Source organism: Streptomyces sp. CA189 (assembly GCF_056428985.1).
The window spans coordinates 115,344-161,583 of the sequence record NZ_JBWJVM010000016.1; the positions used below are offsets into that span (position 1 = coordinate 115,344).

36 protein-coding genes and 2 pseudogenes (1 of these 38 running past the window's edge) are annotated in these 46,240 nt (G+C 72.1%); 23 read left to right on the top strand and 15 right to left on the bottom strand.

Annotated elements, in window-relative coordinates:
• Nucleotides 1-681: the 3' portion of an urease accessory protein UreD gene (locus tag AC061S_RS16020; RefSeq protein ID WP_478686611.1), read on the top strand. Its footprint begins 114 nt before the window's first position; 681 of the gene's 795 nt are visible here — the last part of the coding sequence; its start codon lies off the left edge, out of view; the stop codon is at nt 679-681.
• Nucleotides 682-904: 223 nt separating this feature from the next.
• Nucleotides 905-2,602 (top strand): alpha/beta hydrolase, encoded by a 1,698-nt coding sequence (locus AC061S_RS16025; protein WP_478686612.1) that lies wholly within the window; start codon nt 905-907, stop codon nt 2,600-2,602.
• Nucleotides 2,603-2,678: 76 nt separating this feature from the next.
• Here AC061S_RS16025 and AC061S_RS16030 read toward each other — a convergent pair whose 3' ends face one another.
• The 6 genes from AC061S_RS16030 to AC061S_RS16055 form a co-directional block, all read right to left on the bottom strand.
• Nucleotides 2,679-3,389, bottom strand: coding sequence for a lysophospholipid acyltransferase family protein (locus tag AC061S_RS16030; protein WP_478686613.1), 711 nt, complete (start codon nt 3,387-3,389; stop codon nt 2,679-2,681).
• Nucleotides 3,390-3,465: 76 nt separating this feature from the next.
• Nucleotides 3,466-3,624 (bottom strand): hypothetical protein, encoded by a 159-nt coding sequence (locus tag AC061S_RS16035; protein ID WP_478686614.1) that lies wholly within the window; start codon nt 3,622-3,624, stop codon nt 3,466-3,468.
• A gap of 32 nt (nt 3,625-3,656) precedes the next feature.
• Nucleotides 3,657-4,586 (bottom strand): cytochrome c oxidase assembly protein, encoded by a 930-nt coding sequence (locus AC061S_RS16040; RefSeq protein WP_478686642.1) that lies wholly within the window; start codon nt 4,584-4,586, stop codon nt 3,657-3,659.
• Between the two features lie 139 nt (nt 4,587-4,725).
• Nucleotides 4,726-5,754, bottom strand: a complete 1,029-nt coding sequence (locus AC061S_RS16045; RefSeq protein WP_243339607.1) for a 6-phosphofructokinase — start codon at nt 5,752-5,754, stop codon at nt 4,726-4,728.
• 206 nt (nt 5,755-5,960) lie between these two features.
• On the bottom strand, nt 5,961-6,689 hold the full coding sequence (locus tag AC061S_RS16050) for a type 1 glutamine amidotransferase (protein ID WP_478686615.1): 729 nt from the start codon (nt 6,687-6,689) through the stop codon (nt 5,961-5,963).
• A 19-nt stretch (nt 6,690-6,708) separates the two neighbouring features.
• Nucleotides 6,709-7,947: a Mur ligase family protein gene (locus tag AC061S_RS16055; protein WP_385371792.1), complete on the bottom strand. Its 1,239-nt coding sequence runs from the start codon at nt 7,945-7,947 to the stop codon at nt 6,709-6,711.
• 123 nt (nt 7,948-8,070) lie between these two features.
• Between AC061S_RS16055 and def the strand changes: the two genes are divergently transcribed.
• Entirely contained in the window at nt 8,071-8,634 is a 564-nt protein-coding gene (gene def, locus AC061S_RS16060; protein ID WP_478686616.1) for a peptide deformylase, read from the top strand.
• Between the two features lie 140 nt (nt 8,635-8,774).
• On the opposite strand, the gene AC061S_RS16065 is transcribed toward def, so the two are convergent.
• Entirely contained in the window at nt 8,775-9,419 is a 645-nt protein-coding gene (locus AC061S_RS16065) for a TetR/AcrR family transcriptional regulator (RefSeq protein ID WP_478686617.1), read from the bottom strand.
• A gap of 186 nt (nt 9,420-9,605) precedes the next feature.
• Between AC061S_RS16065 and AC061S_RS16070 the strand changes: the two genes are divergently transcribed.
• A complete protein-coding gene (locus AC061S_RS16070; RefSeq protein WP_250740162.1) occupies nt 9,606-10,835 on the top strand; it encodes an acyl-CoA dehydrogenase family protein in 1,230 nt (409 codons plus the stop codon).
• 77 nt (nt 10,836-10,912) lie between these two features.
• Here the strand turns inward: AC061S_RS16070 and AC061S_RS16075 are convergent, their stop codons facing one another.
• On the bottom strand, nt 10,913-11,350 hold the full coding sequence (locus tag AC061S_RS16075; protein WP_478686618.1) for an SRPBCC family protein: 438 nt from the start codon (nt 11,348-11,350) through the stop codon (nt 10,913-10,915).
• 155 nt (nt 11,351-11,505) lie between these two features.
• On the opposite strand from AC061S_RS16075, the gene AC061S_RS16080 reads away from it, so the two are divergent.
• Nucleotides 11,506-11,691, top strand: coding sequence for a DUF5999 family protein (locus tag AC061S_RS16080; protein WP_250740159.1), 186 nt, complete (start codon nt 11,506-11,508; stop codon nt 11,689-11,691).
• A 160-nt stretch (nt 11,692-11,851) separates the two neighbouring features.
• Here AC061S_RS16080 and AC061S_RS16085 read toward each other — a convergent pair whose 3' ends face one another.
• Nucleotides 11,852-13,873, bottom strand: coding sequence for an ATP-binding protein (locus AC061S_RS16085; RefSeq protein WP_478686619.1), 2,022 nt, complete (start codon nt 13,871-13,873; stop codon nt 11,852-11,854).
• Nucleotides 13,874-14,039: 166 nt separating this feature from the next.
• Nucleotides 14,040-15,056 (bottom strand): fibronectin type III domain-containing protein, encoded by a 1,017-nt coding sequence (locus AC061S_RS16090; RefSeq protein ID WP_478686620.1) that lies wholly within the window; start codon nt 15,054-15,056, stop codon nt 14,040-14,042.
• A gap of 203 nt (nt 15,057-15,259) precedes the next feature.
• Here AC061S_RS16090 and AC061S_RS16095 point away from each other — a divergent pair, with 203 nt between their 5' ends.
• From AC061S_RS16095 to AC061S_RS16125, 7 genes are all read left to right on the top strand, one after another.
• Complete coding sequence (locus AC061S_RS16095) at nt 15,260-16,861, top strand: ABC transporter substrate-binding protein (RefSeq protein WP_478686621.1); 1,602 nt, start codon at nt 15,260-15,262, stop codon at nt 16,859-16,861.
• A gap of 29 nt (nt 16,862-16,890) precedes the next feature.
• Nucleotides 16,891-17,856: an ABC transporter permease gene (locus AC061S_RS16100; RefSeq protein ID WP_478686622.1), complete on the top strand. Its 966-nt coding sequence runs from the start codon at nt 16,891-16,893 to the stop codon at nt 17,854-17,856.
• Nucleotides 17,849-18,724: an ABC transporter permease gene (locus tag AC061S_RS16105; RefSeq protein WP_478686623.1), complete on the top strand. Its 876-nt coding sequence runs from the start codon at nt 17,849-17,851 to the stop codon at nt 18,722-18,724. The genes AC061S_RS16100 and AC061S_RS16105 overlap by 8 nt, the downstream gene beginning before the upstream one ends.
• A gap of 135 nt (nt 18,725-18,859) precedes the next feature.
• A complete protein-coding gene (locus tag AC061S_RS16110; protein ID WP_478686643.1) occupies nt 18,860-19,759 on the top strand; it encodes an ABC transporter ATP-binding protein in 900 nt (299 codons plus the stop codon).
• The gene (locus AC061S_RS16115; RefSeq protein WP_478686624.1) at nt 19,752-20,411 is read left to right on the top strand and encodes an ABC transporter ATP-binding protein; all 660 of its coding nucleotides are present in this window, start codon (nt 19,752-19,754) and stop codon (nt 20,409-20,411) included. Before AC061S_RS16110 ends, AC061S_RS16115 begins: the two co-directional genes overlap by 8 nt.
• 100 nt (nt 20,412-20,511) lie before the next feature.
• Nucleotides 20,512-20,706, top strand: coding sequence for a hypothetical protein (locus AC061S_RS16120; protein ID WP_388495237.1), 195 nt, complete (start codon nt 20,512-20,514; stop codon nt 20,704-20,706).
• 161 nt (nt 20,707-20,867) lie between these two features.
• Nucleotides 20,868-22,436, top strand: a complete 1,569-nt coding sequence (locus AC061S_RS16125) for a hypothetical protein (RefSeq protein ID WP_478686625.1) — start codon at nt 20,868-20,870, stop codon at nt 22,434-22,436.
• A 53-nt stretch (nt 22,437-22,489) separates the two neighbouring features.
• On the opposite strand, the gene AC061S_RS16130 is transcribed toward AC061S_RS16125, so the two are convergent.
• Together AC061S_RS16130 and AC061S_RS16135 are read right to left on the bottom strand one after the other, a co-directional pair.
• Nucleotides 22,490-23,617, bottom strand: a complete 1,128-nt coding sequence (locus AC061S_RS16130) for a PP2C family protein-serine/threonine phosphatase (RefSeq protein ID WP_478686626.1) — start codon at nt 23,615-23,617, stop codon at nt 22,490-22,492.
• Between the two features lie 96 nt (nt 23,618-23,713).
• On the bottom strand, nt 23,714-27,199 hold the full coding sequence (locus tag AC061S_RS16135) for a M28 family peptidase (protein ID WP_478686644.1): 3,486 nt from the start codon (nt 27,197-27,199) through the stop codon (nt 23,714-23,716).
• 183 nt (nt 27,200-27,382) lie between these two features.
• Between AC061S_RS16135 and AC061S_RS16140 the strand changes: the two genes are divergently transcribed.
• From AC061S_RS16140 to AC061S_RS16150, 3 genes are all read left to right on the top strand, one after another.
• Entirely contained in the window at nt 27,383-28,342 is a 960-nt protein-coding gene (locus tag AC061S_RS16140) for a LysR family transcriptional regulator (RefSeq protein ID WP_478686627.1), read from the top strand.
• A 125-nt stretch (nt 28,343-28,467) separates the two neighbouring features.
• On the top strand, nt 28,468-29,868 hold the full coding sequence (locus AC061S_RS16145) for a sulfatase family protein (protein WP_478686628.1): 1,401 nt from the start codon (nt 28,468-28,470) through the stop codon (nt 29,866-29,868).
• Nucleotides 29,869-29,951: 83 nt separating this feature from the next.
• Nucleotides 29,952-30,836, top strand: coding sequence for a formylglycine-generating enzyme family protein (locus tag AC061S_RS16150; protein WP_478686629.1), 885 nt, complete (start codon nt 29,952-29,954; stop codon nt 30,834-30,836).
• A 7-nt stretch (nt 30,837-30,843) separates the two neighbouring features.
• Here AC061S_RS16150 and AC061S_RS16155 read toward each other — a convergent pair whose 3' ends face one another.
• The 3 genes and pseudogenes from AC061S_RS16155 to AC061S_RS16165 all read right to left on the bottom strand — a co-directional run bounded on the left by AC061S_RS16155 (nt 30,844) and on the right by AC061S_RS16165 (nt 35,062).
• Entirely contained in the window at nt 30,844-31,440 is a 597-nt protein-coding gene (locus tag AC061S_RS16155; RefSeq protein ID WP_478686630.1) for a TetR/AcrR family transcriptional regulator, read from the bottom strand.
• Between the two features lie 82 nt (nt 31,441-31,522).
• Nucleotides 31,523-33,511 carry a galactose-binding domain-containing protein gene (locus AC061S_RS16160; protein WP_478686645.1) on the bottom strand — a complete coding sequence of 663 codons (1,989 nt, stop codon included), beginning with the start codon at nt 33,509-33,511 and terminating at the stop codon, nt 31,523-31,525.
• 288 nt (nt 33,512-33,799) lie between these two features.
• A pseudogene (locus AC061S_RS16165) lies at nt 33,800-35,062 on the bottom strand (RNA-guided endonuclease InsQ/TnpB family protein).
• A 98-nt stretch (nt 35,063-35,160) separates the two neighbouring features.
• Between AC061S_RS16165 and AC061S_RS16170 the strand changes: the two are divergent.
• The 8 genes and pseudogenes from AC061S_RS16170 to AC061S_RS16205 all read left to right on the top strand — a co-directional run.
• Nucleotides 35,161-35,316: pseudogene (locus AC061S_RS16170) on the top strand (DUF2000 family protein); the annotation flags it as partial.
• A gap of 643 nt (nt 35,317-35,959) precedes the next feature.
• Complete coding sequence (locus tag AC061S_RS16175) at nt 35,960-36,511, top strand: hypothetical protein (RefSeq protein WP_478686631.1); 552 nt, start codon at nt 35,960-35,962, stop codon at nt 36,509-36,511.
• Entirely contained in the window at nt 36,508-37,530 is a 1,023-nt protein-coding gene (pstC, locus tag AC061S_RS16180; RefSeq protein WP_478686632.1) for a phosphate ABC transporter permease subunit PstC, read from the top strand. The genes AC061S_RS16175 and pstC overlap by 4 nt, the downstream gene beginning before the upstream one ends.
• The gene (gene pstA / locus AC061S_RS16185) at nt 37,527-38,855 is read left to right on the top strand and encodes a phosphate ABC transporter permease PstA (protein ID WP_478686633.1); all 1,329 of its coding nucleotides are present in this window, start codon (nt 37,527-37,529) and stop codon (nt 38,853-38,855) included. Before pstC ends, pstA begins: the two co-directional genes overlap by 4 nt.
• A gap of 68 nt (nt 38,856-38,923) precedes the next feature.
• Nucleotides 38,924-40,705 (top strand): phosphate ABC transporter substrate-binding protein PstS, encoded by a 1,782-nt coding sequence (gene pstS, locus AC061S_RS16190; protein WP_478686634.1) that lies wholly within the window; start codon nt 38,924-38,926, stop codon nt 40,703-40,705.
• The gene (locus AC061S_RS16195; RefSeq protein ID WP_478686635.1) at nt 40,705-43,437 is read left to right on the top strand and encodes a hypothetical protein; all 2,733 of its coding nucleotides are present in this window, start codon (nt 40,705-40,707) and stop codon (nt 43,435-43,437) included. Before pstS ends, AC061S_RS16195 begins: the two co-directional genes overlap by 1 nt.
• A gap of 146 nt (nt 43,438-43,583) precedes the next feature.
• Nucleotides 43,584-44,579 (top strand): hypothetical protein, encoded by a 996-nt coding sequence (locus AC061S_RS16200; protein WP_478686636.1) that lies wholly within the window; start codon nt 43,584-43,586, stop codon nt 44,577-44,579.
• Between the two features lie 38 nt (nt 44,580-44,617).
• Nucleotides 44,618-46,192: an Ig-like domain repeat protein gene (locus tag AC061S_RS16205; RefSeq protein ID WP_478686637.1), complete on the top strand. Its 1,575-nt coding sequence runs from the start codon at nt 44,618-44,620 to the stop codon at nt 46,190-46,192.
• Nucleotides 46,193-46,240: the final 48 nt, after the last annotated feature.

The window sequence follows — 46,240 nt, forward strand, 5'->3', positions numbered from 1 at the left end:
GCCGGGGAGGGGCCGCTCGCCCTGCGCCGCACCCGGGGCGGGCCCGGCGAGGCGGGCGTCATGCTGGTCGGCGCCATGAGCGCACCCCTGGGCGGCGACCACCTCACGGTCGAGGCCGCCGCCGGGCCGGGCGCCCGGCTGGTGCTCCGCTCCGCGGCGGCCACCCTGGCCCTGCCCGGCCGGCACGGGGAACCCGCGCGGTACGACGTACGGCTCCGGCTGGCCGACCGGGCTGCCGTGCGCTGGCTGCCCGAGCCCCTCGTCTCGGTGCGCGGCAGCGACCTGCGGGTCCGGACCCGGGCCGAACTCGCCCCCACCGCCCGGCTCCTGCTGCGCGAGGAGCAGGTGCTCGGCCGGACCGGGGAGGCTCCGGGCCTGCTGCGCGCCCGGCTCACCGTGACCCGCGACGGGCGGCCGCTGCTGGACCAGGAGCTGGCCTGCGGTCCCGGCGCACCCGGCGGCTGGGACGGTCCGGCGGGACTCGCCGGCCACCGGGCGCTGGGACAGCTGCTGGTGGTGGACCCGGAGTTCGCGAAGGCCCCGCCGCAGGCCGGGATGCTGGGGGAGTTCGCTGCGGTCACCCCGCTGGCGGGCCCGGCCGTCCTGGTCACGGCCCTGGCACCGGACGCACTGCGGCTCCGCGAACTGCTCGACTCCGCCTGCGCCGCCTACGGTTGGTGAGCCCGGTCGGGCACCACCACGGGTGACAGCCCGCGAACCCGGGAAGAAGCGACACCGCTCAGCGGTACACCCATTTCCGGATATCGGGTTGGCAAAGAACGGCCCCGTGCCCTGTCGCCCGCTCCCGGTCAGGCGGAAGTATCCCCTGCACATGCCGAGGCACATCCACACCGGCACGAACCACGCCGCCCACGGCGGCAGATGACGCAGGGGGAACAACCACGTGATACGCAACGCGGTGCTGGGGAGCGCCGCCACTCTGGTCACCGGCACGCTGGCGGCGGGCCTGCTGCTCGCCCCGTCGGCGTCGGCCACCTCGACGTTCTCGTCGGGCTCGCCCGGCCCCTCCGGCCGCGACAACCCGATCGCCGAGGCGTTCGGAACCCAGGTCGCCGCCGCCCGCGCCGCGCGCGCCGGCATCGACTGGAAGGACTGCCCGCCCGACTGGGGCTTCGCGGCGCCCATCCAGTGCGGCTACGTGAAGGTCCCGCTCGACTACAGCAAGCCCTTCGGCAAGACCATCGACCTCGCGGTCAACCGCGCCGTCAGCACCGGCACCAAGGAAGAGCGCCAGGGCGCGCTCATCTACAACCCGGGCGGCCCCGGCGCCTCCGGCATGCGCTTCCCCCGCCGCATCACCACCAACAGCCCGCTGTGGGTGAACACCGCGAAGGCGTACGACTTTGTGGGCTTCGACCCGCGCGGCGTCGGCCACTCCGCGCCGATCTCCTGCATCGACCCGCAGGAGTACGTCAAGGCCCCCAAGGCCGACCCGGTGCCGGACGGCAAGGCCGACAAGAACGCCCAGCGCAAGCTCGCCGAGGAGTACGCGGACGGCTGCAAGGAGCGCAGCGGCGAGATGCTGCCGTTCATGACCACGCCGAACGTCGCGCGTGACCTGGACGTTATCCGTGCCGCCCTCGGCGAGAAGAAGCTCAACTTCCTCGGCGTCTCCTACGGCACCTACATCGCCGGGGTCTACGCCACTCTGTTCCCGACGCACGTGCGCCGCATGATCGCGGACAGCGTGGTCGACCCGTCCCGCGACAACATCTGGTACGAGGCCAACCTCGGGCAGGACGTCGCCTTCCAGATGCGCTGGAACGACTGGCAGGACTGGGTCGCCAAGAACGACGCCTCCTTCCACCTCGGCACCACCCGCGCCGAGGTCGAGGCCAAGTGGCTGGAGCTGCGCGCCAAGGCCAAGGCCAACCCGCTCGGCGGGATCGTCGGCCCGGCGGAGCTCATCGGCTTCTTCCAGAGCGCCCCGTACTACGACTCCTCCTGGGTGCCCGTCGCCCAGACCTGGGCCGCGTACGCCGCCGGTGACGAGCAGGCGCTGATCGACGCCATCGCCCCCGACATGAGCGACATCCAGGGCAACGCCGCGGCGGAGAACGGCAACGCGGTCTACACCGCCGTGGAGTGCGCCGACGCGAAGTGGCCCACCAGCTGGTCCACGTGGGACCGGGACAACACCAGGCTGCACGCCCAGTACCCCTTCATGACCTGGGCCAACGCGTGGATGAACCTGCCCTGCGCGACTTGGAAGTCCAAGCAGCACCACGCGATCGAGGTCGGGGTCGGCGCCCACCGCGGCCTGCCGCCGGTGCTGATCGTCCAGGCCGAGCGGGACGCGGCCACGCCGTACAAGGGCGGGGTCTCGCTGAACCGGCGCCTCGCCGGCTCGCGGCTGATCACCGAGCAGGGCGCGGGCTCGCACGGGGTCACCAACCTGGTGAACCCCTGCATCAACACCCGGGTGGACACCTACCTGCTCACCGGCAAGGTCGACGCCCAGAACGTGACGTGCGCTCCGCACGCCACCCCGGTGGCCCCGGCCCCGGTCGCCGCCAAGCTGCTCGCGCCGGCCCCGGCCGCCGACCGGCAGGCGATCGACGAGCTCCCGGCCATCCGCTAGCGGGACCCGGCGGGAACGGCTCCGCCCCACACGGGAGAGGGCCCAGCACGGGAGAGGGCCCAGCATGGGAGAGGGCTCAGCGCGCCCTGCGCCGGGCCTTCTTCCGGGCTTCCTCTTCCTCCGCCTTCACCTCGCCGGCGTACCGGTCCACGTACTCCTGGCCGGACAGGGCGAGGACCTCGTACATGATCTCGTCGGTGACGGCCCGCAGCACGGCCCGCTCACCCTCCATCCCCTCGTACCGGGAGAAGTCCAGCGGCCGGCCGAAGCGGATCGTGACCCGGCGGATGCTGGGGATCTTCTGCCCGGGCGGCTGGATCTCGAAGGTCCCGACCATCGCGCACGGGACGACGGGCACCGCGGCGCCCAGCGCCATCGCCGCTACGCCGACCTTGCCCTTGTAGAGCCGCCCGTCGTGCGAGCGGGTGCCCTCCGGGTAGATGCCGAGCAGCTCGCCCTTGGACAGCACCCCGAGCCCCTCGCGGAGCGCCGCCTGACCGGCGTCCTTGCCGGAGCGGTCGACCGGGATCTGGCCGGCGCTGCGGAAGAAGGCCGCGGTGAGCCGTCCCTTCAGGCCCGGTCCGGTGAAGTACTCGGCCTTCGCGAGGAAGGTGATGCGCCGGTTGAGGATCGCGGGCATCAGGAAATGGTCGGAGAAGGAGAGGTGGTTGCCCGCGATGATCGCGGCCCCGTCCTCCGGGATGTTCTCCAGTCCTTCGATGCGGGGCCGGAACAGGAGCCGCAGCAGCGGCCCCAGGATCACGTGCTTGAGCAAGTGGTAGAACACCAGGCGGCTCCCGTCGACGTCCCGTGGTCACGGACATCCTACGGACGGTCAGCCCAGAGGCGGAGGGGACGGCGGCTCACGCACCGTCCGTGGCCGCCATTCCCGCGGTGAGCAGCCCCAGCACGACCCAGCTGAACCACAGCCAGCCGTTGCTTCCGAGGGCCACGGAATACGTGGCGATCGCCACCAGAGAGGCGAAGGTCATCACTGCCATCGCCTTCACGGATCCGGTCATGCCCCATGGTGGCGCCTGAAGGTGGTCCAGCGCTACTGGCCACGCGCTTGGAGCGAGGCGAGATACGAGTTGTAGGCCGCCAGCTCCTGGTCGCCGTTGCGGTCCTCGGACCGGTCGGAGCGCTTCGCGGCCCGCTGTTCCGAGTGGTACCACTGGTAGACCAGCGCGATCAGCACCAGCACCGAGGGGATCTCGCTGAAGGCCCAGGCGATGCCGCCGCCCCACTGCTGGTCGAGCAGCGGGTCGATGCCGAGGGAGGCGGGCGGGTTCGCGTACGTCTTGATCATCGGCTCGCTGCCCATCATCAGCGCGATGCCGAAGAAGGCGTGGAAGGGCATTCCGGCGAACAGCTCCAGCATCCGCATCACGTAGCCGGGGCGGTGCGGTCCGGGGTCCACGCCCATGATCGGCCAGAAGAAGACGAGGCCGACGGCGAGGAAGTGCACCATCATCGCGATGTGGCCGGTCTTCGAGCCCATCAGGAAGTCGAAGAGCGGGGTGAAGTACAGGCCGTAGAGGCTGGCGATGAAGATCGGGATGGTGAACACCGGATGGGTGATCACCTTCATGTACCGGCTGTGCAGGAGCATCAGCAGCAGTTCGCGCGGCCCCTTGTGGCCGCGGGCCGCCGGCGGCAGCGCGCGCAGCGCCAGCGTCACGGGCGCGCCCAGCAGCAGCAGGATCGGGCTGAGCATGCTGATCACCATGTGCTGGACCATGTGCACGCTGAACATGACCATGCCGTAGTCGTTCAGCTTGGTGCACATCACCAGGGCCACGCTCAGCACGCCGATGGTGAAGGCGACCGTCCGCCCGATCGGCCAGGAGTCCCCGCGCCGGCGCAGCCGCAGCACGCCCCACCCGTACAGCGCGAGGCCGAGGAGCGAGCCGATGAGGAAGAAGGCGTCGAAGGAGAACTCCAGCCCGCGCCCGAGGGTGAAGGGCGGCAGGTCCATATCCATGTCCATGCCGTCGTGCGCGAGGTAACTCAATCTCTTCACTCCCTTGACCCGTGGTGCCCCACCACAGTAATGCCGCCCCCGGACGGGAAATCGTCCGGGGGCGGCCATTACAGGAGTGACACGCAGAAAAGGGGAAAGATCACAGCACGTTCTGCGCCTCGGCGTAGCGCTCGGACGGGACCGTCTTCAGGGTCTGGACGGCCTCGTCGAGCGGGACCATCACGATGTCCGTGCCGCGCAGCGCCGTGAGCATCCCGAACTCGCCCCGGTGGGCCGCCTCCACCGCGTGCCAGCCGAAGCGGGTCGCGAGGACGCGGTCGTACGCGGTGGGGGTGCCGCCGCGCTGGACGTGGCCGAGGATGACCGGGCGGGCCTCCTTGCCGAGACGGTCCTCCAGCTCGACGGCGAGGCGGTTGCCGATGCCGGCGAACCGCTCGTGGCCGTACATGTCGGTGCCGCCCTCCTCCAGGGCCATCGAGCTGCCCTCGGCGGGCTTGGCACCCTCGGCGACCACGACGATCGCGAAGCGCTTGCCCTGCTCGAAGCGCTCGCCGACGATCGCCGTCAGCTCCTCGATGTCGAAGGGGCGCTCCGGCACGACGATCGCGTGCGCGCCGGCCGCCATGCCCGAGTGCAGGGCGATCCAGCCGGTGTGGCGGCCCATGACCTCCACGACCATCACGCGCTGGTGGGACTCGGCGGTGGTCTTCAGCCGGTCCAGTGCCTCGGTGGCGACCCCGACGGCGGTGTCGAAGCCGAAGGTGACGTCGGTGGAGGCGATGTCGTTGTCGATGGTCTTGGGGACGCCGACGATGGGCAGGCCGCCCTGCGAGAGCAGGTTCGCGGCCTTCAGGGTGCCCTCGCCGCCGATCGGGATGATGGCGTCCAGGCCGAGATCGGCGACGTGGCCGCGGGCCCGCTCCACGCCGTCGCGCAGATGGGCGGGCTGGACCCGGGAGGAGCCCAGAATCGTTCCGCCACGGGCCAGGATGCCGCTCACGGCGTCCAGGTCGAGCTTGCGGTAGTCGCACTCCAGGAGGCCGCGCCAGCCGTCGTGGAAACCGATGACCTCGTCCCCGTGGTCGACGACGGCGCGGTGCACGACGGAGCGGATGACGGCATTGAGCCCGGGGCAGTCGCCTCCGGAAGTGAGCACACCTATGCGCATGGCAGGGAGGACCTTTGCAACGTGGGCCGACGACCGGACCACGTCGTCCGGTTGGAACTACCCAGCACCCTACAAGCGGATCGAGGGTGGACTGAACCATCCTCCACATGCTGGTCGGATCAGTCGTACAAAAACACGTCGGCCCGGATGCCCCGAGGGGAATCCGGGCCGAACGCCGGGTGTCGGCGGTGCCGGTGGGGTCGCGGTTACGCGGGCTGCGTGGCCGCCGCGATCCGCTCGGCGCGCAGCGCGTCGTACCAGCGGTCGTCGATGGGCGGCAGCGCGTTCACGTCGAGGGCCAGCTTCAGCAGCAGGTCCGCGATCTGCGGGTTGCGCGCCATCACGGGACCGTGCATGTACGTGCCGAACACCGTGTCGTTGTACGCGCCTTCGGTGCCGTCACCGGTGCCGTTGCCCCGGCCCATCGTGACCCGCGCGAAGGGCTTCGCCGTCGGGCCGAGGTGCGTGACGCCCTGGTGGTTCTCGAAGCCGGTCAGCTGGGGCAGCCCGAGCCGCGGGTCGATGTCCCCCAGCACGTCGCCGACGCACCGCTCGCCCTCGCCGCGCACGGTCACCACGTCGAGCAGGCCGAGGCCCTGCTGACGCTCGCCGACGTCGTTGACGAACTCCTGGCCCAGGATCTGGTAGCCGGCGCAGACGGAGAAGACGATCGCCCCGTTCGACACGGCGCGCTCCAGACCGCCGTCGCGCAGCAGCCGCTCCGCGGCCAGCCGCTGCGGCCGGTCCTCGCCGCCGCCGATCAGGTAGATGTCGCCCGAGGTCGGGATCGGCTGGTCGCTGCGCACGTCCACGCGCTGCACGTCCAGGCCGCGCCGGCGGGCCCGGCGCTCGACGACCAGGGCGTTGCCCTGGTCTCCGTACGTGCTGAGCAGGTCGGGGTAGACCCACACCAGACGCAGGCTGTTGTCGCTCATGCTCTTGTCCTTATGGGTACTAGTTGCCGACGCGGCGGCGCACGTCCTGGAAGGCGGTGTAGTTGGCGATCAGCTCGATCTGCCCGGGCGGCGCGAGCTGCACGGCTTCGTCGAGGGTCTCGCACACCCGGAAGTCCAGGCCCGCGACTTCCAGTCGGACCGCGAGGTCCAGCTTGCGGTCCCCGATCACGAAGATCGGGTGGCCGGCCAGGCGCGGGTAGTCCACGTCCCACAGCCAGGAGGTGTCGGTGCCGTCCGCACCGCGCGCGTTGACCGACAGGATCACCGGGGTCGGCGGCGGGTCGATCAGGGAGAAGGTCTCCAGCCAGCCGGCCGGGTTCTTCGCGAGCAGCAGGCGCAGTTCGCGGCCCTGGAAGCTCACCACGTCGTAGCGTCCGGCGACGGCCTGCACCTGGTACATCCGCTCCAGCGCCACCTGCGGCGGGACGCCGAAGACGGCCGCCACCGCGGCCGAGGTGGCGGCGTTCGCCTTGTTGGCGCGGCCCGGGAGCTGGAGGCTGATCGGCCAGGCGCTGCCGTGCGGGTCGAGCACGTGGTCTCCGGAGAGCACCCAGCTCGGGGTGGGGCGCCGGAAGCCGCACTCGCCGCAGAACCAGTCGTCGCCCGGACGCTGCATGACGCCACCGCAGGAGGGGCACGACCAGGCGTCGTCCTTCCACTCCTGGCCGGCCGCGACCCACACCACGTTCGAGGAGGAGGAGGCGGCCCACACGATCAGCGGGTCGTCGCAGTTCGCGACGACGACCGCCTTCGAACCCGAGAGGCCCTCGCGCCACTTCTCCGCGAGCATGCGGGTCTCGGCGGCGCGGTCCAGCTGGTCGCGGGAGAGGTTCAGCAGGGCGATCACCTTGGGGGTGACGTCCCGGGCCACTCCGGCCAGGTACTTCTCGTCCACCTCGATGACGCCGTAGCGGGCGTCCGAACCGCCCGCCAGGGCGGAGGTGATGCCCGCGGGCATGTTCGCGCCCAGTGCGTTGGAGACGACCGGGCCGCTGGCCCGCAGGGCCTCCGCGATGAGCCGGGTCGTCGTGGTCTTGCCGTTCGTCGCCGAGACGAGGACGACGTCGAGATGCTGCGCCAGCGCGCCGAGGAGATCGGGGTCGAGCTTGAGCGCGACCTTGCCTCCGATCACCGATCCGCTTCCGCGTCCCGCGGCCCGCGACACCGCCGCCGCGGCCTTGCCCGCCGTCACGGCCAGCTTGGCCCGCGGCGAAAGCGGCTCTGTGTTGCCTGCCATCGTCCCTTGTCCTCCTTGCGTCGGTCGCCCCCAGCCTATCCATGACCTGCCCGCGCCCCGACCGCGGCGCCCCCGGTCCGCCGAAGATCTCCTCATATAGTCGCCCGTCGTACCCTTACCGCCATGCGACAGCGTCCCCTCCCCGGTACCTCCGGCATCGTCCGCACCATGAGCCTGCTGGGCGACCCGGTGCTCCATTCCGCTTGTGCGGAGGTCACCGAGTTCGGCCCGGCCCTCGACCGGCTCGTCGAGGACATGTTCGCCACGATGTACGCCGCCCAGGGCGTCGGCCTCGCCGCGAACCAGATCGGCGTCGGGCAGCGGGTGTTCGTATACGACTGCCCCGACGACGAGGACGTCCGGCACGTCGGGCACATCGTCAACCCGCGTCTGGTGTCCGCGGACGGGGACGAGTTCCTGGGCCCCGAGGGCTGTCTGTCCCTGCCGGGGCTGGAGGCGGGGACGCTCCGCTACGACAGCGCGGTGGTGGAGGGAGTCACCTCGGACGGCGCGGCCGTACGGATCTCCGGGACCGGGTTCTTCGCGCGGTGCCTGCAGCACGAGTGCGATCACCTGGCCGGTGTGGTGTACGCGGACCGGGTGACCGGGCTGCGGGCCCGGCGCCTGCGGCGGGCCATCCGGAAGACGGACTGGGGTCTCGCCGGGCTCCGGGCGCTGGGGGAGTGAGCCCGGCGGGGCCGGGGGTCCTGGGGCGCTGCCCCAGACCCCGCGCCTCAAACGCCGGCGGAGCCGAACTTGCCCGGTGGGGCTGAGTACGTCCGGCGGAGCCGAGTTTGCCCGGCGGGGCTGAAGGTGCCCCGCCGTGCTCAGAACCCCGGGCCGTCCGTTCGGTTGCCGGCTGTGGCCAGGCGGCCCCACAGGAGGTCGGTGAGGGCGCTGACGAGTTCCGTGCGGTCGCAGGGGCGTTCGCCGAGCCACCAGTCGCCCGCCGCGTGCATCATGCCGACGATGCCGTGGCCCCAGACCCGGGCCAGGCGTTCGCCGCGGGGGCCCAGGTCCACGCGTTCGCCGATCACCTGGGCCAGTTCCTCGCCGAGGCGGCGCAGCAGCGGGGCCGAGTGCAGGCCGACGTCGAAGCCGCGCTCGGGGGCCTGGGAGTCCTCCGCCGGGTGCATGAGGAAGCGGTAGACCTGGGGCCGGGCCTCGATCGCGGCGAGATAGGTGTCGAGGGTGGCCTCCACCCGGCTGCGCCGTTCGGCGGGTGCGTCGAGCGCGGCCCGCAGCGAGTCGAGCAGGGCGTCCGTGTGCCGGACGGCCAGCGCCTGGTAGAGGCCCGCCTTGTCGCCGAAGTGGCGGTAGAGGATGGGCTTGGTGATCCCGGCCTCCGCCGCGATGGCGTTCATGGACGCCTTGGGGCCGTCCCTGAGGACGACCCGGTCCGCGGCCTCCAGCAGCTCCCGCCGCCGGCGCTCGCCCGCTCCCGGCTCGCCGGACTGCCGTGTGGTCTCCATGCCGTGTTCACTCCCCGCCCTTGCGATGTCCTGAGGCCCACGCAACGTAACACCCCGCACACCCTGGTGATCTCATCGGCGGTCCGTCATCGCTGCTGCTTGACAGTGCTTACCGGCCGGTAACAGACTGGAGTCGGAGTGAGGGTTACCGCTGGTAACTCCTGGGGAGAGAAAGCTGGAGGGGACATGGCGGAGTTCACCATGGAGCTCAACGACGACCAGAAGCAGGTGCGGGACTGGATCCACGGCTTCGCCGCCGACGTGATCCGCCCCGCCGCCGCGGAATGGGACGAGCGCGAAGAGACTCCGTGGCCCGTCATCCAGGAGGCCGCCAAGGTCGGCATCTACTCCCTCGACTTCTACGCCCAGCAGTTCTTCGACCCCACGGGCCTCGGCATCCCGATGGCCATGGAGGAGCTGTTCTGGGGCGACGCGGGCATCGCGCTGTCGATCGTCGGCACCGGGCTCGCCGCCATCGGCGTCGTCGCCAACGGCACCGAGGAGCAGATCGGCACCTGGATCCCGCAGATGTACGGCACCCCCGACGACGTGAAGGTCGCCGCCTTCTGCTCCTCCGAGCCCGACGCAGGCTCCGACGTCGGCGCGATGCGCACCCGCGCCGTCTACGACCAGGCGACGGACGAATGGGTGCTCAACGGCACCAAGACCTGGGCGACCAACGGCGGCATCGCCAACGTCCACATCGTCGTGGCCGTCGTCGACCCGGAGCTGGGGACGAAGGGGCACGCCTCCTTCATCGTCCCGCCGAACACCCCGGGCCTGTCCCAGGGGCAGAAGTTCAAGAAGCACGGCATCCGCGCCTCGCACACCGCCGAGGTGGTGCTGGAGGACGTACGGATCCCCGGTTCCTGCCTGCTCGGCGGCAAGGAGAAGCTGGACGAGCGGCTCGCGCGGGCCCACGAGCGGGCCAAGGCGGGCGGCGGGGAGCGCGTGAAGAACGCGGCCATGGCCACCTTCGAGGCCTCCCGCCCGGCCGTCGGCGCCATGGCGGTCGGCACGGCGCGCGCCGCGTACGAGGTCGCTCTGGACTACGCGAAGACCCGTACGCAGTTCGGCCGGCCGATCATCGACAACCAGGGCGTCGCCTTCCAGCTCGCGGACATGCGGACCTCCATCGACGCGGCCCGGCTGCTGGTGTGGCGGGCCTCCTGGATGGCGGTCGCGGGCAAGCCCTTCACCTCGGCGGAGGGCTCGATGTCGAAGCTCTTCGCGAGCGAGACCGCCAAGAAGGTCACCGCCCAGGCGGTCCAGATCCTCGGCGGCAACGGCTTCACCCGCGAGTACCCGGTGGAGCGGATGCACCGCGACAGCGCGATTTACACCATCTTCGAGGGGACGAGTGAGATCCAGCGGCTGGTGATCGCCCGCACCCTCTCGGGCATGCCGATCCGCTAGCGCGGGGCCGGAAGCGGGAAGGGGCCCGGGGCCGCCGTGAGGCGACCCCGGGCCCCCCTCGTGCGCCGGTGCCCCGTTCAGGGGCGCAGGAGGGCTTCCAGGGCGCGGGTGAAGAGGAGGCGCGCCGCCGCCGCGACCAGCGGGTCGAAGGGGCGGCCCAGGCCGCGTACGCGCAGTTCCTCGCGCCATTCGGCCTCGCAGCCGCCCGCGGGCGCGGGGCGGAGCTCGATCTCCGCCCGGCCCCGTACCACGCGGCCGTGTTTGACGAGCCGGACCAGTCCCGCCGAGCCGCCCTGCGGGGGCCGCCAGAGGGTGACTTCCATCGGGTCGTCGAAGGTGATCCTCCCCACGCCCGTACGCATGGTGAAACGGGTTCCGGTGTGCGTCGGCGGCGGTGTTTCGATGATCGCCCGGGTGAGCGGGACGGCGGTGGCGTGGCGTTCCCAGTCCGTCAGCCTCCTCCACGCCTCCTCGGAGTCGAGAAGTGTGCGGTGAATGATCCGGATAGCGGGCATGAGCGCATCGTAAGCGGGCATACACACCCTGAACTGGGCGGCGAATATGGGTTCCGTCCGGGGGTGGCGATCAGTAATACTCACCGCCACCGTGGATCGCGGATTCGACCGGGTGACCACCGGCGCTCCCGCCCCACTCTGCGAGGAGGTGCGCCATGTGCTCCCACCAGCCCCCCTGCCCGTCCGCCGACAGCGTCGACCACGACGCCGCACGCACCGTGGCCTTCCACCCCGAACAGGGCTGGAATCTGCTCTGCAACGGCGCCGTGGTCTTCGACGACACAGGTGAACTGCTCCCCGACGGCCGCACGGTGGAACCCCGCCGCCCGGCCCTGGTCTGAGCGAGGAGGCAGCATGCGCCAGCAGCTGATCCGAAAGCCCGTCCCGAAGCCCGCCCCCCGAGACCTGGACCTGCGTACACCGTCGGGCAGACCCCTCCCGTACTGACGGGAGCCCCGGAGTTACGCCACGGCGCCACCGGCTGAGCCCGCTGGTCGGGCTTCAGGCGGTGGACGCCGCCGCACCGCCCAGGAAGGCGCTCTCGTACGCCTCGTCGCCGATCGCCGCCCTGGCCTGCCGTTCGCCCTGGTCGCGCACGGCCGTGAGCGAGGGGGAGCCCATCTGCGGCCGGCCCACCGTGCGCCACCAGGCGTGCCCGGTGCCCAGCAGCCGGGCCGCCAGCTCGCCGTCGCCCATGGCCGCCACCGCCGCCGCCAGCAGGTCGAGACCGAGCGCGATCCCGAAGCGGTCGCCCAGCAGCCGTTTGCCCGACAGCATCGCCCGCGCGTGCCGGGCCGCCTCCCCGTGGTGGCCGAGCCCGAACGCCGCCATGGCCAGGATGTAGTCCGCGTACGCCCGCAGCCAGCGCTCGCCCAGCTCCGCGCAGGCCTCGCGCAGGCCCCGCGCCTCCTGCTCGGCCTCCTCGAAGCGCCCGAGGTCGCACAGGGCGTAGCCGGTGGCCAGCCGGCACAGCAGCCAGCCCACGCCGGTGGGTCTCCCGCCGTGGCCCCCGCGCGCCCGGGGTCCGGCGAGCGCCAGGGCCCGTACGGGATCGCCCGGCATCAGCACCGACACCGCGTGCAGGTAGGCGGCGCGCAGCTCCGGCTCCGGGTCGGCCAGGGTGGCCGCCGCGCCCGTGCACGCCTTGCCGAGCTCCTCGGACGTGGCCAGGTCGCCCTGGAGCAGGGTGGTGAGCCCCAGGGCCCACAGGGCCTGGACGTACGCGGCCCCCGAACGCGGGCCCCGGCTCAGGGCCCGTTCCAGGAAGGACCGGCCCTCGTCGACGTGCCCGCAGGAGAACCAGAAGAACCAGAGCGCGCCGGCGGTCTCCAGCGCCGCCGTGGGATCCGAGCGGAGCAGGTGCTCCAGGGCCGTACGGAGCTGCGCGTGCTCGGCGGTCATCCTGCGGTACCAGTCCACCTGGCCGGGGCCCATCCAGCCCGGGTCGGCGGCCTTCGAGAGCGCCGCGTACCAGTGGGCGTGCCGGTCGGCGACGACCCGTTCCTCGCCGAGTTCCGCCAGCCAGCCCTGGCCGTACTCGCGGATCGTGTCCAGCAGCCGGTAGCGGGCGCCCGCGCCCCGTTCCCGGCTGCACCGGACCACCGACTTCGCTACCAGGCCCGCCAGTACCCGCTCCACGCGTGCGGCGGGCAGCGGGCCGCCCGAGCACACCGCACGCGCCGCGGCGACGTCGAAGTCCCCGGTGAACACCGAGAGCCGGGCCCACAGCAGCCGCTCGACCGGCTCGCACAGCTCGTGGCTCCAGCCGATCGCGGTGCGCATCGTCTGGTGCCGGGGGAGCCGGGCGGCGGCGGTGCCGGACAGCAGGTCGAAGCGGACTTCGAGGCGCTGCGCCATCTGCTCCAGGGTCCAGAGCCGCATCCGGGCGCCGGCCAGTTCGAGGGCGAGGGGGATCCCGTCCAGGCGGCGGCAGATGTCCGCGGCGAGGGCCGCCCGGTCCGGGTCGGCGAAGGCGGCCGCGGCGTCCGGGGTGGCGGCGAGCGCACGGGCCCGGAACAGGGCGAAGGCGTCGCTGTCGGGTCCTTCGCTGGGCAGCGGGCTGACCTCGACCAGATCCTCCCCGGGGCTGCGGAGCGGCTCGCGGGTGGTGATCAGTACCGTCAGGCCCGGTGCGGACTGGAGGAGTTCGCCCACCAGGTGCCGGCAGGCGGCCACCAGGTGCTCGCAGGTGTCGAGGACGAGCAGCATCTCCTTGTCGGCCATCCAGGCGCAGAGTTCCTCGTCCAGGGGGCGCGGGGACTGGTGGGCGAGGCCGACGGCGTGCGCGACGGTGGCGGTGAGCAGCTCGGCGTCGCGCAGCGGGGAGAGCTCCACCCACCACACCCCGTCGCGCCTGCGCTGGCGGGGGTCGGCGGCGGCCCGCAGGGCCAGCCTGGACTTGCCGACGCCGCCGACGCCCGTGAGCGTCACGAGCCGTCGCTCGCGCAGCAGGTCGGACAGGAGGCCGAGTTCACGCTCGCGGCCCACGAAGCTCGCCGTTTCCGGCGGCAGGTTTCCCGGCACGGCGCCAGAGTCTGGCCCAGGGTCGCCGTCCGTGGAATCTGCCTGATTGTTGTTGACCGAGTACTCACCGAACACGGGAGTATTCTGCGCGATCTTCTTTCTCCGCAGTACCGTTCGGGCCAGATCGAACGGACTGGTTGTCAGAAACCGCTCCGCAGTGGTGGGTTCAGGAGGCGAGTGTGATCCGCCGCTCGGCGGAGAAGGCGCCCCAGGTGCCGTCGGGCAGCCGCGCCCGGAGCTTCACCGTCCATACGGTTCCGGGCGGTTCGGCGACCGTGAGCCGGTGCTCCGCCCGGCCGGCCGGGACGGCGCCCGCACCGAACTGGATGACCGTGGTGGGGCGGCCGTTGACGTAGAGCTCGTACTCACTGGTCTCCCGGCCGGTCGCCGGGGCGGTCCAGGAGAGGGTGACCGCGCCCGGCGAGGCGGCCGCCGCGAACTCGGCCGGAGCGGTGCCGGTGCGCTGCCCGGGCCCGGGCGGGGTGGTCACGTCCGCGGCGGGGCCGGCGGGGGAGGAGTTGTCGGCGCCGTCGCGGGCCCGGACGGTGAAGGTGTACACGCTGTCGGGCCGGAGGTCCTCCAGGACCGTCGTGGTGGAGCCGGGGCCGACCGTGTGGATCCGGGCGTCGCCCTGGTAGACGTCGTACGCGGTGACGCCCGTGTCATCGCTGGCCGCGGCCCAGGTCAGCCGGGCGGAGGTGGGCCCGAGGGCCTGGCCGTCCGTACGGGGCGGGGCGGTCGGGGCCAGCCGGTCCTCGGCGGTGGCGGCGGGCGTGGTGGCCGAGGCGGCCGGCCCGGCCGGGGAGGTGTTCCCGGCGGCGTCCCGGGCGCGCACCGTGAACGTGTAGGCCGTCTGCGGGGTGAGGCCGGTGATGTCCGTCATCGTCTTGTCGGCGGGCAGTTCACGGACCAGGCGTTCCTTCTGGTAGACGAGGAAGGAGGTCACCCCGTCGGCGGGCGCCGGCGACTCCCACATGACGTGCACGGACGTGGCGCTGCCGGCCTGCGCCGTGAGTCCGGCCGGGACCGGCGGGGGCGTGGTGTCGGAGGGGCCGCACGCCGTCAGCGCGGCCGCTGCGAGGGCCGCGAGGGCCGCCGCGAGGGCGGGCGCCGCTCTCCGGGCGGACGGCCGCCGGGAGCGGCGCGGCGGGTGCGGCGCGGTGCGGGGTGCGGGGTCGTGCACGGCGGGCGCCCTCGTCTTCCGGTGCTTCGGGTCTTCCGGGTCTTCCGGCTCCCGGGAAAGGTCTAGACATATATGGCATGCTCCGCGGCGGCCGGGCAAGACCCCTGCGCGGCCCCTTCCCGCCGGTGCGGCCCGGTTCGTGTTCTTCCGTTCCCGTCTGGCAGTATTGCGCTCTCTTTGCAATAACGAAGGATGTGCACCACATGAAGGCCCGGACCGTACGGGGAATGGCCGGGGCGACCGCGGCCGCGGTGATCGTCACGGGAGCGGCGGCCTGTTCGAACCCCGGGGGAGGTGCCGCGGCGGGCGCCGGGGCGGCCGACTCCGCCGTGGTCGGCATAGCCACCGAGCCCGAGACCCTCAGCCCGCTGCTGGGCTACGGCAAGGACGGCAACTCGAAGATCTTCGACGGACTGCTGACGCACGACGCCGACATGAAGCTGAAGCCCGCCCTGGCCGAGGCCCTCCCGGAGGTCTCCGCGGACGGGCTCACGTACACCTACCCGCTCCGCCGGGGCGTGCGGTTCAGCGACGGACGGCCCTTCGGCGCCAAGGACGTCGTCTTCACCTACCGGACGATCCTCGACGCGAAGACGAACAACGCCTCCAAGTCCGAGCTCGACGCGATCGCGGACGTCACGGCGCGCGGCGAAGACGCCGTCGTCTTCACCCTGAAGTACCCCTACGCCCCCTTCGCCGAGCGCACCGTCCTGCCCATCGCCCCCGAGCACCTCGCGGGCGGACAGGACGTCAACAGCGGCGAGTTCACCACCAAGCCCATCGGCACCGGACCGTACGTGCTCACCGCCTGGTCCAAGGGCGAGAAGCTGAGCTTCAAGGCCAACCCGTCCTACTGGGGCGGCGAGCCCGCGGTGAAGAAGTTCACCATGGCGGTCATCAAGGACGACGACGTACGCGCCACCCGGCTGCGCTCCGGCGAGCTGGACGGGGCCGTCCTGCCGCCGAACCTGGCCAAGGGGTTCGCGGCCGACGCGGCGCGCAAGACCTACGCCGCCAAGACCTTCGACTACCGCAACGTCACCCTGCCGACCGAGCACCCCGTCACCGGGGACACGGCCGTCCGCCAGGCCCTGGACATCGCCGTGGACCGCGGCGCCCTGGTCGACAAGCTCCTCGAAGGCGCGGGCAAGGCCGCCTACGGGCCTGTCCCGACCGGCAGCCCGTGGTTCGCCGCCGGCACCGAGCGTCCGTACGACCTCGCCCGGGCCGAGAAGATCCTCGACGACGCCGGCTGGATCCCCGGCGCCGACGGCATCCGCGCCAAGAACGGGGTCCGGGCCGCCTTCCCGCTCTGGTACCCCTCCGGCGACAAGCTCCGCCAGGACCACGCGCTCGCCTTCGCCTCCGACGCCAAGAAGGCCGGCATCCAGGTCACCACCGAGTCCGGCAGCTGGGAGGTCATCGAGCCCCGGATGCGCACCGACGCGGTCCTCGCGGGCGGCGGCTCCCCGGCCGACCCGGACTTCGACCAGTACCTGACGCTCAACTCCGCGCTCGCGGGCGACGGCTTCAACAACATGGCCCGGTACGACAACCCGGTCGTCGACAAGGCCCTGCTCGACGGCCGCCGGAGCGCGGACCCGGCCGTGCGCAAGGCCGCGTACGACACGGTCCAGCGCGAGCTGGTCCAGAACCCCGGCTACGTCTACCTCACCCACATCGACCACCTCTACGTCGTGGGCGACCGGTGGGACGGGCCCTCCACCCAGATCGAGCCGCACGACCACGGCCTCGGAACCGGCCCCTGGTGGAACATCGAGAGCTGGAAGCCCAAGCAGAAGTGAGCCGTCTGCGCCGTCTCCCGTGGGGGCCGATGGCGCGCATGGCCGGCCGGCGGACGCTGTTCGCCGGCCCGGTCCTGCTCGTCGTGACCTTCGGGGTCTTCGCGGTCGCCGCGCTGTCCCCCTTCGACCCCGTCAAGGCGTACGCCGGCACCGCCGGGCTCACCGCCTCCCAAGCCGGACTCGACCAGCTCCGGGCCAACCTGGGCGTCGACCAGCCCTTGCTCACGCGCTGGTGGGAGTGGCTCACCTCGGCGCTGACCGGGGACCTCGGCACCTCCGCCGCCATGCGCCAGCCCGTCTCCGACGTCATCGCCGAACGGCTCGGCTGGTCCGCCCTGCTCGCCCTGTGCGCTTTCGCCGTCGCGGTGGTGCTGGGCACCGGGCTCGGCGTCCTGGCCGCGCGCCGGCAGGGCGGGCGCCTCGACCGGGCCGTCTCCGGGCTCGCGTACACGCTCGAAGCGGCCCCGGCCTTCTGGCTGGGCCTGCTCGCCATCTGGTTCTTCTCGGTGCGCCTGGGCGTACTGCCGTCCGGCGGCCTCACGGACGCGGGCAGTGACGTGGTCACCGCCGGGCAGGTGGCCCGCCACCTCGTGCTGCCCGCGCTGGTCCTCGGCATCTCCCAACTGCCCTGGTTCTTCCTGTACGTCAGGCAGGGCGTGGCCGACGCGCTGGAGGAGGACCCCGTACGGGGCGCCCGCGCGCGGGGCCTGCGGGAGCGCCGGGTGCTGCTCGGCCACGGGCTGCGCGCCGGCATGCTCCCGATGCTGACCCTGATCGGGTCGCGGGTGCCGGAGCTGATCACCGGCGCGCTGCTGGTGGAGACCGTCTTCAGCTGGCCCGGCATCGCGGCGGCCACCGTCCAGGCCGCGACCTCGGTGGACTTCCCCCTGCTGGCCGCGCTGACGGTCCTGGCCACGGCGGCCGTGCTGGCCGGGAACCTGCTGTCCGACCTGCTCTACGGGCTGGCGGACCCGAGGGTGGGCTTCGATGGCTGACACCGGAACGCTGCTCTGGCGGTCCCACGGCCGCGACCGGAGCTCCACCCGGACCCTGCGGGTGCGGACCTCGGCGGTGATCGTCGTCCTCATCGCGCTGGCGGTCCTGCTCGTGCCGCCGCTGGTCCAGCTCGACCAGCAGGCGGTCGACTTGTCGGCAAAGCTCCTGCCGCCCTCCTGGGCGCACCCCTTCGGCACCGACGACGTGGGCCGCGACCTGCTGCTGCGCTGCGTGTACGGGCTGCGGGTCTCGCTGCTGGTCGGGCTGGTGGCCGCGCTGGTCGCCTCCGTCCTCGGCACGGCGGTCGGCGCGCTCGCCGGGGCGCTCGGCGGGTGGCCGGACCGGTGCGTCATGCGGGTGGTGGACGCACTGTCCTCGATCCCGCACCTGCTGCTCGGCATCTTCATCGTGGCGATGTTCCGCCCGGGGGTGTGGCCCGTGGTCGTCTCCGTGGCCCTGACCCACTGGCTGTCCACGGCCCGCATCGTCCGCGCGGAGGTCCTCTCGCTCCGCTCGCGGCCGTATCTGGACGCGGCCGTCTCGGGCGGCGCCTCGCGGTGGCGGGTGACCGTACGCCACCTGGTGCCCGGAGTGCTCCCGCAGGCCGGGCTCGCGGCCGTCCTGATGATCCCGCACGCCATGTGGCACGAGTCGGCCCTGTCCTTCCTGGGTCTCGGCCTGCCGGCGCACCAGGCGAGCCTGGGCAACCTGGTCCAGACGGCCCGCGGTTCGCTGCTCGCCGGCGACTGGTGGCCCACGCTCTTCCCGGGGCTCCTCCTGATCGTCCCGACCCTGGCGATCGCGGGCCTGGCGGGAGCCTGGCGGGAGCGCCTCAACCCCCGCCGCCGCTCGGAGCTCGGCCTGTAAAGGAGTCAGCCTGTGAAGACCCCCATCCCTTCGGCGTCGGAACCCGTGACGGCCCCGGCTGGGGCCGTGCGGGGCCCCGTGCGGGGCTCCGCACGGCCCGTGCTCGCACTGGACCGGCTCTCCGTCCGCTTCCGGATGCGCGGCGGACGGTACGTCGAGGCCGTCACCGACGCCACCCTCGCCCTGGCCCCCGGCGAGTGCCTCGCCCTCGTCGGGGAGAGCGGCTGCGGCAAGTCCGTACTCGCCTCCGCCCTCCTCGGGCTGCTCCCCGGCAACGCCGAGACCGCCGGCGCGGCCCGGCTCGCCGACGGGACCGACCTGCTCGCCCTCGACGAGCGCACCCTCGCCCGGAGCATCCGGGGCCGCCGCGTCGGGCTGGTCCCGCAGAGCCCGGCCGCGCACCTCACGCCGGTCCGCACCATCCGCTCCCACCTGGAGGAGACGGTCCGCGAACTGACCGGGGCCGAGAGACGGCCCAAGGCGGAGGTGCGGGAGGCCGCCGAAGCGGCGGCCGAGCGGGCGGCCTTCCCCGCCACCCACCTCGACCGCCATCCGCACGAGCTCTCCGGCGGGCTCGCCCAGCGCGCCGCCACCGCGCTCGCGCTGATCGGCGACGCGCCCCTGCTGCTCGCCGACGAGCCCACCACGGGCCTCGACCGGGACCTCGTCCACCGCACCGTCGACGAGCTGCGCGCCCACACCCGGGACGTCGGCCGGGCGCTCCTGATGATCACGCACGACCTCGCGGCGGCCCAACGCATCGCCGACACCGTGGCCGTCATGTACGCGGGCCGCATCGTGGAAACCGCCCCCGCCGATGCCTTCTTCGGTGCTCCGGGCCCCCGTCACCCCTACGCGCGCGGACTCCTCGACGCACTCCCCGAGCGGGCCTTCACCCCCATTCCCGGAGCCCCGCCCGAGCTCGGCGCGCTCCCGCCCGGCTGCGCCTTCGCCGCCCGCTGTCCGCGCGCCGACTCCCGCTGCCGGGCCGAGCGGCCCGCGCTCACCGAAGGGGTGGCCTGCCACCATGCTTGAACTCACCGGCATCACCGCGGGCTACGACCGCCGGGCCCCCGTCGTACGCGGCGCCCAGCTGAGCCTCGCCCCCGGCGAATCCCTCGGGCTGCTCGGCCCCAGCGGCTGCGGCAAGTCCACCCTGGCCAGGGTCGCCGCGCTGCTGCACCGGCCCGACCGGGGGAGCGTGGCCTTCGACGGCCGCGCGGTGACCGGCTTCCGGCACCGGGCGCCGCGCGCCCTGCGCACCTCGGTCGGGATGGTGTTCCAGCAGCCCCGGCTGGCGGCGGACCCCCGGCTCACGCTGCGCGAGCTCGTCGCGGAGCCGCTCCGGGCGACTGGCCGGCGTAGCGAAATCGACGCCATCGTCCCAGAGCTGGCGGACCGGGTCGGCCTGGGCGCGGACCTGCTCGGGCGGCGCCCCCATGAGGTCAGTGACGGTCAGCTGCAACGGGCGTGCGTGGCGCGGGCCTTGGTGCTCCGGCCGCGCTGGCTGGTGTGCGACGAGATGACCGCCATGCTCGACGCGTCCACCACCGCCGCGCTGGTGGCCGTGGTGGAGGAGTACCGGGCGGAGTCCGGCGCGGGCCTGCTGGCGGTGGGGCACGACCCCGTGCTGCTCGGCCGCTGGTGCGGGCGAACGGTCCACTGGGGCGAGATCGTCAAGGACTGAATGCCGGTCACGTACCGTCAACACCCGTTTGGCGGACACGGGTTTCGCCCGAAGAGACCTCCCGCTGCGCCACCATGGCGGCGCGTAAGGAGGTGTTCCGATGGTGATCTCCCTCTCCGTCCTCGTCCTGCTCCTCGTCCTCGCGTGGATCTTCATGCGCGGCGGCGGCCTCAAGCTGTCGCACGCGCTCGTCTGCGTCCTGCTCGGCTTCTACCTCGCGAGCAGCAGCCTCGCTCAGACCATCCACAACGGGGTCTCGGCCACGGCGAACGTGGTCGGCGGCTTCAAGCCCTGACCCGCACCCGGCGCTCTCCGTCGGCGAGTTGATCAACTGTTGCGCCTTCGTGAATCATCCGGCTCTTCCATGGACTCCTCAGGCAGTGCGATCTAGCGTCTGGCCCCGGCGCGATGTCAGACGCAATGTCAATAAAACTGAGGACAAGGGAGGAAGTCCGGATGTTCCGAAGAGCGCTGAACTGCGCCGTGGCACCCGCTCTCGCCGCGTGCGCGGTGTTGTACGGGGTCTCGCCGGCCGCCGCCGACGAGATACCCCTGGCCCCGGGCCACCGCCTGGTCAGCCACTACGAGGGCGGCCCGGCCACCGCCGCGCCGCTGCCCGGCGAAGCTCCGCCGCAGCACCCGTTCCTCGCGCCCAACGGCCGGAGCGGCATGCACTCCGACGCGGCGGGCAGCGCCACCTCGCCCTGGTCCGGACCGCTCGGCAAGAACCCGGAGGTGACCAGCGAGAAGATCGCCGCCCTGGGCGGCGAATGCGCCACCGCCACCTTCGACTCGGGCGGCCGGCTGGTCACGGTCTGCGGCACCTTCGGCGGCTTCAAGGTCAAACTGCTGGAGCCCCGTACGCTCGCCACGCTCGCGGAGTACCAGCTCCCGCAGCGTTCCTCGACGGTCCAGGCGATCACCTCGCTCGACTTCTCGAAGATCTTCAAGGACACCTCGGGCGGTGCCTACTTCTACCTGGACAACCAGGACCGGGCGGTGCTGGCCGACTCCCGCCAGCACATCCTGAGGCTCTCGCACGTACAGCAGCCGGACGGATCCTGGCAGTTCAAGGTCGACAACGACTGGGACCTCACCGGCCAGGTCCCGCACGACTGCGTCGACTGGACCAACCTGTGGCCCACCGGCACCTGTGACCCGGTCACCTCGGTGATGCCCGACTGGAACGGCCGCATCTGGTGGGTCACCCGCCAGGGCCGGGTCGGCACCGTGGACCCGGCGACCTCGGTGATCCGCTCGATCCGGCTGGCGGGGGAGGAGATCCAGAACTCCTTCTCGGTCGGCGAGGACGGCGTCTCCATCGTCACCGACCACGCGCTCTACAGCTTCGCCGCCTCCGCCGACGGCACCCCCGTCGCGCAGTGGCGACAGACCTACGACCGGGGTACGGGAACCAAGCCCGGCTCGGTCAACCAGGGTTCGGGCACCACTCCGGACCTCTTCGGCAACGGCTACGTCGCGATCACCGACAACGCCGACGACCGGATGAACGTGCTGGTCTTCAAGCGGGGCGTGGACGTCCCCGACGGGCAGCGCCTCGTGTGCAAGGTCCCGGTCTTCGGATCGGGTGCCTCGACCACCGACAACTCCCTCGTCACCTGGGGCAACAGCATCGTCGTGGAGAACAACTACGGCTATGAGAACGTCACGTCACTGGTGCTCGGCAAGTCGGTCGTCGGCGGCGTCAGCCGCATCGACGTCCGTCCCGACGGCAGTGGCTGCGACACGGTCTGGCAGAGCGCGATCCGCTCGCCCTCCGTGGTCCCGAAGCTCTCCACCGCGAACGGGCTGCTCTACTTCTACGAGAAGGAGCCGAACGTCTGGGGGATCGACGCCTGGTACCTCACGGCCGTCGACTTCCGCACCGGTGAGCGCCGCTGGCGTCAGCTGACCGGCACCGGTCCGCTGTACGACAACAACTGGGCCCCGATCACCCTGGGCCCCGACGGGACGGCCTACGTCGGCGTCTTCAACGGCATCGTCGCGGTCCGCGACGGCGGCTGAGCCCCACCCCCGCCCAGCCGCCGCGGGGGCCCGTCCACCGGACGGGCCCCCGCTCAGGGCAGCCGGCCGACGCGCTCGATGGCCACCATCGCCGCGTCGTCGCCGAGGAAACCGTCCGGGGTGTGGGCGAGCAGGTCCGCGCACAGGTGGCGCAGGAGGGCTTCCGGGCCGTCGCCGGGCCAGTCCGCGGCCCGCTCCGTCAGGGGGTAGAAGGCCCCCGACGCGTCACGGGCCTCGATGACGCCGTCCGTGTACAGCAGGACCACGTCGCCCGGCTCGAAGGGGAAGGACTGCGGGGTGACGCCGGTGTCCACGAACTCGGACAGGCCCAGCGGCGGAGCCGGACGGTCCACCTGGAGGGGGACGACGCGGCCCCCGCGCAGCAGCAGCGGCGGCGGGTGCCCGCAGCTGACCATCCGCAGCGAGGGCTCCCCGTCGGGAATGTCGAGCACTGCCGCCGTGGTGAAGCCCTCGTCCGGCCGGCCCGGCCCCCCGGGGACGTCCGCGCCCCGGTCCGGGTCGGCGGCCACGGCGGCCTCCAGGTAGCCGACCAGCCCCGGCAGGTCGGCCTCCAGATGGGCGGCGGCCCGGAAGGCGCCGAGGACGATCGCGGCGTCGCCGACCGCCTCCAGCCCCTTGCCGCGGACGTCGCCGATGATCAGCCGGGTGCCGTCGGCGGTACGGGCGGCCGCGTACAGGTCGCCGCCGATCTGCGCCTCGGCCTCGGCCGACAGGTACACCGAGGCGATCCGCAGCGGGCCCATCCGGTCGCGCAGCGGTCGTAGGACCACCTGCTGCGCCGCGACCGCCAGGGAACGCAGCCGGGTGAGCTGCTGCTCGTGCATTTCGCGCAAGTGTGCGAAGAAGGTGACGAAGGCCGAGATCAGGATGAGGGCGATGATCTGGAAGGTGTGGTTGAGGTCGGTCAGGGAGGTCCGCACGATGGCCACCGCCACCTGCGCGAGGACCGCCACGGCGCCGACGAACCCGGTCGTGCGCGGACCGGCGAAGGAAGCGGTGAGGGCGGGGGCGGCCACCAGGAAGGGGCCCAGGTGGACCTCCGGCGGCGCCAGCACGTCGACCACCGTGACCATGGCGATCAGCGCGAACGGGACCGACAGCAGCACCGCGCGTGATTCCCGGAACCTGCTGGAGCGTGGGTGCGCCGGTGAGGGGTCCATGCCTCTTGCATACACCGCACACGGCCGGGCGGCACCCGCTCCGGCCGTGGGGCCGGGGCGGGTGCCGCCCGGGTGGTGCTCAGGGTGCCGGGGGCGTCAGCTCACCTGGAGGGTGACGTCGTCCACGACGAAGGAGGTCTGCAGGGAGGCGTCCTCCACGCCCTGGAACTTCAGGGTGACCGTCTGGCCGGCGAACCGGGAGACGTCGTACGTCTTGAGCTGGTAGCCGGAGGCCGCGTTCACGTTGGACAGGGTCGCCAGCGTCTGGCCGCCCACCGAGACCGTGAAGGTGTCGTAGACGGTGTTCTCGGTCTCGGCGGTGTCGATGTGCAGGTAGAAGCCGAGCTGGTACGAGGCGCAGCCGGTCGGGATGGTCACGGACTGCGAGGCGTTGTCCGTGCGGGGCGTGCCGTAGCCGTTGAGCCAGGCCTTGTAGGTGCCGCCGTGCGGGGTCTGGCCGGCCTGGTTGGTGATGACGTTGGAGGTGGTGGTCCACGGGGTGGTGCCGCTCTCGAACCCGCCGTTGACGACGAGCTGGCGCGGGGTGCACGAGGGGCCGGTGCCCGTGACGGTCAGGGTGTAGGTGGTGGTGTGGCTGACCGAGCCGGTGCCGGTGACGGTCAGGGTGTACGTGCCGGGCGCGGTGCTCGCGCCGACCTGGACTTCGAGCGTCGAGGAGCTGCCCGACTGGACCGAGGCGGGGCTCAGCGAGGCGGTCGTGCCGGCCGGGGCGCCGGTCACCGACAGGGCGACGGTCTGGGCGGCCCCGCTGACGGTCGCGGTGTTGATCGTGGAGGTGGCGCTGCCGCCCTGGGCGGCGCTGCCGGTGGCCGGGGAGGCGCTGATCGAGAAGTCCGGGCCGGGGGTGGTGCCGCCGACGGCCTGGTTCCAGACGGTGTAGGCCACGCCGTCGGCGCTGCGGTCCAGGACCGTGGCGCTGATGTTGTTCGTGGTGTCGCAGGAAGCGTGGTAGCAGGGGTCGTACGCCGCGTTCGCGGTGCCGCCCCACTTCGCGGCCTGCGCCGAGGTCTTGCGGGCGCTGGCGCCGGCCGCGTAGCCGGAGGTGGGGATGCCGCCCTGCTGGAAGGAGTAGTCGTCACTGCGGCCCTGGCCCTCGGTGTTCTCCTCGGGAGCGAGGTTCAGGGAGGTCCAGTAGGCCTTGAGCGGGGCGGCCGCCGTGGAGTTGACGTTGTTGATGAAGTAGCCGCCGTTGGTGGAGCCGACCATGTCGAAGTTGTAGTAGGCCTTGATGGCCGACTTCTGGGTGCTGGTGAGCTGGTTGACGTAGAACTTCGAGCCGTTGAGGCCCTGCTCCTCGTCGGTCCACCAGGCGAAGCGCACGTGCTTGGTCATGGTCGGGTTCTTCTGGGCGAGGACGAGCGCGTTCTCCAGCAGGGTCGCGGAGCCCGAGGCGTTGTCGTTGATGCCCGGACCTGCCGAGACGCTGTCGAGGTGCGCGCCGAACATGATCGTCTGGTCGGCGGGGCCGCCGGGCCAGTCGGCGATCAGGTTGTTCGACGGGTAGGTGCACGAGCTGCAGTTCTGCTCGGTCACCGTGTAGCCGGCGGCCTGCAGCTTGCCCTTGATGTACGCCACCGACGCCGTGTAACCGGCGCTGCCCGCACGGCGGTTGCCGCCGTTCTGGGAGGCGATCGTGCTGAACTGGGTCAAGTGCGCCTGGACGGCGGCCACGTCGATGTTCGGCGCGCCGGGGTTGGGCGTGGTGCCGCCGACGGTGAGCGCGTAGTCGACGGTGTGCGAGAGGCTGGTGCCCTGGCCCTTGACCACGACGGTCGAGGATCCGGGGGCCGCGCTGGAGGAGGCGGTCAGCGTCAGCGTCGAGGACTGGCCGGACTGCACGGTGGCCGGGCTGAAGGAGGCGGTGACCCCGGCCGGCAGGCCGGACGCGGTGAGGGTCACCTGCTGCGCCGTGCCCGTGGAGATCGCGGTGGCGACCGTGGTGGTGGCCGAGGCGCCCTGCTGGACGGTGCCCGAGGAGGGGTTCAGCGCCAGCGTGAAGTCACTGTTCTGGCCGCTCGGGGTGCAGGTCGGGTCCGCGGGCTGCGCGGGCACGCTGATGGCGTCCCAGGCCGCCTTGGTCTTGGTGAACAGGCCGCAGGTGGTGTCCAGCGCCTTGGCGGAGCTGAGCGTCGCCGTCCGGTACTTCTTGTAGGACATGCTGGAGGTCTTCAGCAGCATGCCGCCGTAGAAGATCTTGCCGGCGTTCTGGATGCCCACGCCGGTCAGCGTGGACTGGTTGCAGGTGCCGCTGTTCGGCTTGCCGCCGCCCGGGCTGGTGCCCTCGGCGAGCAGGTAGAACCAGTGGTTCATCGGGCCGGCCGCCGCGTGCACCTCGGTGCCCGGTATGGAGGAGCTGTAGCAGGCCGGGTCGTTGTTGACGGCCGCCGGGTTGTACATGTTCCGGATCGGCCCGCTGCCCACCAGGTTGATCGTCTCGCCGACGAGGTAGTCCGGAGTGTCGTACGGGGAGGGCTGGTTGATGTAGGCCTCGGTCAGCGCGCCGAAGATGTCACCGGTGGCCTCGCCGAGCCCGGACTCCTGCCCGCTGGTGCCGCCGGGGGTGTTGGAGTCGATGGCGTGCCCGTACTCGTGGGCCACCACGTCCACGCTGGCGATCCACTCGTTGGCGTTGTTGTGGCCGATGGTGACGGTGCTGCCGTCCCAGTACGCGTTCACGTCGTTGAGACCGACCTTGGCCGGGAAGCTGCGCCCGCTGCCGTTGACGCCGTTGCGGCCGAGCCACTGGCTCAGCATGTCCCACTGCTTCTGCGCCGCGAACATGAGGTCCGTACAGCCGGTCTCCTTGGAGGTGGGGTTGCCGGTGCCCCAGGAGTCGGTGGACTTCGAGAAGACCGTGCCGGAGCTGTAGTCGGCGCAGCTCAGGCCGGTCCGGTTCGGGTCGCGCAGGGAGTACGTGCCACCGGAGGCCGTGGTGTCGATGGTCAGCGGGTTCGGGCCGTTCCACTTGCTGTTGCCGCTGCCCGCGACCACCTCGTCGAAGCGGTCGACGACCTTGCCGGTGCGGGCGTCCACGAACACGTGGAGCTTGCTGGGCGCCTTGGCGGTCCGCCCGACCAGCACGGTCTCCCAGGCCAGCACCGCCTTGTCGTCCTTGAGCCTGACGACGAGCCGGCGGCTCTCCACCGTGTCGGTCTTGGCCTGCTCGGCGCGCGAGACGGCCTCGGCGGCCTGGGCCGTGACCGTCGCCGTGGTGGCCACGTCGATCACGGTCGCGGAGGCCGACTGGAGGGCGCGTACCCGGCCCTCGCCGTCGGCGAGGACCACCGCGTCGCCGCCGACGACCGGCAGACCGCGGTAGCTGCGCTCGTACGCGACGGAGTAGAGGTCTTTCACCCAGGGGGTGACCAGGCGCCGGTCGTACTGCTGCTGGGGGGAGTTGACCAGGCTGTCGAGCCCGCTGCGCACGGCCGCGTCGGCCGCGGCGACCGCCCGTTCGGCAGCGGTGGGCGGGAGGGGATCCGCGTTCTGCGAGGCGGTGGCGGTGGTGGCCAGCGTGCCGGCGAGGCCCGTGGTCAGCACCATGGCCGTGAGGGCGGCCATCCATCTGGTGGGCTGCAAGAGTCCACTCCGATCGTGTGGGGGGATGGGACGGGGAGGGGCGGGGAAAGACGGTCTGGCTGTTCGCGGCCGAGTATGGGCGTGTCCATGACCAGATCGGGACATCCCTGCGGGCATAAGACCGGCGTTATGGTGCCGCGGCGTGACGCTGCGTAAGCTGCCGGGATGCAGCTGGAGTTGAGACATCTGCAAGCCGTCTGCCAGATAGCGGAGACCGGCAGCCTGGGGGGCGCGGCGCGGATCCTCGGGGTATCCCAGCCGGCGCTCTCCGCCCAGCTGCGCCGGATCGAGCGGGTCACCGGCGGCGAACTCTTCGTCCGCGGCCGGCTCGGGGTCGAACCCACCCCGCTCGGCCAGTTCGTCCTGGCCAAAGCGCGCCGGGTGCTCAGCGAGATGGACGCCCTCGGCTCGGAGGCGCGGGCCCGCACGACCGACGCCCCGCTGCGCCTGGGCTGCATCCTGCTGGTACTGATCGACGGACTGATCGCCCGGCAGGACCTGGTCCTGTCGGGCCGGGAGATCACCGTGGACATCGAGGACTCGGCGACCGCGCTGGTACGGATGCTCGGCGCGGGCCGCTACGACGTCATCGTGTACGGCGAGGTGAACGACCACGAGGTGCCGCTGCCCGGGGGAGTGACGGCCCGCACCCTGGTCCCCAAGGAGCCCTTCTGCATCCGGATGTCAGCCCGGCACCCGCTGGCCCGGCTGGAGGCCCTCGACCTCGCCGACCTCGCCGACGAGCAGTGGATGACCCTCGTCGAGGACGACGACGGCGGACCCGAGGCGCTGGTCGAGGCCTGCGCCAAAGCCGGGTTCGTCCCCGCACTGCGCTACCGGATCACCGACCGCATGATGCAGTACGACCTGATCTCCGCGGGCCGCGCCGTCTCCCTCAGCCAGCCCACCGCACCCGCCGTGGCGGGCACGGTGATGCGTCCGCTGATCGGGGCGCCGGTGACGGGGCGCATCCGGATGGCCTGGAACCGCTCGACGGTCTCGGCCCGGCAGGCGGAGCTCTTCTACCGTTCGGCCGCCTACGCGTACCTGGCCAATGTGGACAACAATCCCTTCCACCGGGTCTGGTGGGACGAGCATCCGGAAGCGCACCCGACCCTCGACTGACGTCATTTCATACTCCGTACATGGAACGGGTATTCGGCTCCCTTTACGCTCTCCGCATGGCAGTGGCCGCCACACCACTTTTTGTGAGGTAGGGGGGCGCCTTCGGAGAGCAGGAGGAAATACCCATGAGCAAGAGAGCCCGTACGCAGGTCAGCCGGAGAGGATTCCTCGCCGGCACCGCGGCGGCCGCGGCCGCCGCCACCGTGCCCGCGATCGGCCACGCGGCCGCGGCCCCCGCGGCGGCCGCCGCCGGCCGTCCGAACATCCTGCTGATCGTCACCGACGACCAGCCCAAACAGACCGACTGGGCACTTCAGAAGACCATCGGGTGGCTCGCCGGCCAGGGCGTGAAGTTCAACCACGGACACGTCACCACCCCCCTGTGCTCACCCTCCCGCTCCTCAGTGTTCTCCGGCCGCTACGCCCACAACCACGGGGTCCGCAACAACGCCTCCTCGGCCGTGCTGGACCAGAACACCACCGTCCAGCACCATCTGAAGCAGGCCGGATATCGCACCGGCCTCTTCGGTAAATACCTCAATGCCTGGAACATCGCGGACGCGCCGCCGCACTTCGAGGAATTCGCCCTGCTCCAGCCCGGATACGTCGACGCCAAGTGGAACGTCGACGGGGTCGTCCAGACGATCAACGGCTACACCACGAACATCATCAAGAACCGCACGCTGAGCTTCGTGGACAAGGCGGCCACCGACACCCGGCCCTGGTTCGCCTACGTCACCCCGTACGCCTCGCACGGGCCCCGGACCCCCGAGGCCAAGTACGCGGGAACCCCCGTACCCGAGTGGAACGGACGCCCCTCCGTCACCGAGGCCGACCGCAGCGACAAGCCGCCCTACATCCAGGACGCGACCGGCACCCTCGCCGACGGCAAGCGCATCCGCGCCGAGCAGCTGCGCACGCTCCTCTCGGTCGACGACGCGGTCCAGGCCTTCAAGGACAAGCTGGCGGCCACCGGGCAGCTCGACAACACCCTCGTGATCTACATCGGCGACAACGGCTTCGGCTGGGGCGACCACGGCTGGACCGCCAAGTCGGTGCCCTACAGCCCCGCGCACGAGGTGCCGTTCTACCTCTCCTGGCCCGCCGGAGGCCTCGGCGCCGGCACGGTGGACAACCGCATCGTCGCCAACATCGACATCGCGCCGACCATCCTCGACGCCGCCGGAATCACCCCGAACACCCCGCAGGACGGGGTCTCGCTCCTGGGCTCCCACAGCCGCGACCACCTGCTCGTCGAATGGTGGAAGCAGGGCACCGGCACCGACCACCGCACCTGGTCCTCCTATGTGGCCAAGGACAAGCAGTACGTGGAGTACTACAAGCTGCACACCGACGCCAACGGCACGGTGTCCGGCACCGGAGAGGTCACGTTCCGGGAGTACTACGACCTCGCCGCCGACCCGTATCAGCTCGTCAACAAGCTGTACCAGGCCACCCCGACGCAGGAACGGAACCTGGGCATCCCCGCCCTGGCCGCCCAGCTCGCCGCCGACCGGGTCGGCTGACCCTTCGACTCCGGCCGGGCGTCGCCGCTCGCCAGCCGTCGCCCGGCCGGACCACACCCGTCCAGACGTTCACCGGAGCCCGCATGTCCTCCTCCTGCTGCACCCCGGGCCACGAGGCCCCGGCCGGCGCCCTCACCCTGCTCGCCGCGCCCGCGGTCCCCGCGCCCCGGCCCGTACGCGGTCTGCTCGACCTGCCCGGGGGCCGGTTCCTCATGGGCACCGAGGAGGCCGACGGGTTCCCGGCCGACGGGGAGGGGCCGGTCAGGGAGGTGGCGGTGGCCCCCTTCCGGATCGCGCCGACCACGGTGACGAACGCCCAGTACGCCACCTTCGTGAAGGCCACCGGACACGTCACGGAAGCCGAGGACTTCGGCTTCTCCTTCGTCTTCGCCGGTCTGCTCACGGCGGAACTCGCCGACACCGCACCGGCGGTGGAGGGAGTCCCGTGGTGGCGTGCGGTGTCCGGCGCGAGCTGGAAGCGGCCCGAGGGGCCCGGCTCGTCCATCGCCTCCCGGCAGAACCACCCGGTCGTCCACGTCTCGTGGAACGACGCGACGGCCTACTGCGCCTGGTCCGGGACCAGACTGCCCACCGAGGCCGAGTGGGAGTACGCGGCCCGCGGCGGCCTGGAGCGGCGCCGCTACCCCTGGGGCGACGAACTGGCCCCGGGCGGCCGCACGATGCTGAACATCTGGCAGGGCGACTTCCCCGCCCTGCACACCGGCCCCCACCTCGGCACCGTCCCCGTGAAGTCGTACCGGCCCAACGGCCACGGCCTGTACAACGCGGTGGGCAACGTCTGGGAGTGGTGCTCCGACCCGTTCGCCCCGGGCCACCCCTCCCGCGCGATGCGCGGGGGTTCCTTCCTCTGCCACGACTCCTACTGCAACCGCTACCGGGTCGCGGCCCGCAGCTCCAACACCCCCGACAGCTCCACGTCCAACATCGGTTTCCGGGTGGCGGCCTGAAGGACGGTCAGTCGACGCGGACGAGACCGGCCACGTGATCCGTGACCATGTCCAGGATCTCGGCGGCGGCCTTGTCGTCGCCGAGGACCAGGAAGTTCAGGGTCACCCCGTCCGTCATGGCCGCCAGATAGCGGGCCAGCACGGTCACCGGCACGCTCAGCTCGAACGGGGTGATCCGGCGCAGCTCTTCGAGCAGCTCGGCGTACGTCTCGCAGTAGGACTCGTACTGTTTGCGCGCCAGGTGCCCGAACTCCGGCCGGCGCAGCGCGTACTGGGTGAGCTCGTAGGTGAGCATGTGCGCGCCGGGGCTGGCCGCCACGTGGTCCCAGTACGCCTGGAAGCCGGCCCGGATGGTCTCCCGCAGCGTCGGCCTCGGCACGATCGCGGCCTTCACGAGGGTGACGTAGTGCGCGGTGATGGTCTCGATGACCGACTCCAGCAGCGCCTGCTTGGAGTCGAAGCAGTAGTGGAAGACGCTCAGGGAGACCCCCGCCTCGGCGGCGATGGACCGGGTCGTGGTCCGGGACACCCCGTCGCGGGTCATCGCGCGGATCGCCGCCTCCGTCAGCTGCCTGCGCCGGTCGGTCAACGGCATCCGTGCCATGTACGGGTTCCCCTTCGCTCCGGTGCGCCCCGAGCGGGGTGTCCGCGGGCGCAACGGCCCCCGGACGCCCCGCTCGACGCCGTCAGCTGCTGTATACGCCGACTTCGTACAGGGAGTAACCCCACTGGGTGCCGCGTCCCGCTCCGTGGACGCGTACGTACCGGGCCGGGACCCCCGCGAACTGGGCCGTGTCCAGGCCGCCGTCACCGCTCGCCGTGGACCAGGCCGTCTGCCAGTTGGTGCCGTCGGGGGAGAGCTCGATGCGGTACGACTTGCCGTACGCGCGCTCCCATTCGAGCGTGACCCGCTTGACCAGGGACGGGGAGCCCAGGTCGAACTGCACCCACTGGCCGTCGCTCCAGTCGCTCGCCCAGCGGCTGCCCCGGTCGCCGTCCACGGCCCTGCCGGGCGCGTAGCTGACGAACGGGTTCCACTCGGCGGAGCTCGCCGAGGCCGCCGCGCCCGAGGCGAGGTTCACTCCGGCCTTGTGCTGCTCGGAGTTGCCCCAGGTGCGCAGGTAGGACTCGGCGCCCTTGAACAGGTCGTCCACCACGCCCTGCCCGCCGACCAGCCGGATGTCCTCGATCCAGTCGGGCACCAGGCCGTAGTGCGAGGCGCCGTCGGTGTTGAGGTCCCACGTGCGCTGGCCGGTGGTCTGCCTGTCGATGACCGACCCGCCGTCGGTGCTGCGGAAGGGGTACGTGACCGGGTTCGGCGTGTTCGCCCCGCGCGGGCCGGGCCAGCCGCCGACGCCGTTCATGTCGGTGCCGTAGCCGTAGCCCACGTTGTACTTCTCGCGCAGCGCGTCGGTCCGCTTGGCCTCGGCGCTGAAGCCCTCGGCGCCGCCCATGTACGCGGTGGCGAAACCGCCGAGCTTGTAGAGCCGCTCGGTCCAGCCCAGGTCCATCCAGCTGTGCGAGGAGATCACGCCCGGGTACGACTCGGTTTCGAGGATGTCGAAGGCCTGGCCGGCCGCCTTCACGCTCATGTGGTCGAGTTCGAGCATCATCTTGCGTTTCATCATGCCGCGCACCGCGTAGTCACCGAGGTCGGTGAGGCCGCGGGTGTTGCACTGGGCGCCCGAGGCGTACGAGGGCACGCTCACGCCCGCCGGCAGCTCCTTCTCGGCGGCGGCCGCCGGGGCCAGGCCGATGGGGTTGTCGTGCTGCGGGCCCGCGCACTGCTCGGTCTTCCAGAAGGTTCCGGTCGACAGGAACTGCCCGACGTTGATGGCCGTTCCCAGCGCGCCCTCGTCGAAGCGGACCCCGCACAGGGCGTTGTCGAACTTGTGGCACAGGAACATGCTGCGCACGCCGAGGTTGTACAGCTCGTCGAGGCCGCGGTCGATGTCCTGCCTGCTGCACTGGGCGATGTCCAGGATCTGCTTGCAGCCGAAGGGCTCGGAGGTCTCGACGCCGAGGACCACGGCCAGCTTGCCCTGCTTGATCACCTCGCGGGCCTGGGCCGAGTCGGTGACGATGCGGAACCAGCCCTTGCCGGGGCCGCCGTACATCTTGTCGACGAAGGCCTGCATGTCGTAGGTCTTCTGCGCCTCCAGGCGGATGGCGGTCATCTCGTCGCAGCCGCGGTCCTTGAAGAAGTAGACCGAGCAGATCACCCCGTTGGTGACGAGGTCGTTGACGAGGACGCGCTGGCCGCCGCGCCAGGCGCGCTCGATCCAGGCGTAGTAGTTCTGCTGGTGGGTCAGCGAGTCGTGGGCGGGCCAGTCCTTGAAGGTGGGCCAGCCGTCGGGGTCGTGCTTGCCGTCGCCGCCCTTGGTGATGAAGTCGAAGATCGCGAGACTGCCGTCGGGGTAGTGCTCGGGGCAGTCCTTGAGCGCGTCGGCCACCCCGGCGTCGGAGAAGGGCTTTCCGCAGATCAGACGGCCGCCGAAGCCCTCGTTGGACATGATGTGGTCGTGCGCGTCGACGAAGCCCCGGACGTTGCCCTGGGCGTCGGTGCCCTTGAAGGGCTCGCCGGTCACGTTGATCTGGGAGTCGGGGGCGGGCCGTGCGGTGGGGTTCCACCAGCCGTTGTCGGCGGCCGCTCCCGGAACGGGGCCGAGCGCCATGGCGAGCAGGCCGAGGAGCAGGGACAGGATCGCGATCGGCTTGCGGCGGTGGCGGCGCGCCTCCGGTCGTTGCCTTCGTGGTTCTCGGGTCAGGGCCACTACTCACGTCCTCGGTCGGCGGAGGGCGCGGTCGAGGACACGGTCCACCGGAGGCGTGGCCGCCCTGGCACCTGTTTGTCATGTCCCGCGCAAGCATTGGGTCGAGAATCGCTACTGCCGGGTACAGAGTCAAGAGTCCGGGTCACATGACCTGATGGATCGTCACCCTACTCGTCCGTAGCGTCGCCGTCAGCGGGATGCGGAGGATCGGGCTTGACTTCCATCCCCGGGCTGAGCCCCGGGGATTCCTGCCACGGCCGTGTGACCGTCTCGGTGGGTTCCTGCTTCACGGCGCTGTGCCGGGACGGGTCCCGGTCTTACCTGCGCTCCACAGGCTGACGCCGCCAGTCCGGCGGCCTTGGCGACGTTGACCGCCGCGTTGATGTCCCGGTCGAGGAAGGCCCCGCAGTCCCTGCACTCCCATACGCGGACGTCCAGGGGCTTGGGGCCGTCTTTGGCGCCGCACACGCAGCAGACCTGAGACGTCGGCTCGAACCGGCCGATCCGCACGAAGGTGCGCCCGTACCGTGCGGCCTTGTACTCCAGCATGGCCACGAATGAGGACCAGCCGGCGTCGTGGACGGACTTGGCCAGGCGCGTACGGGCAAGTCCTTTGACCGCCAGGTTCTCAACGGCAACCGCTTGGTTCTCGCGGATGATCTTGGTTGAGCGCTGGTGGTGGAACTCGCGCCGTGTGTCGGCCACCCGTGCGTGAGCGCGGGCGACCTTGAGCCGGGCTTTTGCCCTGTTGTTGGAGCCATTCGCCTTGCGGGACAAGCGGCGCTGTTCCCGCTTCAGCTTCTTCTCCGCCCGGCGCAGGAAGCGCGGGGACTCGATCTTCGTACCGTCCGACAGGACCGCGAAATGCGAAAGACCCAGGTCGATTCCGACTTCGGACGCGGCCTCGGGCAGTGTCTCGCCCGGCCTGGTCTCGACCACGAACGACGCGAAGTACCTGCCTGCCGCGTCCTTGATCACCGTCACCGTGGACGGGACCGAGGGAAGTGTTCGAGACCACTTCACCCGCACAACGCCGATCTTCGGCAACGACAAGTCACCGCCGGCTGTGATCTTCCACCAGGCGTTCGAGGTGAACCGGACGGCCTGTCGATTGTCCTTGCGGCTCTTGAAGCGGGGCGCGCCTGTACACGGGCGCTTGCCCTTGAGGCCGTCGAAGAAGTTCCGGTACGCGGTGTCCAGGTCCCGCAGGGACTTGCAGCACCACGGCCGACACGCCGCCGAGCCAGGCGCGCTCCTCGGTCTTCTTCGCTTCGGTGATCAGCAGCCTGGACAGGTCACCGGCCTTCGGGAAAACGGCTCGCCTGCGGCGCGGGCTGCCTCACGAGCCCGCAGGGCGTCGTTGTAGACCACCCGCGCACACCCGAACGCCTGGGCCAGCGCGGAACGCTGAGGACCATTCGGGTACAGGCGGAAGCTGTACCTCAGCTGCATACCGATCACCGTATGACAGTTGGTTCATGGCCGAGTATCAGAACATCCGTGCTGGTCGTTACTGTGCCTGCGGTACGGGGCCGGCCAGGTCGGGACCCTTCACGGCGGACCTGTTCGGAACCCGCCACGACCGGGCCAATCGGGCGGCCGTGGCGGCGGTGGGCAGGGAGCGGCTCGACCTGGTCGGGATCGCCGTGCACGGGGCGCGCAACTCCGTGGACAAGGTGCTCAAGGGTGCCCGCATGCACCGCTGACGGGCGGCCGGGGCTGACGGGCTGGTCCGGGCGACGCGCCGGTTTGGGGTGGCGGGCCGGTCCGGGGTGGCGGGCTGGTCCGGGTGACGGGCGGTCCGGGGTGGCGGGCCGGACAGGCCGGGCGGGCCGGACAGGCCGGGCGGGGGGCCGGGTCCGCCGGGCGGGCGTCGGGTGAACCCCGGAAGGACGCCGGGCGGACGCCGGGAGGACGTGCAGGGGGTGGCGTTTCGGCCACGCGGCTCCTGCGGGTCGGGCGGGTGCGCGGGGTCCCTGAGCGCGCTCCCTGCCGAGGGGCGGTCCGTGCGGGGCGACCGGGCCGCGGTCGCGGGGTCCGGCTGTCGCCGGGTCGGAAAAGGGGCCCGCGGGTCCCGGCGGAAGCCTCCCGCAGCCCTGCTTGCCGCCAAGTTCCGCTCGCCGCAGGCGAAACGCGCCTCCGCCGCGCGTTCACGCGTTCTCCGTTTCTGCTTCACCGATCCGTGTGCCCCAGAGTCCTACGCCCCGTGGATTGTCATGCCCGCGGCCATGGGTGGGTGGCCGTTTCCGGCCACGCACGGCTTGTGGGGAAGGGGGCGGTCCGGTGTCTCAGCCACGTTTTCTGTTCGTGTCCTGGGTGGACGTAGAAAGACGTCAGGCGCCTGCGCCGATGGCGGGGGGACCGCACGCGGTGTGGGGGGACGGCGGCCAGGACGTCGGCTACGGAGGCCAGGACGTCGGCCGCGGCGGCGGGCCCGACGCCGTGACCTGGCGCCTGGTCGGCTCGAACAATCACGAACTCGGCCGCAGCCCTTCCGTGTACCGGGCCCTCGGCGCCTGCGGTGCCGCCGTCGAACGGCTCCGGGAACGGATCGGCGAGGCCGTCCCGCTCGTGGCGATGTCCACGGGCGCCGTGGCCGGTACGGCTCACCGCGGGGTGCGGGGCGCGGTCCCCGGCGGCTCCGGATCCGGCGCCGTGTCCGGCTCCGGCATCGGTGCCTGGACCTGGCAGCTCGTCCTCGACGAGCAGTGCGTGGCCGTGGCCGTCCGCACCTTCCGCCGTCAGCGCGAATGCCGCCACAGCCTCCAGCTCTTCCTGTCCGCCGCCGCCGAGGCGCAGGTGGCCTCCGGCGTCACCCACACCCGGCGGCTGCGCGGTCTGCGGCTGCCCGGCGCCGGGGACGCCCCGGGGCTGGCCCTGCGCGGGGGAGGCCCGCGGTGACCGCGACCACGGTGATCCCCCCGGCCGCCCCCGAGGACGAGCACATCACCCCGCGCGCCCTCACCAAGAGCGGCGATCCGGCCGACCGGATCTTCCGCGGCTCGGCCCGCACCGCCGGCGCCGCCGTGCTGCTCATCATGACCCTGGTCGGCGTGTTCCTCGGCGGCCGCGCGCTGATGGCCCTGGACGACGCCGGCTGGGCCTTCCTCACCACCTCCGCCTGGGAGCCCGACTCCCACAACTTCGGTGTGGCGGCGGTCCTGGCCGGCACGCTGCTCATCGGCGGCGTCGCGATCTTCTTCGCGCTGCCGCTGGCGATGGGTACCGCCCTCTACATCACCGAGTACGCGCCGCGCCGCGTCAAGCAGACCCTGATCAGCCTGGTCGACCTGATGGCCGCGGTGCCCAGCGTGGTCTACGGCCTGTGGGGGCTGTTCCTGTTCCAGCCGCACGTGGTCGGCCTGTCCCGCTGGCTCACCACCTACCTGGGCTGGTTCCCGCCCTTCGCGGTAGACGGGGACGACCCGAGCGACCCGCTCAGCCCGAACACCTTCTACACCTCCTCCACCTTCATCGCGGGCATGGTCGTCGCGCTGATGGTCACGCCGATCGCCTGTTCGGTGATGCGCGAGGCCTTCGCCCAGGCGCCGCCCGGCGAGCGCGAGGGCGCCTTCGCGCTCGGCGCCACCCAGTGGGGTGTCATCCGCTCCGTCGTCCTGCCCTTCGGCAGGGGCGGGATCATCGGCGGCACCATGCTCGGGCTCGGCCGCGCGCTGGGGGAGACCATCGCCGTCTTCCTGATCATCTCCCCGGTCTTCGTGATCCAGCCGCACATCCTCGAGAACGGCGCCATCTCCGTGTCCGCCCTGATCGCCCTGCGCTACGGCTCGGCCAGCCCCCTCGGGATGTCCGCCCTGATGGCGGCCGGCCTCACCCTCTTCCTGATGACCCTGGTGGTCAACTTCATCGCCTCCTCGGTCGTGGCCCGCAGCCGCTCCGGAGCGGGGGCCGACGCATGACCGCCCTCACGCACAAGCCGTACGGCGCGGGTGCTGCCGGCGCTGCGGGTGCTCCTGCCGCCGGGCGCGGGGCGCCCACCGCCGCCACCGTCCGCCCGCCCGTGGTGCACGACGGCGCCGGGATCCCGCCCGAACACCGGCGCAACACCGCGACCCTGCACGTCCGCGACGTCCTGGCCATGGTGGGCGCGGCCGCCTCCGCGCTCGCCGTGACCGCCCTGCTGTTCGGCCGGGTGCTGCCCTTCAACGCCCCCCTCGGCTTCACCGTCGTCCTCTACCTGGCCTTCATGGCCCTCTACGCCGTCCTCGTGTCCCTCGACGAGCCCGCCGCCACCGTGCGGGCCCGCCTCGCGCAGGCCCTCGTGCACAGCGTCGCCGCCCTGCTGATGGCGGCCCTGGTGTTCGTCGTCGGCTACGTGCTCATGCGCGGCTGGGACGCCCTCGCCCACCTCAACTTCTTCACCGAGGACATGGCCGCCACCGGGCCGCTGGAGCCGCTGAGCCAGGGCGGGGCGCTGCACGCCATCGTCGGCACCCTGCAGCAGATCGGCATCGCGCTGGCCGTGACCGTGCCGCTGGGGCTGGCCTGCGCGGTCTTCCTCAACGAAGTCCCGGGCCGCTACGCGCGGTTCGTCCGCACCATCGTCGAAGCCATGACCGCGCTGCCCTCCATCGTGGCGGGCCTGTTCGTCTACGCCACCTGGATCCTGCTGCTCCACTTCGACAAGTCCGGCTTCGCCGCCGCCCTCGCGCTGTCCGTGATGATGCTGCCGATCGTCATCAGGGCCTCCGACGTGGTGATCCGGCTGGTGCCGGGCTCGCTGAAGGAGGCCTCCTACGCCCTGGGCGCCGGCCAGTGGCGCACCGTGTGGACGGTGGTCCTGCCCACCTCCCGCTCCGGACTGACCACCGCCGTCATCCTGGGCACCGCCCGCGGCATCGGGGAGACCTCCCCGGTCCTGCTCACCTCCGGCATCGCCAACGGGCTCAACGCCAACCCCTTCGAGGGGCCGCAACTCTCGCTGCCGCTCGCGGTCTTCAGCCTGGTCCAGTCCCCGGAGAAGTCCATGATCGCCCGGGGGTTCGGCTGCGCCGCCCTGCTGATGGCGCTGGTGCTGCTGCTGTTCGTGCTCGCCCGCCTCATCGGCGGCAAGGCCCCGGGCCAGCTCAGCCGGGGCGCGCAGCACCGCCGGGTCCTCGCGTCGGCCCGTGACCTGGAGCGGATGCGGGCCCGGGCCGCCGAGCGGGACCTCGCCCTGGCCGAAGAGGAAGCCGGGGGCCCGGAGCCACAGGGGTGGCAGGCGCTGCCTCCGCCCCGGGCGTAGTCCCCCGCACTTTCGCGCCCCGCGCCGCGTCCATTCGTACGATCTGTGACCGATCAGGAGAGTTACCCATGCCCGGACGACCCCCGGCATACCCCGTGCGTGCCCCTTCGGGCGACCGCGCACCCGCCCGGCGCGGACGCCTGCTCGTCCGCGGACTCGCGCTGCTCCTGGCGGCGCTGGCCGCCGCCCTGCCCGGCGCGGCGCCCGCTGCCGCCGAGAGCTACGTACCGGTCTCCGGCGCGGGTTCCACCTGGAGCCAGAACGCCCTCGACCAGTGGCGGGCCAACGTCAAGCAGTACGGCATGACGGTCAACTACAGCGGTACGGGATCGTCCGACGGCCGCAACCAGTTCCGCAACGGCACCGTCGACTTCGCGGTCTCCGAGATCCCCTACGGGATCAAGGACTCCGGGGTCGTCGACCCGCCGCCCGCGCGGAAGTTCGGCTACATGCCGATCGTCTCGGGCGGCACCGCCTTCATGTACAACCTCAAGATCGGCAACCGCCGGGTCACCAACCTCCGCCTCTCCGGCGAGGTCGTGGCCAAGATCTTCACCGGCGTGATCACCACGTGGAACGACCCGGCGATCAAGGCGGACAACCCGGGCCTCGCCGCCTCCCTCCCCGCCCGCAAGATCGTCCCCGTCGTCCGCTCCGACGGCTCGGGCACGACGGCCCAGCTGACCAAGTGGATGAGCACGCGGCACGCGGCGCTGTGGGACGCCTACTGCACCAAGGCCGGCCGCTCCACGCCCTGCGGGCAGACCTCCAACTTCCCCACCGTCGCCGGCCGCGGGTTCGTCGGCCAGTCCGGCTCCAACGGGGTCTCCGGCTACGTGGCCCAAGAAGGCAACATCGGCACCATCACGTACGTGGAGTACTCCTACGCGGTCTCCACGACGGGCTTCCCGGTCGCCAAGATCCTCAACGCGTCGGGCTACTACACCGAGCCCACCGCCCAGAACGTCGCCGTATCGCTCGGCAAGGCGGAGATCGACCCCGTCGACCTCACGCAGAAGCTGGAAGGCGTCTACACCGGGGGCGACCAGCGCACCTACCCGCTCTCCAGCTACAGCTACATGATCATCCCGACCGCGCAGGAATCGAACTTCAACCCGCAGAAGGGCAAGGCGCTCGGCGCCTTCGCCTACTACTTCCTCTGCGAGGGACAGCGCTCCGTCGACCGGCTCGGCTACTCCCCGCTCCCCATCAACCTCGTCCAGGCCGGTCTGGAGCAGGTCCGCCGCATCCCCGGCGTGACCGTGGAGAACATCGACATCAAGAACTGCCGCAACCCCACCTTCTCGTCCGACGGCAGGAACACCCTGGCCGAGACCGCCCCGATGCCCGCCGCCTGTGACAAGCAGGGTCCCACCCAGTGCGAGACCGGCACCGGCGGCAACAAGACCCCGACCCAGACCGGCAGTTCGGGCGGCGGCGGGACGGCCTCCGGCGGAGCGGCGGCCTCCGGCGGTGGCACGGGCGGTGCGGGCGGCACCGGTGGTACGGGCTCCGGCGGAGCCACGGGCGGCTCCGCGGGCACGGCCTCCGGCGGTACCGGCGGAGCCGACGGCGGGAGCGGGGCCGCGGCCGCCACCGGCGGTACGGGTGACGGCGCGGGCAGTGGCGGCACGGACACCGGGGGAGTGGACCCGGTGACCGGGCAGCCCCTCGCGGCGGGCGCGGCCGACCTGTTCGGGATCCCCGTCACCACCTCGACCGGCATCGGCGGGACGCTGCAAACCGTCCTGATGGCGCTCGGCGCCCTGATCCTGCTGGCCGTCACCGTCGCCCCGCCGCTGCTCACCCGGCGCCTGGCGCGGCGCGGCCGCACGGGAGGCGGTTCCTGATGCGCACGCCGTTCCGCACGCGCACGCCGTCCCCGGACCGGGCCCCGTCCGCACGGCGGGCCCCCGCCCGCCGGATCCGGCTGCTCTTCGGCTCGCTCTGCCTGGCGCTGCTCCCCGTGGTCGCCACCTCCGGGCCGGCCGGCCTGGGGCCGCGGGCCGCGTACGCCGCCGGGGAGGGCTCCGAGGTCACCGTGTCCGGGGCCGGCGACTTCGCCGGCCTCAAGGTGACGGTCGGCCAGACCCGCAACCTCGTCGGCCAGGTCGTCAAGATCTCCTGGACCGGCGGCGAGCCCACGGTCTCCGACACCGCCTACAGCGCCAACTACCTGCAGATCATGCAGTGCTGGGGCGACGAGGCCACCGGCCCCGCAGTCGACCAGTGCCAGTTCGGCGGTTCCTCCGCCCTCGGCGCCGGCGCGGGCAACCAGGCCGGGGCCTACACCAACACCCGCCAGCTCAACTACGGCGCCAACCTCCAGGACGCGGAGAACGAGCCGCTGCCGCCCCCCACCCCGAGCGGGATCTCGTACGCCCCCTTCCGCACGGTCGGCGGGGACCCGGTCAGCCCGGGCAACTGGAACGAGTTCTACGACGTCAACAGCACCAACGAGGTTCCGTACGCCCGCACCAACGCCCGCGGCGCCGGCGAGGTCTGGTTCGAGACCCAGACCGCCGTCGAGGCCCCCGGCCTCGGCTGCGGCTCCGCGGTCCGGGACCCCCAGGGCGCTGTCAGCGGACGCGGCTGCTGGCTGGTGATCGTGCCGCGCGGCGAGAAGGAGGTCGACGGCACCGCGCACACCGCGCAGTCCAGCGGCCAGCTCCAGTCCTCCCCGCTCAGCCCGGCCAACTGGAAGCAGCGCATCGTCGTCCCGCTCGGCTTCGAACCCCTGGGCAGCTACTGCCCGATCGGCGCCGAGGAACGCGGCACCATCGGCAGCGAGATGGCCGCCGAGGCCGTCACCCGCTGGCAACCCGCCCTGTGCCAGACCGGCGGCAAGGCCATCTACGGCTACGCCCAGGTCCCCGACGAGACGGCCCGCGTCAAACTGCTCTCCGGCACGCCCGGGCTGGTCTTCCTCGGCCGGCCGGCGCCGGCCGCCGCCGACCGCAAACCCGTCTACGCACCCGTGGCCCTCTCCGGCATCACCATCGGCTTCTTCATCGAAAGCCAGGCCGGATTCCAGGCGCCGCCCGAGGTCAAGGCCCGCAACGGAACCCGGCTCGGCACGCTGCGGCTGACCCCGAGGCTGGTGGCGAAGCTGCTGACCGAGTCCTACCAGGACGGCAACTCCCGCTTCGCCGAAAGCACCGCGAAGAACCCGGTGAACCTGGGGTGGGACCCGGAGTTCATCCGGCACAACCCCACGTACGCGGGCCTGGACTTCGGCGGCAAGCTCGGTGACGCCCTGGTCCCGCAGCCGCTCGCCGACACCACCCGGCAACTGTGGGAGTGGGTGGCCCGGGACCCGGCCGCGCGCGAGTTCCTCGACGGCACGCCCGACAACACGGGCGCCCACGGGGACGCCTCGTACGCCGGCATGGCCGTGAACCCGAACTACCGGGGTCTGGCCCTGCCGTTGGACACCTTCCCCAAGAGCGACCCGTACTGCCAGCCGTTCCCGGTGGAGCACCCCGAGTCCCCGCTCTGCATCCAGGACAAGCACCCCTACGCCACCGACATGCACGCCGCCGCGCGCGCCGCGAGCCGCGGCGACACCCTGGCCCGTACCTCCTGGGACGCCACCGGCACCCCGCCCGCGTACAAGAAGGACCCGCCGCAGCTCGCCGGTTCGCGCGCCGTGCTCGCCGTCACCGATACCGCGACCGCCGACCGCTACGGCCTGGTGCGCGCCGAACTCCTCAACGCGGGCGGGAAGTTCACCGCCCCCGAACCGGCCGCCCTGATCGCCGCCGCGAACGCCCGCACGGCCGGGGCCGACGGGGTCAGCTCCCCCGATCCGGCGGCCGCGGACCCGGCGGCGTACCCGCTCACCGTCCTCACCTACGCCGCCACCGTCCCCGCCGACCTCACGGAGGCGGAGGGCAGGGACTACGGCGCCCTGCTGGCCTACGCGGCCGCCCAGGGGCAGACCCCGGGCGTGTCCGCGGGCAGCCTGCCGCACGGCTACGCCCCGCTGCCGGAGGCCCTGCGCGCCCAGACCCGGGCGGCCGCGCAGCGGGTGAGCACCGAGGCGGGCAAGAAGCCGACCCCGGCACCGGAGCCTTCGGCCCCAGCCCCGGCCCCGGGTGCCGCCGGCGGTACGCCGTCCGGCACGGGCGGTGCGGCGGCCCCCGGGGTGTCCGGCCCGTCCGGTACGGGGACCTCCGGCTCCGGAGCCTCGGCGGCGGGCGCCGGCTCGGCCGCCGGCGGCGCGGCCGCGCCCGGAGCCGCCACGGCCTCACCCACCGCCGCCGCGGCGGCCGCGGGCGCCCCGGGAGCCACCGGCACCTCGGGCGCCCCGGCGGCCCGGGCGGCGGGGACCACCCCGGACTGGGTCGTCGGAGCCGTCCGCAACGTCCTGCTGATCTGCCTCGTGGTCGGGGCGCTCGCGGCCTTCGCGGGACCGCTGCTCCCGCGCTTCCTGCCCAGGGCCCTGCCGTGGCTGCGGTCGCTGCGCGCCGCGGCGGGGGGAGCGGCCGTGGCATCCGGCGGGGCCGCGGACCTTCCGGCGGACTGGGCGACCCACAAGAAGGCGGGCCCGAGGGACTGGAGCCCGCCGGACCAGGACTGACCGGAGCCCGCGTTCCGTCCCGGCTCCACACGACGAAAGGAGGTGATGCCCGGCGACAACCGTCTGACCAATCCGCGCCAACGGAACTTCATCCCACGCGCGCCGGGCACCACCCGGGGCGCAGCCTAGCTGAGGGGTCATCCCAAGTGAACAAGAAGAAGATCGTCTTCGGCGTCTCGGCAGTCGCTCTCGCGGCCACCATCGCCGGAGCCGGCCTGGCCGCCGCCGACCCGTCGGGCCCGCCGCCGTACCGCCAGCTCTCCGGCGTCGGCTCCGACACCACGCAGGACGTCATGAACGGCCTGGCCGCGGCCATCACCGTGGGCGGCCAGAAGGTCATCGGCTCCTACGACTCCACCGGTTCCGCCAACATCACCACCAAGGACCCGGCGGTCAACGCGAACTGCACCATGGCCCGCCCGAACGGCTCGGGCGCCGGCCGCTCCGCGCTGCTCACCTCCCTCCAGGCGAGCAACGGCTGTCTGGACTTCGCCCGTTCCTCCTCGCTGAACCTGGCGGCGGCGGCACCGGGCCTGACCTACGTCCCCTTCGCGGTCGACGGCGTCAGCTACGCCATCACCCCCGGTTCGGCGATCCCGCGCAAGCTGTCGCTCACCGACCTGAAGGCGATCTACCGCTGCGACCCGAACTACGTGGGCACGGCGCCCAACTACGCCATGACGGTCTACCTGCCGCAGGCCGGCTCGGGCACCCGCAGCTTCTGGGAGTCCCAGATGGGGATCACGGACGCCGATGTCGTCGCGGGCGTCTACCCCTGCATCAAGGACAAGAAGGGCACCACCCCGGTGCAGGAGCACGACGGCCGCCTCCTCGACGACAAGTCGATCGTGCCGTTCTCCATCGCCCAGTACCAGTCGCAGTCCTCGCAGACGATCGCGGACCTGCGCGGCCGCGCCATCCTCGGCACGGTCGACGGCACGGCGCCCACCGTCCTCAACAGCGGGTTCGGCGTGAAGCGCGACGTCTACAACGTGATCCCGACCAACAAGGTCGCCACGGCGCCGTGGAGCACGGTCTTCGTCGGCCCCAACTCCGAGATCTGCAAGCAGACCTCGGTGATCAACACGTACGGCTTCGCCACCAGCCCGAACTGTGGCGACACCACCAAGCAGACCCCGTGACCCTGATCGCCGCCCGAGCTTCACATTCTGGAGACGTTGTGCTGAAGAACAGAGTTCTGCGGACCATAGCCCTGGGGGTCGCCGCCGTGACCACCGCCTTCGCGGCGGGTCTGGCCGGGGCGGGCGCCGCGTACGCCGCCCCGATCGGCACCCTCGAGATCAACCCGGCGACCGGCGCCGACACCTCCGGCATCGCGTTCACCACCTCGGCCGCCTGCCCGGACACCGCCACCAACGTGCTGGTCACGGTGGCTGGTTCCGGCTTCCCGGCCGAGGGCCTCAACGTGGTCGGCAACTCGCCCATCGCGACCTACCCGACCGCAGCCAACGGCGGCATGGTCATCCCGCTGACGTCCACCATGCGGGACTACGCCAGCCAGGCGGGCTTCACCACCCTGCAGGGCAAGTACGACTTCACCGTGATCTGCCGGACCGCCTTCAACGGCACCAGCCTCGGCGACTACACCGGTGCGATCTGGTTCACCTCGAACACGACCTACCAGAACACCGACCCGGCGGTGAAGACCGACACCGTCACCTCCCTCGCGGTCACCCCGGCCGGCCCCGCGCAGGCGGGCACTCCGGTCACCCTCACCGCGGGCGTCACCCCGGCCGGCGCCGGCGGCACCGTCCAGTTCAAGGACGGCGCGGCCGACCTGGGCACCCCGGTCACCGTGAACAACGGCACCGCGGCGCTCACCACGTCCAACCTGGCCGCCGGTACGCACGGCCTGACGGCCGTCTTCACGCCGGCGAGCGCCTCGTACAACGGCTCGGCCTCCGCCGCCGTCTCCTACGTGGTCACGGCCGCCGCGGCCACGACGACCACCACCGCCCTGGCCGTGTCCCCGGCCGGCACCGCGCCGCAGTTCAGCCCGGTGACCCTGACCGGTACGGTCACCCCCGCGGGCGCGGCGGGCGCGGTGAAGTTCACCGACACCGTCGGCGGCTCCACCGTCACCCTGGGCACCGTCCCGGTGGCGAGCGGCACCGCGGTGCTGAACACCAGCAGCCTCCCGGTGGGCGACCACTCCTTCACCGCCGTGTTCGTCCCGGCCAATGCGGGCGCCTTCACCGGCTCCGACTCGGGCGCGATCCCGTACGTGGTGGGCGCCTTCGCCGGTGTCTCCGCCTCCGAGACGATCACCACCACCGTCAACTCGGGCGCGCTGGCCATCAGTGTCGCCAACCCGCAGGTCACCCTGCCCTCGCCGGTGCTGGGCGTCGACGGGGACCTGCTGACCACGGCCGGTTCCATCAACCCGGTCACCCTCACCGACACCCGCGCCGGCAACCCCGGCTGGACCGTCAGCGGCCAGGTCACCGACTTCTCCGACGGTGCCACCCACGCCATCAACGGCCAGAACCTGGGCTGGACCCCGAAGCTCGTCGACAAGGCGCCCGCGCAGACGGTGACGGCCGGTTCCGCCGTCCCCGCCGCGAACGGCGTGGCCACCGGCGACTCGGGCACGGCGGGCCTCAAGTCCGCCCGCACCCTCGCCAACGGCACCGGTCTCGGCACCGCGCACGTCACCGCCGACCTGGCGCTGAACGTCCCGACCTCCACGGTCGCCGGCACGTACTCCGCCACCCTCACGCTCACCGCCATCTGATCCAGGCGTGAGCTCCGGGTCGGAGCGGCCCGTGCTGTCCTGCGGCCC

Coding starts and splice junctions, on each gene's coding strand:
- AC061S_RS16080 (WP_250740159.1), top strand. CDS start 11,506: ATGTGCTCCCACCAGCCCCCCTGCCCGTCCGCCGACAGCGTCGACCAC.
- AC061S_RS16150 (WP_478686629.1), top strand. CDS start 29,952: ATGTCCTCCTCCTGCTGCACCCCGGGCCACGAGGCCCCGGCCGGCGCC.
- pstA (WP_478686633.1), top strand. CDS start 37,527: ATGACCGCCCTCACGCACAAGCCGTACGGCGCGGGTGCTGCCGGCGCT.
- AC061S_RS16095 (WP_478686621.1), top strand. CDS start 15,260: ATGAAGGCCCGGACCGTACGGGGAATGGCCGGGGCGACCGCGGCCGCG.
- AC061S_RS16105 (WP_478686623.1), top strand. CDS start 17,849: ATGGCTGACACCGGAACGCTGCTCTGGCGGTCCCACGGCCGCGACCGG.
- AC061S_RS16130 (WP_478686626.1), bottom strand. CDS start 23,617: ATGGACCCCTCACCGGCGCACCCACGCTCCAGCAGGTTCCGGGAATCA.
- AC061S_RS16140 (WP_478686627.1), top strand. CDS start 27,383: ATGCAGCTGGAGTTGAGACATCTGCAAGCCGTCTGCCAGATAGCGGAG.
- AC061S_RS16045 (WP_243339607.1), bottom strand. CDS start 5,754: ATGCGCATAGGTGTGCTCACTTCCGGAGGCGACTGCCCCGGGCTCAAT.
- AC061S_RS16160 (WP_478686645.1), bottom strand. CDS start 33,511: ATGGCGCTCGGCCCCGTTCCGGGAGCGGCCGCCGACAACGGCTGGTGG.
- AC061S_RS16110 (WP_478686643.1), top strand. CDS start 18,860: ATGCGCGGCGGACGGTACGTCGAGGCCGTCACCGACGCCACCCTCGCC.
- AC061S_RS16155 (WP_478686630.1), bottom strand. CDS start 31,440: ATGGCACGGATGCCGTTGACCGACCGGCGCAGGCAGCTGACGGAGGCG.
- AC061S_RS16135 (WP_478686644.1), bottom strand. CDS start 27,199: ATGGCCGCCCTCACGGCCATGGTGCTGACCACGGGCCTCGCCGGCACG.
- AC061S_RS16040 (WP_478686642.1), bottom strand. CDS start 4,586: ATGGATATGGACCTGCCGCCCTTCACCCTCGGGCGCGGGCTGGAGTTC.
- AC061S_RS16100 (WP_478686622.1), top strand. CDS start 16,891: ATGGCGCGCATGGCCGGCCGGCGGACGCTGTTCGCCGGCCCGGTCCTG.
- AC061S_RS16125 (WP_478686625.1), top strand. CDS start 20,868: ATGTTCCGAAGAGCGCTGAACTGCGCCGTGGCACCCGCTCTCGCCGCG.
- AC061S_RS16195 (WP_478686635.1), top strand. CDS start 40,705: ATGCGCACGCCGTTCCGCACGCGCACGCCGTCCCCGGACCGGGCCCCG.
- AC061S_RS16055 (WP_385371792.1), bottom strand. CDS start 7,947: ATGGCAGGCAACACAGAGCCGCTTTCGCCGCGGGCCAAGCTGGCCGTG.
- AC061S_RS16145 (WP_478686628.1), top strand. CDS start 28,468: ATGAGCAAGAGAGCCCGTACGCAGGTCAGCCGGAGAGGATTCCTCGCC.
- AC061S_RS16175 (WP_478686631.1), top strand. CDS start 35,960: ATGGCGGGGGGACCGCACGCGGTGTGGGGGGACGGCGGCCAGGACGTC.
- def (WP_478686616.1), top strand. CDS start 8,071: ATGCGACAGCGTCCCCTCCCCGGTACCTCCGGCATCGTCCGCACCATG.
- AC061S_RS16035 (WP_478686614.1), bottom strand. CDS start 3,624: ATGACCGGATCCGTGAAGGCGATGGCAGTGATGACCTTCGCCTCTCTG.
- AC061S_RS16070 (WP_250740162.1), top strand. CDS start 9,606: ATGGCGGAGTTCACCATGGAGCTCAACGACGACCAGAAGCAGGTGCGG.
- pstS (WP_478686634.1), top strand. CDS start 38,924: ATGCCCGGACGACCCCCGGCATACCCCGTGCGTGCCCCTTCGGGCGAC.
- AC061S_RS16050 (WP_478686615.1), bottom strand. CDS start 6,689: ATGAGCGACAACAGCCTGCGTCTGGTGTGGGTCTACCCCGACCTGCTC.
- AC061S_RS16065 (WP_478686617.1), bottom strand. CDS start 9,419: ATGGAGACCACACGGCAGTCCGGCGAGCCGGGAGCGGGCGAGCGCCGG.
- AC061S_RS16075 (WP_478686618.1), bottom strand. CDS start 11,350: ATGCCCGCTATCCGGATCATTCACCGCACACTTCTCGACTCCGAGGAG.
- AC061S_RS16115 (WP_478686624.1), top strand. CDS start 19,752: ATGCTTGAACTCACCGGCATCACCGCGGGCTACGACCGCCGGGCCCCC.
- AC061S_RS16120 (WP_388495237.1), top strand. CDS start 20,512: ATGGTGATCTCCCTCTCCGTCCTCGTCCTGCTCCTCGTCCTCGCGTGG.